The organism is Sessilibacter sp. MAH1, from assembly GCF_054658315.1.
In genome coordinates, this window is record NZ_BAAGIC010000004.1 from 57,672 (window position 1) to 115,342 (window position 57,671).

The 57,671-nt window shown below is 42.2% G+C and carries 50 protein-coding genes (2 of these 50 cut by a window edge); 12 read left to right on the forward strand and 38 right to left on the reverse strand.

The window, feature by feature from the left end:
- The 3 genes in view from leuB to leuC are tightly spaced (at most 37 nt apart) and all read right to left on the reverse strand, a layout consistent with a single transcriptional unit that may run on beyond the window.
- Positions 1-592, reverse strand: partial view of a 3-isopropylmalate dehydrogenase gene (gene leuB / locus ACYQ28_RS05290; RefSeq protein WP_460048594.1) — the 5' portion only. 494 nt of this gene lie to the left of the window's left edge; only the first 592 of its 1,086 coding nucleotides appear in the window; it begins with the start codon at positions 590-592; the stop codon falls past the left edge of the window.
- A 37-nt stretch (positions 593-629) separates the two neighbouring features.
- The gene (leuD, locus tag ACYQ28_RS05295; RefSeq protein WP_460048595.1) at positions 630-1,280 is read right to left on the reverse strand and encodes a 3-isopropylmalate dehydratase small subunit; all 651 of its coding nucleotides are present in this window, start codon (positions 1,278-1,280) and stop codon (positions 630-632) included.
- Positions 1,281-1,291: 11 nt separating this feature from the next.
- Entirely contained in the window at positions 1,292-2,710 is a 1,419-nt protein-coding gene (gene leuC / locus ACYQ28_RS05300; protein WP_460048597.1) for a 3-isopropylmalate dehydratase large subunit, read from the reverse strand.
- Positions 2,711-2,837: 127 nt separating this feature from the next.
- On the opposite strand from leuC, the gene ACYQ28_RS05305 reads away from it, so the two are divergent.
- The 5 genes from ACYQ28_RS05305 to ACYQ28_RS05325 all read left to right on the forward strand — a co-directional run bounded on the left by ACYQ28_RS05305 (position 2,838) and on the right by ACYQ28_RS05325 (position 8,130).
- Positions 2,838-3,728, forward strand: a complete 891-nt coding sequence (locus tag ACYQ28_RS05305; protein ID WP_460048598.1) for a LysR family transcriptional regulator — start codon at positions 2,838-2,840, stop codon at positions 3,726-3,728.
- A gap of 419 nt (positions 3,729-4,147) precedes the next feature.
- Positions 4,148-4,912 carry a TIGR04219 family outer membrane beta-barrel protein gene (locus ACYQ28_RS05310; protein ID WP_460048599.1) on the forward strand — a complete coding sequence of 255 codons (765 nt, stop codon included), beginning with the start codon at positions 4,148-4,150 and terminating at the stop codon, positions 4,910-4,912.
- 423 nt (positions 4,913-5,335) lie between these two features.
- Positions 5,336-7,045, forward strand: a complete 1,710-nt coding sequence (locus ACYQ28_RS05315) for an ATP-binding protein (RefSeq protein ID WP_460048600.1) — start codon at positions 5,336-5,338, stop codon at positions 7,043-7,045.
- A 182-nt stretch (positions 7,046-7,227) separates the two neighbouring features.
- Entirely contained in the window at positions 7,228-7,404 is a 177-nt protein-coding gene (locus ACYQ28_RS05320; protein WP_460048602.1) for a hypothetical protein, read from the forward strand.
- A 279-nt stretch (positions 7,405-7,683) separates the two neighbouring features.
- Positions 7,684-8,130: a cupin domain-containing protein gene (locus ACYQ28_RS05325; RefSeq protein WP_460048603.1), complete on the forward strand. Its 447-nt coding sequence runs from the start codon at positions 7,684-7,686 to the stop codon at positions 8,128-8,130.
- A 101-nt stretch (positions 8,131-8,231) separates the two neighbouring features.
- Here ACYQ28_RS05325 and ACYQ28_RS05330 read toward each other — a convergent pair whose 3' ends face one another.
- From ACYQ28_RS05330 to ACYQ28_RS05340, 3 genes are all read right to left on the reverse strand, one after another.
- On the reverse strand, positions 8,232-8,864 hold the full coding sequence (locus ACYQ28_RS05330; protein WP_460048605.1) for a response regulator: 633 nt from the start codon (positions 8,862-8,864) through the stop codon (positions 8,232-8,234).
- Positions 8,857-10,269 carry a sensor histidine kinase gene (locus ACYQ28_RS05335; protein WP_460048607.1) on the reverse strand — a complete coding sequence of 471 codons (1,413 nt, stop codon included), beginning with the start codon at positions 10,267-10,269 and terminating at the stop codon, positions 8,857-8,859. The genes ACYQ28_RS05330 and ACYQ28_RS05335 overlap by 8 nt, the downstream gene beginning before the upstream one ends.
- A 453-nt stretch (positions 10,270-10,722) precedes the next feature.
- Positions 10,723-11,760 (reverse strand): hypothetical protein, encoded by a 1,038-nt coding sequence (locus ACYQ28_RS05340; protein ID WP_460048609.1) that lies wholly within the window; start codon positions 11,758-11,760, stop codon positions 10,723-10,725.
- 59 nt (positions 11,761-11,819) lie between these two features.
- On the opposite strand from ACYQ28_RS05340, the gene ACYQ28_RS05345 reads away from it, so the two are divergent.
- Positions 11,820-13,100 carry a radical SAM protein gene (locus ACYQ28_RS05345; RefSeq protein ID WP_460048611.1) on the forward strand — a complete coding sequence of 427 codons (1,281 nt, stop codon included), beginning with the start codon at positions 11,820-11,822 and terminating at the stop codon, positions 13,098-13,100.
- Positions 13,100-13,906 (forward strand): DUF547 domain-containing protein, encoded by an 807-nt coding sequence (locus ACYQ28_RS05350; protein ID WP_460048613.1) that lies wholly within the window; start codon positions 13,100-13,102, stop codon positions 13,904-13,906. Before ACYQ28_RS05345 ends, ACYQ28_RS05350 begins: the two co-directional genes overlap by 1 nt.
- A gap of 144 nt (positions 13,907-14,050) precedes the next feature.
- On the opposite strand, the gene ACYQ28_RS05355 is transcribed toward ACYQ28_RS05350, so the two are convergent.
- The 3 genes from ACYQ28_RS05355 to prmB all read right to left on the reverse strand — a co-directional run bounded on the left by ACYQ28_RS05355 (position 14,051) and on the right by prmB (position 16,923).
- Complete coding sequence (locus tag ACYQ28_RS05355) at positions 14,051-14,578, reverse strand: hypothetical protein (protein ID WP_460048614.1); 528 nt, start codon at positions 14,576-14,578, stop codon at positions 14,051-14,053.
- 284 nt (positions 14,579-14,862) lie between these two features.
- Positions 14,863-15,954 carry a chorismate synthase gene (aroC, locus tag ACYQ28_RS05360; protein WP_460048615.1) on the reverse strand — a complete coding sequence of 364 codons (1,092 nt, stop codon included), beginning with the start codon at positions 15,952-15,954 and terminating at the stop codon, positions 14,863-14,865.
- Positions 15,955-15,999: 45 nt separating this feature from the next.
- Positions 16,000-16,923, reverse strand: coding sequence for a 50S ribosomal protein L3 N(5)-glutamine methyltransferase (gene prmB / locus ACYQ28_RS05365; RefSeq protein WP_460048616.1), 924 nt, complete (start codon positions 16,921-16,923; stop codon positions 16,000-16,002).
- A 227-nt stretch (positions 16,924-17,150) separates the two neighbouring features.
- Between prmB and folE the strand changes: the two genes are divergently transcribed.
- Positions 17,151-17,717 (forward strand): GTP cyclohydrolase I FolE, encoded by a 567-nt coding sequence (folE, locus tag ACYQ28_RS05370; protein ID WP_460048933.1) that lies wholly within the window; start codon positions 17,151-17,153, stop codon positions 17,715-17,717.
- 62 nt (positions 17,718-17,779) lie between these two features.
- Here the strand turns inward: folE and ACYQ28_RS05375 are convergent, their stop codons facing one another.
- The 10 genes from ACYQ28_RS05375 to ACYQ28_RS05420 form a co-directional block, all read right to left on the reverse strand.
- Positions 17,780-18,664 (reverse strand): DUF4892 domain-containing protein, encoded by an 885-nt coding sequence (locus ACYQ28_RS05375; RefSeq protein WP_460048617.1) that lies wholly within the window; start codon positions 18,662-18,664, stop codon positions 17,780-17,782.
- Between the two features lie 498 nt (positions 18,665-19,162).
- On the reverse strand, positions 19,163-20,023 hold the full coding sequence (locus ACYQ28_RS05380; protein ID WP_460048618.1) for an alpha/beta fold hydrolase: 861 nt from the start codon (positions 20,021-20,023) through the stop codon (positions 19,163-19,165).
- Between the two features lie 476 nt (positions 20,024-20,499).
- Positions 20,500-20,712: a hypothetical protein gene (locus ACYQ28_RS05385; protein ID WP_460164693.1), complete on the reverse strand. Its 213-nt coding sequence runs from the start codon at positions 20,710-20,712 to the stop codon at positions 20,500-20,502.
- Between the two features lie 251 nt (positions 20,713-20,963).
- A complete protein-coding gene (locus ACYQ28_RS05390) occupies positions 20,964-21,971 on the reverse strand; it encodes a tryptophan--tRNA ligase (protein ID WP_460048619.1) in 1,008 nt (335 codons plus the stop codon).
- A 127-nt stretch (positions 21,972-22,098) separates the two neighbouring features.
- Entirely contained in the window at positions 22,099-23,247 is a 1,149-nt protein-coding gene (locus ACYQ28_RS05395; RefSeq protein WP_460048620.1) for a tRNA-queuosine alpha-mannosyltransferase domain-containing protein, read from the reverse strand.
- Positions 23,248-23,406: 159 nt separating this feature from the next.
- Positions 23,407-24,507: a cyclic nucleotide-binding domain-containing protein gene (locus ACYQ28_RS05400; RefSeq protein ID WP_460048622.1), complete on the reverse strand. Its 1,101-nt coding sequence runs from the start codon at positions 24,505-24,507 to the stop codon at positions 23,407-23,409.
- A gap of 279 nt (positions 24,508-24,786) precedes the next feature.
- Positions 24,787-25,581, reverse strand: coding sequence for an undecaprenyl-diphosphate phosphatase (locus ACYQ28_RS05405; RefSeq protein WP_460048623.1), 795 nt, complete (start codon positions 25,579-25,581; stop codon positions 24,787-24,789).
- Between the two features lie 64 nt (positions 25,582-25,645).
- Entirely contained in the window at positions 25,646-26,335 is a 690-nt protein-coding gene (gene tsaB, locus ACYQ28_RS05410) for a tRNA (adenosine(37)-N6)-threonylcarbamoyltransferase complex dimerization subunit type 1 TsaB (RefSeq protein WP_460048624.1), read from the reverse strand.
- Between the two features lie 328 nt (positions 26,336-26,663).
- Entirely contained in the window at positions 26,664-27,317 is a 654-nt protein-coding gene (gene adk / locus ACYQ28_RS05415) for an adenylate kinase (RefSeq protein ID WP_460048626.1), read from the reverse strand.
- Positions 27,318-27,724: 407 nt separating this feature from the next.
- Positions 27,725-28,633 (reverse strand): LysR family transcriptional regulator, encoded by a 909-nt coding sequence (locus ACYQ28_RS05420; RefSeq protein WP_460048627.1) that lies wholly within the window; start codon positions 28,631-28,633, stop codon positions 27,725-27,727.
- Between the two features lie 117 nt (positions 28,634-28,750).
- Between ACYQ28_RS05420 and ACYQ28_RS05425 the strand changes: the two genes are divergently transcribed.
- Positions 28,751-29,515, forward strand: a complete 765-nt coding sequence (locus tag ACYQ28_RS05425; protein WP_460048628.1) for an SDR family oxidoreductase — start codon at positions 28,751-28,753, stop codon at positions 29,513-29,515.
- A gap of 186 nt (positions 29,516-29,701) precedes the next feature.
- Here ACYQ28_RS05425 and mazG read toward each other — a convergent pair whose 3' ends face one another.
- The 4 genes from mazG to cysM all read right to left on the reverse strand — a co-directional run bounded on the left by mazG (position 29,702) and on the right by cysM (position 35,535).
- Positions 29,702-30,535 (reverse strand): nucleoside triphosphate pyrophosphohydrolase, encoded by an 834-nt coding sequence (gene mazG, locus ACYQ28_RS05430; protein ID WP_460048630.1) that lies wholly within the window; start codon positions 30,533-30,535, stop codon positions 29,702-29,704.
- Positions 30,536-30,764: 229 nt separating this feature from the next.
- A complete protein-coding gene (gene relA, locus ACYQ28_RS05435; RefSeq protein ID WP_460048631.1) occupies positions 30,765-33,017 on the reverse strand; it encodes a GTP diphosphokinase in 2,253 nt (750 codons plus the stop codon).
- A 179-nt stretch (positions 33,018-33,196) separates the two neighbouring features.
- The gene (gene rlmD, locus ACYQ28_RS05440; RefSeq protein WP_460164694.1) at positions 33,197-34,573 is read right to left on the reverse strand and encodes a 23S rRNA (uracil(1939)-C(5))-methyltransferase RlmD; all 1,377 of its coding nucleotides are present in this window, start codon (positions 34,571-34,573) and stop codon (positions 33,197-33,199) included.
- A gap of 68 nt (positions 34,574-34,641) precedes the next feature.
- Positions 34,642-35,535 (reverse strand): cysteine synthase CysM, encoded by an 894-nt coding sequence (gene cysM, locus ACYQ28_RS05445; RefSeq protein ID WP_460048935.1) that lies wholly within the window; start codon positions 35,533-35,535, stop codon positions 34,642-34,644.
- 425 nt (positions 35,536-35,960) lie between these two features.
- On the opposite strand from cysM, the gene ACYQ28_RS05450 reads away from it, so the two are divergent.
- Positions 35,961-38,843 (forward strand): response regulator, encoded by a 2,883-nt coding sequence (locus ACYQ28_RS05450; RefSeq protein ID WP_460164695.1) that lies wholly within the window; start codon positions 35,961-35,963, stop codon positions 38,841-38,843.
- Here ACYQ28_RS05450 and recO read toward each other — a convergent pair whose 3' ends face one another.
- The 11 genes from recO to rpoE form a co-directional block, all read right to left on the reverse strand.
- A complete protein-coding gene (recO, locus tag ACYQ28_RS05455; RefSeq protein ID WP_460048636.1) occupies positions 38,844-39,608 on the reverse strand; it encodes a DNA repair protein RecO in 765 nt (254 codons plus the stop codon). It lies immediately after the preceding gene.
- Positions 39,609-39,626: 18 nt separating this feature from the next.
- Positions 39,627-40,547, reverse strand: coding sequence for a GTPase Era (era, locus tag ACYQ28_RS05460; protein ID WP_460048637.1), 921 nt, complete (start codon positions 40,545-40,547; stop codon positions 39,627-39,629).
- Positions 40,544-41,224 (reverse strand): ribonuclease III, encoded by a 681-nt coding sequence (gene rnc, locus ACYQ28_RS05465; RefSeq protein ID WP_460048639.1) that lies wholly within the window; start codon positions 41,222-41,224, stop codon positions 40,544-40,546. Before rnc ends, era begins: the two co-directional genes overlap by 4 nt.
- Positions 41,217-41,654, reverse strand: coding sequence for a DUF4845 domain-containing protein (locus ACYQ28_RS05470; protein WP_460048640.1), 438 nt, complete (start codon positions 41,652-41,654; stop codon positions 41,217-41,219). The genes rnc and ACYQ28_RS05470 overlap by 8 nt, the downstream gene beginning before the upstream one ends.
- A 71-nt stretch (positions 41,655-41,725) precedes the next feature.
- Positions 41,726-42,568: a signal peptidase I gene (gene lepB, locus ACYQ28_RS05475; protein ID WP_460048641.1), complete on the reverse strand. Its 843-nt coding sequence runs from the start codon at positions 42,566-42,568 to the stop codon at positions 41,726-41,728.
- Positions 42,569-42,714: 146 nt separating this feature from the next.
- On the reverse strand, positions 42,715-44,514 hold the full coding sequence (gene lepA, locus ACYQ28_RS05480; protein ID WP_460048642.1) for a translation elongation factor 4: 1,800 nt from the start codon (positions 44,512-44,514) through the stop codon (positions 42,715-42,717).
- A gap of 207 nt (positions 44,515-44,721) precedes the next feature.
- A complete protein-coding gene (locus tag ACYQ28_RS05485) occupies positions 44,722-46,110 on the reverse strand; it encodes a DegQ family serine endoprotease (RefSeq protein WP_460048643.1) in 1,389 nt (462 codons plus the stop codon).
- Between the two features lie 703 nt (positions 46,111-46,813).
- Positions 46,814-47,266 (reverse strand): SoxR reducing system RseC family protein, encoded by a 453-nt coding sequence (locus ACYQ28_RS05490; RefSeq protein WP_460048644.1) that lies wholly within the window; start codon positions 47,264-47,266, stop codon positions 46,814-46,816.
- A gap of 347 nt (positions 47,267-47,613) precedes the next feature.
- Positions 47,614-48,576 carry a MucB/RseB C-terminal domain-containing protein gene (locus ACYQ28_RS05495; RefSeq protein ID WP_460048645.1) on the reverse strand — a complete coding sequence of 321 codons (963 nt, stop codon included), beginning with the start codon at positions 48,574-48,576 and terminating at the stop codon, positions 47,614-47,616.
- Positions 48,577-48,781: 205 nt separating this feature from the next.
- A complete protein-coding gene (locus ACYQ28_RS05500; RefSeq protein ID WP_460048647.1) occupies positions 48,782-49,492 on the reverse strand; it encodes a sigma-E factor negative regulatory protein in 711 nt (236 codons plus the stop codon).
- Between the two features lie 270 nt (positions 49,493-49,762).
- Positions 49,763-50,347: an RNA polymerase sigma factor RpoE gene (rpoE, locus tag ACYQ28_RS05505; protein ID WP_460048648.1), complete on the reverse strand. Its 585-nt coding sequence runs from the start codon at positions 50,345-50,347 to the stop codon at positions 49,763-49,765.
- Positions 50,348-50,820: 473 nt separating this feature from the next.
- On the opposite strand from rpoE, the gene nadB reads away from it, so the two are divergent.
- Positions 50,821-52,443 carry an L-aspartate oxidase gene (gene nadB, locus ACYQ28_RS05510; protein ID WP_460048649.1) on the forward strand — a complete coding sequence of 541 codons (1,623 nt, stop codon included), beginning with the start codon at positions 50,821-50,823 and terminating at the stop codon, positions 52,441-52,443.
- A gap of 107 nt (positions 52,444-52,550) precedes the next feature.
- On the opposite strand, the gene ACYQ28_RS05515 is transcribed toward nadB, so the two are convergent.
- The 4 genes from ACYQ28_RS05515 to ACYQ28_RS05530 all read right to left on the reverse strand — a co-directional run bounded on the left by ACYQ28_RS05515 (position 52,551) and on the right by ACYQ28_RS05530 (position 57,139).
- The gene (locus ACYQ28_RS05515) at positions 52,551-53,666 is read right to left on the reverse strand and encodes a lactonase family protein (protein WP_460048651.1); all 1,116 of its coding nucleotides are present in this window, start codon (positions 53,664-53,666) and stop codon (positions 52,551-52,553) included.
- Between the two features lie 412 nt (positions 53,667-54,078).
- The gene (locus tag ACYQ28_RS05520) at positions 54,079-55,191 is read right to left on the reverse strand and encodes a lactonase family protein (RefSeq protein ID WP_460048652.1); all 1,113 of its coding nucleotides are present in this window, start codon (positions 55,189-55,191) and stop codon (positions 54,079-54,081) included.
- Positions 55,192-56,478: 1,287 nt separating this feature from the next.
- Positions 56,479-56,934 (reverse strand): hypothetical protein, encoded by a 456-nt coding sequence (locus tag ACYQ28_RS05525; protein ID WP_460048653.1) that lies wholly within the window; start codon positions 56,932-56,934, stop codon positions 56,479-56,481.
- Positions 56,888-57,139, reverse strand: a complete 252-nt coding sequence (locus ACYQ28_RS05530; protein ID WP_460048654.1) for an FAD assembly factor SdhE — start codon at positions 57,137-57,139, stop codon at positions 56,888-56,890. The genes ACYQ28_RS05525 and ACYQ28_RS05530 overlap by 47 nt, the downstream gene beginning before the upstream one ends.
- 190 nt (positions 57,140-57,329) lie before the next feature.
- On the opposite strand from ACYQ28_RS05530, the gene ygfZ reads away from it, so the two are divergent.
- Positions 57,330-57,671: the 5' end (the start) of a CAF17-like 4Fe-4S cluster assembly/insertion protein YgfZ gene (gene ygfZ / locus ACYQ28_RS05535; RefSeq protein WP_460048655.1), read on the forward strand. It continues 711 nt past the right edge of the window; only the first 342 of its 1,053 coding nucleotides appear in the window; it begins with the start codon at positions 57,330-57,332; its stop codon lies beyond the right edge, outside the window.

A 57,671-nucleotide genomic window follows, 5' to 3' on the forward strand; every position in this document is an offset into this window, starting at 1 on the left:
CTAGTACGTTTGCTTTATCGATAGAACACACGCGCTTATTGCGAGTTTGTGCCGCTTGAAAGGCAACGTGAGCAATACGACGAATCTCAGACTCGCTGTATACATCGGTATTGAATCCTTCTCGCTCGCCCTTGTCGTTGATGCGAATACCGCGCGGTTGGCCAAAATAGATGCCGCCGGTTAACTCACGAATGATCAGAATATCCAAACCCGCTACCAGCTCGGGCTTTAGCGGTGATGCATCCACCAACTGTGGAAATGCATTCGCAGGACGGAAGTTGGCGAACAAACCCAAATCGGAGCGAATATCTAACAAGCCTTGTTCTGGACGCAAATGACGCTCGGTTTTGCCATCCCACTGCGGGCCACCCAAAGCGCCAAACAAAATACCATCGGCCTTACGAGCCTTTTCGCGAGTTTCTTCAGGATAAGGATGACCATACTTGTCGTAGGCGCGACCGCCTAACATAGCGTAGTCAAACTCCAAACCTAATTGGTCTTTCTTGTTGATTACCTTCAGAACCTTCTCGGCTTGGGAAACAATCTCGATGCCGATGCCGTCGCCTTCAATAATTAATACATTCTTACTCATAACTTGCTCTCTATTTTCAGCAGCTTTATTCAGTTGCTTACGCTTTGATCATGCCAAACACCCAAGGGGTGGTTTGCTTCGCTTTTTCTTCAAAGGCACGAATTGCATCGGCTTCTTGTAGCGTTAAACCAATATCGTCTAAACCGTTAAGCATGCAATGCTTGCGGAATTCATCAATTTCGAACGAGAACGACTCGCCACTTGGCGTGGTTACGGTTTGTGCGGCTAAATCCACATGCAAGCGGTAGCCTTCGTTGGCGTACATTTCTGCAAATAACTGATCAACCACTTCTGCCGGTAAAATCAGCGGCAACAAGCCATTTTTAAACGAGTTATTGTAGAAAATATCGGCAAAGCTTGGCGCAATCACACAACGAAAACCGTAATCATCCAGCGCCCAAGGCGCGTGTTCACGACTAGAACCACAACCAAAGTTCTCACGGGCCAAAAGCACCTGCGCATCTTGGTAACGTGGGAAATTCAGTGGAAAATCTGGGTTTAACGGGCGATGCGAACAATCTTGATCCGGTAAGCCCTCGTCCATGTAACGCAATTCATCGAACAAGTTTTTACCAAAACCCGAGCGCTTAATGGATTTTAAAAAGTTCTTAGGAATGATCATATCGGTATCAACGTTGGCTCGATCCATTGGCGCGACCAAGCCATCAATTTGCGTAAAACTCTTCATCTTAGAACTCCTTAAAACTCACGTACGTCTACAAAGTGACCAGCAATTGCCGCAGCAGCTGCCATGGCAGGGCTCACTAAATGCGTTCTACCGCCGTAACCCTGACGACCTTCAAAGTTTCGGTTAGAGGTAGAAGCGCAATGTTCACCGTTACCTAACTTGTCGGCGTTCATGGCCAAACACATCGAACAACCCGGTTCACGCCATTCAAAACCCGCTTCAACTAAGATTTTGTCCAAACCTTCGGCCTCTGCTTGGGCTTTTACCTGACCAGAGCCCGGTACCACCATGGCTTGAATAACCGAGTCTGCGACTTTTCGACCCTTAGCAACTTCAGCCGCTTGGCGAATGTCTTCAATACGAGAGTTGGTGCAAGAACCAATAAATACGCGATCAACCTTGATATCGGTAATGGCTTGGCCGCCCTGCAAACCCATGTAGCTCAAAGCGCGCTCAATGCCGGATTTTTTAACGGGATCAGATTCTAGTTGCGGTTCTGGAACCGAAGCATTGACTGGCAGAACCATCTCGGGAGAAGTCCCCCAGCTAACTTGCGGTAAAATTTCGGAACCGTTAATTTCTACTACCTTATCGAACACGGCATCGTCATCACTGACCAAGGTGCGCCAGTAGGTTTCGGCTTGATCCCACTGCTCGCCTTTTGGCGCAAAGTCGCGACCCTTAACGTATTCGATGGTTTTGTCGTCAACGGCAACCATACCCGCACGTGCACCCGCTTCAATAGCCATGTTACACACGGTCATGCGACCTTCCATCGACATATCACGGAACACTTGGCCGCCAAATTCCATAGCGAAGCCAGTACCGCCGGCGGTGCCAATCTTGGCGATAATCGCCAATACCACGTCTTTGGCACTGACGCCTTTACCCAGCGTGCCATCCACCTTAATCAGCAGATTTTTCATTTTCTTGGCAACCAAACATTGGGTCGCCATTACGTGCTCCACTTCACTGGTGCCAATACCGTGCGCCAAAGCGCCCAAAGCGCCGTTGGTGGCGGTATGTGAGTCACCACAAACAATGGTCATACCCGGTAAACAAGCGCCGCTTTCTGGGCCAATCACATGCACAATACCTTGGCGAGCATCGTTAATTTTGTACTCAACCACACCAAACTCGTCGCAGTTGTCATCCAAGGTTTGTACTTGAATCTTAGACACAGAATCTTCAATACCATCAACGCCCTTGGCGCGCTCAGATAAGGTCGTTGGCACGTTGTGATCTGGCGTCGCCAGAATGCTATCTGCGCGCCATAACGGACGACCCGCTAAGCGCAAACCTTCAAAGGCTTGAGGTGAAGTCACTTCGTGAACAATGTGGCGATCAATATAAATAAGCGCAGAACCATCATCTCGATTTTGCACAAGATGAGCTTCCCATAATTTGTCGTATAGCGTCTTACCGGCCATGGGTTTCTCCAAAAAAATCAGGCGAATTATTCTAAATCTTGCGGTTATTGTATGAAGAGAACTACCATAAAACAAATTCATATATTTTATATTTTGCATTCCCAATAGGAATGCATAAGGTGTTCTCGTGGATACACAGCTTCTAAAAGCCTTTTTGACCGTTGTTGAGACCGGATCATTCTCTGTAGCGGCGCAACAACTACACATCACCCAACCTGCGGTGAGTAAACGAATTGCCCTGCTAGAACAACAACTTAACTGCACGCTATTCGATAGAATCGCACGTAACATTAACCTTACCGAAGCAGGTAAAGCCTTGCGACCCAAAGCAGAGGTAATATTGCGCGAAATTGAAGAAGCAGAAACCTTAATTACGAATTTATCGGGCAATATTGGTGGCGAGCTAAAATTAACAACCAGCCATCACATTGGTTTGCATCATCTGCCCAAGTATTTAAAAACATTTGCCGATCAGTTTCCGCAGGTAAAACTCAATTTGGATTTTAAAGACTCCGAAATTGCACTTCAGCAAATATTGAGCGGTGACACTGAACTGGCGGTGGTCACGCTTGCCAGTCAACCACATCCGAATATTGAAGAAACTCAGGTCTGGCAAGATCCATTAGAATTCGTCTGCGCACCTGAGCACCCTATCGCGCAAATTACCGATTTAAAACTCAAAGATTTAAGTAAATACCCGGCAATTCTTCCCGAATTAAATACCTACACCACCCAACTGGTGAGCCAATTATTTGCATCAAAAAAATTACCGTTAGAATTACGCATGGCAACCAACTATTTAGAAACCATAAAAATGATGGTTTCCATCGGTTTAGGCTGGAGCCTTTTGCCTAAAACAATAACTTTGGATGAAAATTTAAAAATTCTAACCTTAAATTCAGTTCAGGTTCATAGAAGGCTCGGCTTAATTCACCACAAAGAGCGAACGCTCAGCAACGCTAGCCGAGCATTTTTAAAGCTGTTTAAAGAGACTGGAAAATCAAACGTCTTACTTTAATGTCATAGAAATCACTGATAAACGCTTCTATATTTTATTTGAGAGCAGAAATTGAAAGTACGAAACTCTATTTCTGTGCCATTTCAATCATCCATTGTTGGTTGTCAAAATCAGTTGCTCTTAAAATCAACCGCTCTTGAATTCAACTGTTCTTATAATTAGCAACTACTTATTGTGTTACCAAAAACTCAGATTATTGTGTTACCAAAACTCAGATGAAAGCTCTGAGTTAATCAGAGATCCTTTTATATTTTTATATCGGCACTTAAATAAAACGAATATTTCACAGAAAAATCCAATAAAAAGCTCCACAATAAACGCATATATTTCTTAAACCGGTTAAAACTCTTGCTCTTGTAGTATGCAAAACACACGGGCCATTGAAAGACTCAAGCTATTGAGTGATTAAGGAACTTAAAATGCTTTCTGTTAAGAACGTTTCAAAATATTTGCTAACACCTTTACTGCTAACACCTTTCACTCTGACGACTGCACACGCAGATACCATTCTTGGTGTTTATGCCGGTATCGGTAATTGGAATCCAGAATACAGTGGTGACATTGGCAACAGCGCACTGAATATTGAAGAATTAGGCTTCGACGACGATAACTATTCCTTTGGCTACATTGCTCTAGAACACCCTATTCCGGTATTACCCAACATTCGCTTACAACGAACCGAAGTGGACACCAGCGAAACAGCCACTCTTAATCGTGCTTTTGAGTTTGACGATATCACCTTTAACGTCAATGAAACCGTCGCAACAGATTTAGACTTAAGCCACACCGATGTTATTTTGTATTACGAAATTCTCGATAATTACGTTTCCGTAGATTTAGGTATAAATGCCAGAGTATTTGATGGCGAAGTAACCGTCACCGGTGAAAATAGCGGCAGAGACACCTTAGATATTGATGCAACATTACCCATGCTGTACGGCAAAGTGCAATTTGATATTCCAGCAACGGGATTTTACGTTGGTGCCGATGCCAGCTTTATTGATATCGATGGCGACTCTCTCAGTGACATAACCCTCAGAGGTGGTTACGCATTTGATAGCGTCGTCGATTTAGGAATAGAGTTTGGTTATCGCATTATCGAACTGGAACTCGACGACCTTGATGATTTTAATACCGACATTGAAATCGATGGTTTTTACGGCGCTGTGACTTTTCATTTTTAGACGTAGCTTTTTACTTTTAAGGGTTACATTAAATAAGTAACCTCTAAATTCAGTCGCTCCAAATAAGGTGCTCCAAATAAGATGCTCGATAATTTCGAGCATCTTGAACAAGATTAAAAACCATTCATAAACTCGTACAACATCTTGTTGCATATCAAACAAAGTTATACCGCGCTACTTTACAAATTATCTTTCGCGACCTTCTCTAAAATCACATACAACTCCCTAAAAATATCGTAACAGATAAAGTGTTGTGTCCCTTCCAAAAGCTAAGCCCTTGAAAATACATAATAATTACTAAGCAAGTAGTCATCCACACAGAGTTGAATGACCTCTCCCAATCAATAAAAGGCATAGCCTTTGCTGAACTGGCTTATTAAAAATATATGCAAACAGTTTAACAAAACCTGCGGATTGCTCTTAATGAAATTACACATTGAAAGAGACATTGCGACTCGTATTCTAGAAGATTTTAATATTCTGCTCAGTAGCAACAGCAAAAATTCGTGGCAAGAGCAATTAAAACTTGCGGGGCGTATAGAAGTTAAATTTTCTGATTTAACCAATGAACTCTTAGCATTACTTGTAGAACTCTACGCCAATAAAAATGCGACCAAATTCGCGGTCATGACATCCTTGCTAAATTCACGAGGTCAACCCTCCTTTGAAAGCAGCGATTTAGAAGAATTTCTAGCAAAACTCATTGAATATCTTTGCGATGATGCAATTAGAGGCTGGTTATTTTTATTGGACGGCGGTGGTTCACTACTGCCCTACGTCATTAGCCGCATCGATTACACACCCGGCGGTCAAGACGATCAACCAAGAATACTTATAGAAATTAAAGCCAACACGCGTGGTAAACTTGCCAACAATCAAATTATTATCTCAGCACGTGATCTATCAAATTTGTCGGTGGCGGAGATTTTAGCCGAAAAAGGCTATTTAAAAGAAAGCCCAGAACTTATTGCCGAATTCGACCAAAGCAATATCAAATACCAACAATGGCGCAGTGATTTTGGCGAGCAATTCTCAGCGCTTGGTACCGGAATTTATGCCGAAGACCCAAGTGCCAATCAGCGAAAAACAGACTGGTCACAAAAAACACGGGTTATCTTATCAACATCAGGCAGTCCGACCAGAGTTGTTAACGACGAAGCCATTTTAACCCAGCGCGAATTAACGTTAAATCAAGCCAACACGGTATTAAAGCCTTTAACTAAAAAAATCGACCGAAACTCGCCTTTTTCGCCAAGTACCGAAAAAATTATCGAACACCTTCAAGCAACTTTTTCTGAGAACAGCTTTACCGAAATTCCGATGCATGGGTTTATTTTAATGTTTCACCTAGAACTGCATCATCATCTTTGGGTTCATGTCGATAATATCGAACCCTACCGTTACCAACCCGAATTAAAAGATAAATTAGTACTCCCTACCGAACATGTCGAATTAATTGATATCTTAACCGCCGAAATGGAAATATTAATGGAAGACATCGTAGAGGGAAAATCTGGTGGTACCACGGTATTGTGCAGCGGTCCACCGGGTGTTGGCAAAACATTAACCGCAGAAGTTTATGCAGAAATTATTCGCCGACCATTGTACCGTGTTCATTCAGGCCAATTAGGTTTGAATGTAGCCGAGATGGAAGCTAATTTAAAAGACGTATTAATTCGCGCGCAGCGCTGGGGGGCGGTTATGTTAATTGATGAGGCCGATGTCTACATAAAACGCCGCGACGACAATTTAACAATGAATGCTGTTGTGGGCGTATTTTTGCGCGTACTGGAATATTTTAACGGCTTGTTATTTATGACCACGAACCGAATCGATGATATCGACGAAGCCATAATTTCACGCTGTATTGCCATGATTCGTTACCAGCAACCCAACGAACAAGAACGCGCAAAAATTTGGCAGGTAATGTCACAACAATTTGGACTAAACCTCACCGAAGACATGTGCGAAACACTTTCAAACCACTTTCCTAAAACCAGCGGCCGCGACATAAAAGGTCTCGCCAAACTCGTTGCACGATTTTGCACCTATCGAAATATTGGCGCAGATATTAATATATTTGAACACTGCGCGAAATTTAGAGCAATAGATATCGCGAACCTAAACGATTAAATTAAACTGGTAAAAATTTTGCCGTTAGTCTCAAAAAATGAGTCGATAAAAATCAATTGAATTAAAAATTTTTATCCAACACACTTACAGTGAAATCAATCTTACTGTGATATCAATCAGATTTTTACCACTCCATACGCAATATACTGCATGTTTAGATCAGCGAACATAAGGTAATAGCAATGCGATGCCCAAATTGTGATAGCGGTATATCTTATTATTTTTTAGAGGAAGGAGGCGTTGAAGAAGGCGGAGAATTTGAATGCCCGTCTTGCCAAATTCAACTAAGACATATTGTTGATGAGGGAACCTATAACGGCGCTCAAGAAAAAACGTTGGAAATTGTCGATGACGATTAGGCATTTGATTTAATTTTTTAAAATTTACTTATGCCATTTTCTATCTAAAAATACATCACTTTCTCTTAACAGCTCTGCATCGATTATGTTCCAAAAAAAACGACAAAAAAAAAGAGCTATTGGTATAAACACTCAAAGCATTGTGGTTGTAAAACACCATTTTAGATATCTGTGTACAAGTGAAGTTATAACAACCGAATAAAGGAGATATTCATATAGTACAAAATACCGAATCTTATTAGTCTCTGTAGTTCAACAATAATAATTTGGGGAACTACAATGATGACCGCGCACACATTTAACGACGAACATATTACTTGGCAATCTTTTGGTGATTTTACTCCGGCATTTTATTTTTCAATTCTTAACATTGATGAAAAAGCCCGTATTGCCGATGTTTTGTTTAAATTGCCCGCAAATCAACAAATTGTTTTACATCGCCATGTGGCTTTGAATCATATCTTCGTTATTCAGGGTGATCACTTTATTTATGAGCCTGATGGAAGTGTAAAAGAAAAACGTGTAACCGGCAGTTATACTGTCTCACCTGCCAATGAAGTACCTCACAGAGAAGGTGGCGGCGATATTGATACGGTAGTTTTTTTTAGTATACGCCCAGGCGCACAAGAAGTATTGTATGAATTGCTGGACGATGACGGCGCATTGTTAGATACCGTTACGTTTGCAACGCTTGTCGCAATCAATGCAGCCAAGATGGAACAATAACCTTTAAAGTCTTTTAACGTTGAGAATCTTTTAACGTTAAGAAGCTCTGATTACAGTAAAGCCTCTGTTAATCAGAGCTTCTTATGAATTAGTTTAAGATACTAGATCAATCCATATTTAAAACCAATTCGAGCAAGCTCTATGTCGTTTTTTACGCCCAGTTTTATTTTGATCTGATAATGATAGTTATGAACGGTCTTGCTGGAAATTGACAAGGCATCTGCGATGGCTTGGGCATCTAATCCATTTAATAACATTTGCAGAATTTCAAATTCCCTTGGGGATAATTCTCGAATAGGATTTGCAGGCTCTGTTAACAGCGCTATTGCTAAATCGGATGATATATCTGGGCTTATAAACTGTTGTCTTTTAGCAACTTTATAAACCGCTTCAATAATTATCTCTGCTGGGCTACTTTTGGTTACATAACCTAGTGCACCGGCACGAATGGCTTGACTGATAAATATTGGATCACGGTGCATTGAAAAAATCAAAATACGAACATTACCGTCTTTTCGAATAAATCGTTGTAAAAGCTCTATGCCGCTAATATCAGGCAAACCAATATCCAACACAATAACATCTGGATTTTTGGATTTCCAAATATCAAGCGCTCGTTGCGCGGTTTCGGCTTCACCAATTACCGTTAGATCCGGTTGATTTTCGAGTAATCGTCTGTAACCGGCTCGAACCACCGCATGGTCATCAACCAACAACAGAGTAATTTTATTCATAGGTTTGACCTGTAGTATTCGCATTGAGTTTAATCTTTGCGATTACGCGAACACCGTCGGTTTTATTTTGAATAATCTCAAATACACCACCCAATGCCGCTACCCGTTCTCGCATGCCTAGAACACCATTGCCCGCATTAGTTTCGTCTATATTTAAACCACAGCCATTATCGCTGATGGTGATATTAATCTCGTCGCTGCTTTTTTTAATTGAAATAATGATTTTTGTTGGTTTGCCATGCTTTAGAGCGTTAGTCAGCGATTCTTGCACAATGCGATATATCGTCACATTGGTATTATCGTCCAAGCCATCAAGTTTTCCATCAACCTCAAAAATAATACACAAATCAGGTAGTCGTCTTTGCCAACTTTCCACCAGGTAATCTAGGCTGGATTTTAATCCAAACTCCGTCAATCCTTGAGGCCTCAGTTGAGAAAGAAGATTTTGCAAATTAGCCATTATGTCTGATGTGTTCGTTTTTATTGAAACAATTGCCGGTAAGGCTTGTGGATCAGTTGATTTTAAGCGAGACGACAAAAACGTTGAATCTGCCGAAATAGCCGTTAACAGTTGGCCAAATTCGTCGTGCAACTCTCGGGCTAAATAGCGACGCTCTTCTTCTCTTACGGTGAGTAAACGTTGCGCTAAAACTCGTTGCTCGGCCAAAGTACATTCTAATCGACTGGTAAGATGATCAAAACCAACGGTAATTCTTCTTAGTTCTCTTAATTCTGGTTTGGGCATTCTAGCAGTTAGATCGCCGTTTTCTAATAAACTGATGGTTTTTAATATTTCGTCGGTTGGCTTAAGTGCTTTTCTAACCGGCAAATAAATCAATAAGTTCAAAAGCAGAATGCTCAATGTCATAATAAATACAACACTGAGCTGTTGCCAGATTTTGTTACTTTCATGATTTATATTTGGATAGGTGATCAGTTGTCCAACGACGACACCCGAATTACTGGTATGCAGTGAGCTTTCTGAACGCATATTGATATCAATGAGTTTACTTAGTCCCCAAGATATAATTCTTGGTGAAGCACTCTCGTCACCAAAACATTGATCAATAACCGTTTGATTAAAAATATTTTTAACTTCTGTACAGACACCCATGGCAGACGCAATGTCTGAAATTGAGGTTAAAGAGATATCTTCAAGACGATCTAAACTGAATTGGAATGATCCTTTAGTTCTTGTTACTTCATTTTTAAGAAGCTGCACTAAGGTATTGCCAGATTGCATAATATTCGATTGAATTCGTACCTTAGCCTGATAAAAAATCACCACCGACGCACACAAACAAACCAACAGCGCGAACACAGTAACCCGAACCATAAGAACTCTGACTAAATTCACTTCATTACCTTCGCTGGGCATGACCGATTCGTCGATATTGTGATTCATTGATTAAGGGTCTCTTCTGAATTTTGCGATGGTTTTAGGCAATAAAGCGCTGTACCGCCGATATGAATAATACTGAGTCTTGTCTTGATCGTCACCTAAGTGAGTAGTATGAATTTTTCCCTCTATACCCTAGGAAATCTTCCTTTAATCAAACTGAGCAACTAAAAAGCTTAAGATTTTCTAGGAACCTCTGATTAACTCATCCTTGATTTAATCAGAGGACAGAAATTGAAAATGTGATTTCCAATTTCTTCACAATTTCAATCACTTACAGTTCTTGAAATTGACGACACATCCTTGTGTCGCGAGAAACTCTAGGTTAATCAGAGTTTCCTCTAATATAAGTTATGTTATCTGATGAGTATTTTTATGCGATCATTCATCTTGTAGGATGATCTTTTATGAATAATGACCGTAAATCGTCACATACCGAGATATTTACCCAAGCACCGATTAATCGAGACTTTCTTTTACAAGACCAGACGGATGCTGAAAATGTAATCGTTGATCGCAGGTTTTAGAAACAACGGACTCATTTAATTCTAATACACCTAAAATCAACCACTGCGCTTTATGTTTTTCTTTTAACTCACCTTCGGCAACACTAATGTTCCATACGAGTTTGTTATTTGTGTAGTGTTCGACTTGTAATTCATCTCGAAAATCATCTTGATCAACTCGGCTAATATTTTCGTCAGCGGTTAATTTTAACCAAGTCGGAAAACGCGGATTTTCATTGGCAGTATTATTGAATCTGGCAAGATTATCCACGGGACGATATTCTATTCTCGACTCTTCACCGCTAACTTCACGATCTGCTCTAGAAAAATCTTTTTGCAACCGTAGCATGGTTCCCCATTTACTGATGGGCGGCAGCGCGCCAAGCTCTGGAGCGTTATCCATTTCGAGATCAAGAATATGTCGGCTTTTAACACCACCCAAAGAATTCATTACGAATAAATTAGTGCTCGGAATGAACTCTTCACGGTTTTGATTTGGAAAAAATTTAATCGCCATACCAAAAGCGCGTTTGTGTTTTTGCAAGGTGCCATCTAAAGCAACCGAGGCGCGAACAATTACCGGAACCTCAATCCCTTTTTTTAATAATCCCGTGTATTCAGAAGCTTGCTGAATTCGCCAAGTTCCCGAAAAACAAATGCCATTGGCCTGAAAAATTTTTTGCCCTTGAGGAAAATCGTACAAATCGCCACTGAAGCTAAGGCTGCGCCGCGCAGCTTGCAGCGCTAGGTTATCGGCTGAGTCACCAGATTGCCCGAACAGTTGTTTAGTTACGGTGTAATAAGGTAATTGTTTATAAGGATCAGAAAAAACTTCGGTATAAATTTTCTGAAAACTGGCGTTTTCTGAAGAATGTGCATTTATCGGCGTTGATTCACGCTCTGAAGCACCAACGCCGGTAGTTAGGGTTGCAGTGAATACTAACAACCAGTACCAATTTCTAAGTTTTCTGAAATGTTTAGAAAACAGCATATTTTTTACCTTTCTAAATTGCATAATTCCAACTGCCCCTTACTTTAAGGTTATCCGATATGCAAAGAGCAGACATACTTAAAAGCACGCTCGATCGAATGCAACATATTGATGCGCCCAACCAAATTTTGGGCCGCAGTCAAACCATCGGCTGTGTGGCGGTGGAGATCACACAAAGATGCAACCTGGACTGTTCACTATGTTATTTGTCTGAACACTCTCAGTCGATAAAAGATATTCCTCTGGCAGAAGTGTTTCGGCGCTTAGATATGGTTGTTAAGCACTATGGGCGCGGAGTGAACGTTCAGATTACCGGTGGCGATCCCACGTTGCGCAAGCACAAGGAGCTGATCGAAATCGTAGCCTACGCAGCAAATATTGGCCTTTATCCAGCATTGTTCACCAATGGCATTGCCGCTACTCGAAGTTTGCTAGAAAAGCTGGCTGAGGTCGGTTTAAAGGATATTGCCTTTCACGTTGACACTACACAAAAACGCCCGGGCTATAGCAGCGAAAGTCAGTTGAACGAAATACGTGCTGAATACTTAGAAAGGGCTCGAGGTTTGGGTTTAATGGTGATATTTAACACCACGGTACACAATGATAACTTTCACGAACTGCCAGAGATCTTAAAATTTTTTCGTGACAATGCCGATGTTATAGGCCTTGCATCATTTAATTTACAAGCCGAAACAGGCCGTGGTGAATGGGGTTCTCGTGAGGCGATTGTCAGCCAAGCGACCGTTAAACAAACCATCGAATCTCTAGCGGGTAAACAATTACCTTGGGAGTCCGTACGAGTTGGTCATAAAGATTGCCACAGTTATCTGCCAACCTTGGTGACTCATGGCGAAATATTTCCGGTTGTTGAAGACAGCCGGTTGGTAGCCGATTTTTTAGCAAATTTTGCAGAACTCACCAACAGGCAATATTCAAACCGCCGTGAACTGATTGCAACGGCTCTAAAAACAGTGTTAAAAAATCCTGCGTGGTGGGGCCGTGCCTTAACGTTTGGTTGGTATCACATTAAAAATTTAACGAAGGCGGTGGTTTTAAGTAAAGGCCAAGTTCATCAGTTGACTTTTTTTATTCAGAACTTTATGGACGCTAGAAACCTCGACGCCGATAGAGTTCACGCCTGCTCGTTTATGGTAATGACTGACGAAGGCCCCGTGTCTATGTGCGAGCACAATGCCAAGCGTGATAATTATATTCTTAAAACGCTTGAGGTCACCAACGAGAAAGGGCAAATCGAAATCTACGAGCCGCTCTCTAAACCAAAACCTACACGTTCAAAAAATTCAGACATAAAATTGTTAGATACCGTTGAGATATTCTAATGAACACTTCAAGAATTAACTTTTATTCAAAATTTTTCGTATTTATTAGCGGAATTATTTTATTGTTTAACAGCGTATTTGCTTTTTCCGAAGATAAAAAAAGCTTTAGTGCCAGCAATTACCAAGCTGCCATGCAATCTTGGGCACAACTGTTAAATACGCATGTGGATGAACAAGGTCGAATCGATTTTCGAACAATTGCAGAAAATCCGCAGTCGCTATCGGCCATTGTTGAAGTTATAGAAAATTACGGCCCGCAGACGAATCCGTCTGATTTCACCGATAAAAATGCGATTTTGGCGTATCACATTAATGCTTATAACGCTCTTGCGATGAATGGCGTTATCGAACGTAATATTCCTGAAGGTTTTACCAGCACATTAAAACGCGCGTCTTTTTTTGTATTAAGAAGCGTGGTTGTAGATAGTAAAAAGACCAACCTGTACCAATACGAAAACAAGGTCATTCGTCCATTAGGAGAACCCAGAGTGCATTTTGCACTAAATTGTATGGTTAAAGACTGTCCGAGATTACCGCAACAACCTTTTAGTGCAGAACATTTAGATAAAGAACTGGATGCTGCTGCCCATGAATTTTTCGATAAACCGGTGCATTTTCGCTTAGATTCAGAAACGAAACGCGCTTATGTTTCTGAGATTTTAAAATTTTATACAGAAGATTTTGTAGAATCGGGTAAGAAAAAAGATTTACCGATTTATATCAACCAATATTTGAGCGAAAAAATTCCACATGACTATAAAGTAAGTTTTATCGATTACGATTGGCATATTAACCAACAACCGTAACCATCAATATCTTGCGATCGCAAGACATAAAAAAAGGAACTCTAGATTAACCTAGAGCTCCTTACTTGATAGTCAAATCTCTTCGTGAGTGAATTAATAAACCATTATTTTCACAAAAAAGTCATCAATCAAAATTTTGCGACATTACCATTTTTGCAATTTATCTTGAGAAAATTCCTTCTCAATAGCAGCAATAATTTTCTGTTGTTTTTCATTGGCTGCACCTTCAAAACTTGAAGCCTTTTCTATCATGCTAAACAAAGAGTCTTTTTGCGACTGCGTGAATTTTTCTTTGTTGGGTGCCAGAATATTTTTAATATCGGCTTCTAAATTACTGGTATCTTGCAATAAATAGCGCGAGGCAGAAAACAGTTCTGAGGCTTTTGCATCGGAAATTGAAAACTCTTGCATAAATAAATTGATAACATCGACTTTTAATTCGCGAGTGACTTCTTCATCATAGGTTGCAACACCAACAACGAGTAAGGCCGCCGCTTCGAAAGGACTATCTAAGTTATGTAAGGGTTTTATTCCTAGTTGTTTAGACCATTTACGGCGTCTTAACCAATAAAATGGATTAAACGAGTTAAGGTCTACGCCTGCATTTTGCAGCCTGTATAGAGCCCAAACTAATCCAGCGAGTGCTGTAATAATTCCTATAATAATATGCATGTTAATCCCTAGACCGTTGATAATAAATTAAGAAGTTTAGAGCTTTAGTGCATCCATAAACAATGTTATCCCTGATGCTTTTATCGCATAAAAGTAGTAAAAAAGTTTTAGGTCTTACCACCATCGCATGTCATGAAGTTAACACAAGAATACGTGAATCAAGCAGAAATACAGTGGTGTTCGGTTTCTTCACAATTTTACGATTCAAAACCCCGATCAACTGAGTCTAGGATTTCTGCAACAAAAAAACCGGCTCACGCCGGTTTTTGAATTTACGGTTTTCTTTACGCTTGTGGATTGATAAGCGCTACCGAATGATTAACGCCACCATTTTGTCCGCGATCACGCAGTAGATGGTCGAGCAAGGTAATGGCGAGCATGGCTTCGGCGATTGGTGTAGCGCGAATACCAACGCATGGATCGTGACGACCTTTGGTAACAACTTCGACTTCGTTACCGTGCACGTCAACACTGCGTCCTGGAATGGATAAGCTCGAAGTAGGTTTAAGAGCAAGATTTACTACGATGTCTTGCCCGGTAGAAATTCCACCTAACACACCACCGGCATTGTTCGATAAGAATCCGTCTTTGGTAATTTCATCGCGATGTTGAGTTCCTAATTGCTCAACACTGTCGAAACCAGCACCAATTTCTACGCCTTTAACAGCATTAATGCCCATCATTGCATGGGCAATATCGGCGTCTAAGCGATCAAAAATAGGTTCACCTAAACCCGGTTTAACGCCTTTGGCAACCACGGTAATTTTGGCTCCAATCGAATCGCCTTTTAAGCCTTTCATAAAGGCTTCCATCTCAGGTACTTTGCTGGCATCTGGGCAGAAAAAAGGATTATTTTCAATCTCATCCCAATCGACACTTTCGATTTTTACCGGGCCAAGCTGACTCAAATAACCTCGAATGTCGATACCATGAAAGACTTTTAAATATTTTTTGGCAATGCTGCCAGCCGCAACACGCACGGCGGTTTCGCGTGCCGAAGAGCGGCCACCACCACGATAATCACGCACGCCGTATTTTTGCATGTAGGTGTAGTCGGCGTGAGCCGGTCGGAATAAGTCTTTAATATTGGAATAGTCTTTTGAGCGTTGGTCGGTATTTTTAATTAATAAACCAATCGGTGTGCCTGTGGTTTTACCTTCAAATACACCGGATAAAATCTCAACAATGTCGTCTTCTTTACGTTGCGTAGTGAATTTAGATTGACCGGGTTTACGTCGATCCAAATCGATTTGTAAGTCGGCTTCGCAAATTTCTAAACCCGGTGGGCAACCATCAACGATTGCACCCAACGCTATACCGTGACTTTCACCAAAGGTAGTGACAGTAAATAATTTTCCAAAGGTGTTACCTGACATGATGACTCTCGTTACTGTATTCGGTATTTATTCAATAATATTTATTTACGCTTGAAAATAGCTTTTTAATTCTTCGGCGGTAATCACAAAAATGCCGTGCCCGCCGTTTTCAAATTCTATCCACGTAAAATTAAATTCAGGGAAGGCAGCATCTAGAGCAAAGCAACTGTTGCCCACTTCGCAAAATAATAGACCGTTATCGGTTAAATGATTACAGGCTTCTCTTAATAAGCGGCGAGTAAAATCCAAGCCATCAAAACCAGAGGTTAACGCGATTTGCGGCTCGTGGTGATATTCCTGCGGCATGGATTCAAAATCTTCTTGATCAACATACGGTGGATTACAGACGATGAGATCAAATTGTTCGCCGGGCAATGCTGTAAATAAGTCAGACTCGATGGCCGAAACTCGGTCTTCTAAATCGTGATAGGCGATATTTTGCCAAGCAATATCTACGGCTTCAGCAGAGATATCACTGAGTAAAACTTCCGCTTCTGGAAAGGCGACGGCGGTAGCAATACCAATGCAACCACTGCCGGTGCAAAGGTCTAAAATTCGCTCAGGCGATTTTTGCAACCAAGGACGGAAACGTCGTGAAATGAGTTCTGCAAACGGCGAACGTGGTACCAAAACCTGATCATTCACCAAAAAGGGCATTCCAGAAAACCAGCTTCGGCCAACAAGATAAGGCGCAGGCTTGCGCTCGGCTATGCGACGTTGAAACAACTCTAAAATGCTCTGGCGCTCTGTAGTAGTTAGTTTACTGGAATAGAGTTGAGGTAAGAGATCATAGGGAAGATTCACGACTTCTAGCACCAAAAAGACGGCTTCGTCCCAGGCGTTGTCGGTACCGTGACCAAAATAGATGTCGGATTTCGACATTTGTGTTGCACCAAACCGAATAAAATCCAACAAGGTTTCAAGATCGGTAACGGCTTCTTGCCAAATTTGGGGGTTATCTTGATTCACGAATTCGTTCTCTCCTCTCGAATGGGCGCTATTCTAACGGGTATAACGCATTAAACCAAAGCCGCATTGCGTTACGTAAGAGTCTTGTAGTTCGTGAATTATCGTTATAAATCGTTTTTAACGTCTATTCTTGTAATTTGAGAACAAAGTTAGTGCTCGCGAATCCAGAATGCTTTACCCGCGAGCCGTCATGGCGTAGGGTATGCAACCCTTTTTAGCGCGCTAATATTCATTTTAGGAAAGAAGCTATGAGAGAACATTTCGCGGAAATTATTTCTGCCATTGGTGAAGATTTAGACCGTCCTGGTTTGCAAGATACACCAGATCGAGCGGCTAAAGCGTTCGCTTACCTAACTCGCGGATACAACCAAACACTTGAAGAAGTAATCAATGGCGCCTTGTTTCCTTCTGATTCTCAAGAAATGGTGTTAGTGCAAAATATTGAGCTGTATTCACTGTGTGAACATCATCTGCTGCCGTTTATTGGCCGCGCTCATGTTGCTTATATTCCCACCGGTAAAGTATTGGGGTTATCGAAGGTCGCCAGAATTGTCGATATGTTTGCGCGACGCTTACAAATTCAAGAGCAGCTGACAACGCAGATTGCACAAACTATTCAGAGCGTTACCAAAGCCAGCGGTGTTGCAGTAGTGATTGAAGCCAAACACATGTGCATGATGATGCGCGGTGTTGAAAAACAAAATTCTGTAATGAAAACGTCGTCTATGTTGGGGGATTTTCGTGAAAATCCAGCGACACGTTCTGAGTTTTTAGCATTAATTGGAAATTGTTAGTTTTAGATCCATTAATACCATACAGACATAAGTGGTAGTTTGTCTGTATGGTGGCAAATACCTTAGCGTGTACCAATCAACCAAGCACGCACGGTGCTCTCTCCCGCCGGTACCAAACTGCCCAAGCCATGCACTTCAATTCGGGCCGTATCAATCTGTTGAGATATAATTTGCGTTTTAATTTGTTCAGCAATGTCGCTGGATTTGGCTAAATTCGTAGCCAGTTTTTCGTCGCGATGATCAACCACAACCAACGCCAATTTCAAGCTCGGTGAGGTTTTCAAGGTTTGCGTAATGGATGCTGTTAATGCATCACTCATCTGCCACTTTCCAGCCTGCAACTGTACCGGCAATGATAAGTATCGCTGCCCTTTTAAGATAACTTCCACAGTTTTGGCATCCGGCTCTTGATTGATAGCGCTATTAAAATCAACGCTGACTACATCAACCAACACATAGCTGCGCTGGTTACCCCGAGTCACACCGTATACTGTTGCGAGAGTTGCTCCTTCCGAATCTAACTGTTGAAAGACCAATAGTTCCTGGTACTGATCTAAACCATAAAGGCGTCGATCATTAAAAAACTCATTGGCCCAACTAGCACTGCTGCCACAAGTATGGCCTTGGCAGACATACAATGGTGTCGCGTCTTGGCGCTGTAGCTGCGAGAAGTATTGTTGCATAACCTCGGTAAGCGAGTGATTGCGCGGTAACTCCAATAACGATCGAGACATAACGCCTTGCACTAGACGCTCGCTTTCTGGCTGCCAATTGCCATTGATATTGCGCATAGGCCCTAAAGGTACTGAGTAGTCGCCATCGGAGGTTTGATCGGCAACCAAGGTTGCTCCTCGAAAGTTGGTTAACTCTAAGGCATTTACGCAGACAGGGCCGCTTAACAGTAGTCCAAAAGCAATAATTTTTAGGGATTTCAATCGACCTGCCATTTTCACGAGAACTTGCATTAAATTATTTTTAGCCATTATTTGTTAGAAACGCGAGTGTATTTTAGGAAAAGACAATAACCGCTCAAGATAATTAGTCAATGACAGCTTAGGATTATTCGGTCTGAACTTGATGATGACTAATATTCAACCAGAAAAACACCCGTTATACATTGATATTCATCGGCCAAATTGTTGAAATGAAAAACGGGAAAATTGTACGAGTAATAGAGCTTAAACCTTTAGAAACCTCTAACTAACTTGCCTCTGATCTAATCAGAGGTCAGAAATTGGCAATACGATTTCCAATTTCTTCACAATTTCAATCACTTATTGCTCTTGAAATTGGCGACACATCCTTGTGTAGCAAGAAACTCTAGGTTAATCAAAGTTTCCTTTAATTTATTAGGCTTATTGTTAATGAGCTTATAGAAAAACATGAAAACCAATCCAAACTGATTAGCTTCCATATCCATTGCGCTCATACAGGTAAATATTTACTCACGAGTGCAGTTGTGAAAACAATTGATTGACCGCATCGGCCACCTCATTAACACGAGTTTCCATATGTAAATGGTGGCTGCCGTCTAAGAGAGTTACGCTAATTTTGGGGAAATGATTAAGTTCTTCACGCAGGTTTTTAACATGATGACTAATGCCGTTTTCCGCTAATATTAAATTGCATTGCGCTTCAATTTTATGAACAAATGCGTGTTGCTGATTACGGGTAAGCTTAATCGCCGAAGGTAATTGTAAATTGGGATCGGCTCGCCAAATATAACCGCCCTCGTGGGCTAAGACACCTCTTTCGGCGAGCAGTTCTGAACTTTCGCGAGCAATGGGAAATATAGAATTCATGCGTGCTTCTATGGCTGCATCCCAACTTGGATACACGGTTGCGCGTTTACGGCGAGGATTTAAAACCTGAGCAACGCTCTGGGCGAGCTGACGTGGTGCATCTTCTTCATTAACTGGCTCAGGCCAAATACCGTCAATTAAAGAGAGTGCTTTAATTCGCTTTGGAAAGGTACCAGCAGCTAAGGTTGCTACCATAGCACCACGGGAATGACCTAATAGCGAAAACTCTTGCCATTGCAACGCATCAGCAACGGCAAATACTTCGGCAATGTCTTCCCATAAATTATAGGGTGCAAGATGTTTTCGGTGATCGCTAAGACCATGACCGGCAAGATCTAGCGCTACGACGTGAGCATCCATTAAAGGCGCGATGCGATTAAAGCTCGCACAGTTATCCAGCCAGCCGTGTAACGCAATTACTTTATGAGATTTTTCTCGCCCCCAAACCCGCGCCTGTAATTTTATATGGCCCAAGTCAAATTCTTGTTCTGTGTAGTGATGCAAGTTAAACCTCGGTACGCTCGTAACAATAATCGATTGGGAACTCAGTAAAGAAGCCTAGAGTCGCCCACAACACTCGCCGGTGTTGCCAATTTCATTAACGTTAAGTTATTGAAATCATGTAGAAATTAGCAATCGCTTTTACAACGCTTACCTCTGATAAAATCAGATAGATAGCCATCAGCAATTCGCTATTATTGTTCAGTCGTCGACGAGATACAATGCAAATTACGGCAAGAATTAGGCACAAAAAACACCAGAGTATTGCAACATAAGGGTATTGAGTACCTTTAATACCTCACAGAAAAGAAACCCTCATTAACCTAGAGTTTCCAGTGGCACACACTTGTGTCACCAACTTCAAGAACCGCAAGTAATTGAAATTGCGAAAACAGTGAAATCGCATCTTCAATGTCTGCCCGCTGATTAAATCACGACGGAATTAATCAGAGGTTGCTAAATTATGTAATTCAACCAGTTTAATAATAATCAGGTCGTTTAGGTTTAATGGGAGCCAGTAGCATAAAGAAGATCCACGCAAACCAAGATACAAATAAGGTTAATAGAATCCATGCTAATTTTTCGGCAAATGTAACCTTGCCAGAAAACAGTATAAAAATAATAGGCAACCACCAAAATAATAAACCAATAATAATGAATGGTAATGTTAACAGTCCGATAAGCGCTTCCATATACGAGAAAAAGTCCTCTTTAACAATTAAAAATACGTTTTAAGATTTCAATACCAAAAAAATATATTTGATGCTGTAAAAATATTTTTGATCAGACAATGACTGTGACCATCAATGAAACCATGCTTTTTAGCGTTATTTAAAATAATTCACAGTATTTACAAATAACGCGAGCTGTAGCCATAAAAAGCATTTCATGTTTTAGAAAAACCCCTGAATTAATTCAGAGGTTTCTACAGCAATTTAAATAATTAACCTAATTTACGAATACCAACAGCGTGTCGTAACTCTTGCACTAATGGTTTGGCGAATTCTCGGGCTTTTTCAGCGCCTTGCAGCAAGATTTTTTCAACTTCTTGCGGTTTTGCCATTAATTCTTCGTATTTTTCACGAGCGGGAGCAATTTCTTCATCAATTAATGCACACAATTGTTTTTTAGCTTCGCCCCACGCAATGCCTTCGGCAAATTGAGCACGCATGTATTGCAATTGCTCAGCATTGGCAAATGCTTGCCACACTTGGAAAACCGTAGAAGTTTCTGGATCTTTAGGTTCACCGGGCTCAAGCAAATTGGTTTTAATTTTATTAATGTGTTTTTGCAATTTTTTAGGTGGTAAAAATAACGGAATGGTATTGCCGTAACTTTTACTCATTTTACGACCGTCTAAACCTTGTAAAACCGCAACGTGTTCATCGACCTGAGCTTCTGGCAGTACAAATTTTTCGCCGTAATGATGGTTAAATCGACCGGCAATATCACGAGCCATTTCTACGTGTTGAATTTGGTCTTTACCAACCGGAACTTTATGAGCATTAAAAATTAAAATATCTGCGGCCATTAAAATGGGGTAACTGTACAAACCCATATTAATGCCAAAATCAGGATCTTCACCCGCTTCTTCGTTTTCGGCTACCGCAGCTTTATAAGCGTGCGCGCGATTCATGAGACCCTTCGCCGTTAAACAGGTTAACAACCAACAAAGCTCTGGAATTTCGGGAATATCGGATTGCCGATAAAACACCGCTTTTTCTGGGTCTAAACCACAAGCCAGCCAGGTTGCCGCAATCTCAGCGGTCGACGAATGCACAAGATCAGGATCACCACATTTAATTAAGGCGTGATAATCGGCCAAAAAATAAAACGATAAATTGTCATCACTTTTACTGGCTTCAATTGCCGGCCGTATTGCACCTACGTAGTTGCCGAGATGTGGTGTACCTGTGGTGGTAATACCAGTAAGAATTCGTTGTTTTGTCATTGTTAGGTGTTAACTCTTGCGTTATTGCTTCGCAGCTGTTCAAATTTACGCCAATTAAGGCCTTTTCATCTGCCAATAATAACGAGTTTGAACTTAGATGGCATTGCTTAGCTGATTGGTTTACGCGCTAACGAGAAATCTTTTCGAAAAACTTCCGGTACAGCGGCCCTAAATCAGCCCAACTCAATTGCATACACAACGAATCTTGCGTTTGTTGCCTTAATTGAACAAACGTTTTTTCTGATTCCGTTGATAGCAAAGAAACGAGTTTTTCGCCAAGTTGACGAGCTTCTTGAATAGGATCGTCGATATTACTTGGATACAGGCATTCTCGCGCAAACCACTGTGGATAAGCCATGCGTGCAGGCGCAATGGGAATACAACCTAAGCGTGCGGCTTCGATCATCGCGAGGCCCTGAAAGTCGTGAATGGCCGTTGATAGAACTAGTTGCGATTGCGACAAGACCCTCTGATACTCTGCAAAATCCTCGATGTAACCCCAGCGCCCAAGTGCGTTGCTTCGCTCAAGCAACGCTTTAATCTGTTTGAATTCTTTAGGGCTGTGGCGAAAACTTGCGCCAAGTACATGGAACTTAAAATCACCCATTCGCCCCTGATCTTCCAACCATTGCAACAATAACAGCAAGCGGTCTGGACCTTTATCCCATTCCCAACGATGGTTCCAAACAACCTGCAATGGCAAACCGTTTAATACCTCGCTCTTAGCGTCACCTTCACCTATCGTCGAAGGTCGCTCGCCAACAGGAACAGGAATTACCGTGCTTTTTTGTTTTAGCTGCTCAATTAATCCCGCTGGAACACCATCGGGGAGCTTTTTGAGTAATGCTTTGGCGCCATGGAAAAAGGTTTTTTCATTAAACAACGAGTTAAACACAATGCCATTGGCGCAAAGTGCGCTGTATATAGAAGTCAGTTGGACCTCTACCAAACCTTGCTGCAACTGATTATCGGGATAGGCGAACTGATTTTCGTGAAAGTAAACAACCGTTGGAATAGTTGCCAAGTTAGGCCGAAATCCGCGTAACGCGGATAAATCAACCATTGAGGTTGCGACAATAAGATCGTAGGGCTCAGACAAGTTCGGATAATCACCCAAACCCCAAGTTAAACTGTTACCTCGTACTCGCCAGTTAAAAAAACGCCCCGCCAAAGTCTCTTGGGACCAGTTCCAGTCGGAAAAATAGTTCACCAAGCCATCGGCCCAATATTTGTGGCTGGCGCTGTGATAGGCCGACAGTAAAAGCACATTTTTCATAAGACATTTGTTGATAGGACAAATATTGATAGAAATTTGCGAAGAATCCTATCGAAAACACAGGCGCAGGTAAAAAAATAAAGAAAGGATGAAAGGTAGGAACAGAAGCCTCTGTCTAACAGACAAAGGCTTCTTTAAAAAGGTTCTAATTGAGCAGCGTTATGAATAACACTGCTCAGAGTGATTTAAGATCACAGCACTTAAGCCAGTTTGCAGCAGTAACTGCACCGCTACCTTACTGCGGCTACCGCCGTCGTCGGTAACGACATAGGTGTAACCGGGATCTAAAGATTGAATATTATCGCGCAGTTTACCCAAGGCAATGTTGCGGCTGCCGCGTACACAAACATGGCGATGCTCGATAGGCAAACGCACATCAAGCAATTGCACTTGCGGGCCAAAATCATCAATTTGATCGCGCTCGATGTACTTAAACAGAGGATTTTGCAAGAGTTCAACAAAATCTTCTTTGGACAAACGCATCAAGCTGCCTTTAGTTTGCATTTTTACGCTGGCATTGCGAGTGGTATCGCCCACTAGAGCTTCTTCACCAAAGTAACTCCCTTCGCTCAACTGTATGGTATTGCCTCCGCTCAAAGGAATTACTTGCACAGAACCAGAGGCTATAACGTAGAAATAATCGCCCGGATCGTTAGCTTCAAAGATAGACTGCCCCGCTTCAACCTCAATCTCTTCAAACTGACTGAACAATTTTTGGATGTTAGATGCCGGAATCGATGTAAATAAAGGTGATTCAAGCAATTGGCTCATCCAATCGTTGCGCTCGGTATCAAGCTCCGGAGATTGCGGAAAAACATAGGCATCTAGGTAGTTGATTTCTGAAGTAACAAATCCAGAAGTTTCTGAAGAACTCACCGCAGCAGCAGCGGCTACGGTTTCTTGGTTATTCTGTGACTCAGACTTAGTCAGAACAGCATCAACGACATGTCGGTTCAGTTCTAGAATAACCACGTCACTGGCGGCTACCGCAGATTCTTTACTGGGATTTAGTTCGTTAAGTGCGTATCTAGCTTCTTCGTGATTAAGATCGATATGACGACTTTGGAAATTAGCGTCAACTAATTTCACCTCACCATCTACCAGATAATAAAGGCTCGGCAAATCCTTACCGCGTTTGAATACAATTTTTCCCTTTGTGTATTTATCAATTTGGCTCTTGTCGCAAATTGCTTCTAGGTATTTTCGATCCAAGGTAGAAAACGGATGAAATGTACTCAATTGCTCAGGCGTTACTGCCATCGACGATGTTCCTCTACAATTTTTGATATCACATGTGTACGGGGAATTGTAGTCAAATGACAAAAAATAGAATTGATAGACTCGATTGTACTAAAGTGAGGCTATTCAAGTTTTTGGAAATTAGTGAACAAAGACCTAATTTATTTTTATCAAAAACAGTAAATTTATAACTAATAAGTATTAAAAAATAACAAACGTTCAGAAATGAGTGACTCATTCCGGCCAAGCTGTGCCTTGAATGTAAATATGCGTCAAAGATTGTCAGCTAACCGGGTAATGTCACAAGAACATCCAAAGCAAGAATCCACCCAGCACCATTCGATAGATTACGAACGGCAACATGCCAATACGTTCGATAAATGCTAAGAAGTAATGAATGCAAAGATACGCACTGATGCCCGACAACACGGTACCAATGCCTAAATCTAGCCACTCCACAGAACCGGATTCGAGCAGCTCGATGGTTTTGAACAGCGCCCCCAAAACAATGATGGGAATCGACATAAAAAACGAGAATCGCGCCGCATCTACCCGCGTAAAGCCCAAAAACAACGCGGCGGTAATGGTAATTCCTGAGCGAGAAGTTCCGGGAATTAACGCCATTGCTTGCGCAAGACCAATAACTAGAGCGGTAAAAATTCCGACTTGGTAGATATTTTTATGAAGCTCAGTGCGGCGATCGGCAAAATATAAAGCGACACCAAAGACCAACGTAGTTACCGCAATGACCAATCCCGAACGGAAATTGGTTTCAATGTAGTCGTTAAATAACAAACCAAACAGACCGGCGGGAATGGTAGCGATGATGATCATCCACGCTAGGCGACTGTCATCAGTTTGGCCGTTTGAACCAAACTGCGTACACCAAGCGCCAATCATGTTACCGACATCTTTTCTAAAGTAGGCAAGCACCGCGATGAGCGAACCAAAATGAACAGCAACATCAAACGCTAAACCTTGGTCGGGCCAACCCAAAACCTCTTTGGGAAGAATGAGATGCGCCGAGCTAGAGATCGGCAGAAATTCGGTGATACCCTGAATCAGTGCCAACAGAATGATTTGAATTAAGTCCATGGGTTAATACTTCCTTAGCCAGTAGCATTGATTTCAACCACACATTACAACCGTACATTACAACTTAGTTGCGAATACGGACTCGTTTTTCCCAAGCAACCTCATCACGCAAATAAACAGGTTCAACGGAGCCAATATCTTGTAACTCACCGTCTACAAACTTACCTTTGGCAACCGCTAGTATGTCTAAGGCACTGGCGAAAACGTCCGGCTGACACTCTGGAGCATCTTCCCGCAACTGGGCGAATGCATCTAAAGCCCAAGCTGAACCCACTAAAATTTCTTCACGCTCAATCAATTCAATAGCCGAGTCAAAACCTAAAACCGCTTCGTTTTGCTTCGCTACCACCACACCATTGTGTAACTGATATTTACCCAGGTACACCTCTGACATTCGTGCATCAAGACCCACACTGACCGTGGAAGTCACCGATGAGTTCTCTGCAAAATACGCCGCTGCCGTTGCCGCTAAAGTAGAAACCGGAATGACCGGCAACTGCGCGCCAAAGGCCAAACCCTGCACAACGCTCATGCAAATTCGCACACCGGTAAAAGAACCGGGGCCTTGTCCAAATGCAATAGCATCGAGATCAGTAAGGGCGAGCCCTGATTCTGCAAGAACTTCATCGATTAAGGGCAAAAATAACTTCGCGTGTTGGCGAGCTTCGGTTCGGATTTGAGAGTACAGACGGTCTTCATTGCACAGAGCGACACTGCAAGATTCACCTGAGGATTCGAGACTGAGAATTTTCAAGGGGATATAACGCTTTGATTGGTAAAGGTCTTAGATTAGCGACCTAAGCTCGGTTAGGCAATTTGAATTGTACCGAACAACCTAAAACCCAAACCTAGAAGCACTTTTTGTAGAAAATCTAATCGATTAAAGCTATTCAAAAACCCTGAATGGCTTCCATACTCACAGATATGCGTTCAAACCTACAAAAAACACACGCACAGCTAACGCAATAACATTCCAAGATTCCTACTGCCGTGAATTTGCAGGCTATTGTGAATTTAAGGCCGTAAAACGCAAAAAACGCCACTAGGGCGTTTTTTGTAGGACCAGTATTGCCAGCGGTGACTTATTTCAACGCCGCAAACACTTTTTGTTTGATTTCAGCAACATCACCAACGCCTTCAACGCGCGTGAAAACAGGTGCAGGATCATCACCTTGTGCTTCTAGATTGCTGTAGAAGGCAACCAAAGGCTCGGTTTGCTCATGGTAAACAGACAAACGTTTACGAACGGTTTCTTCGGTGTCATCGGCGCGTTGAATCAAAGGCTCACCGGTTTCGTCGTCTAAGCCTTCGGTTTTAGGTGGGTTGTAAACCACGTGATAAACACGGCCAGAACCTTCGTGAACACGACGACCACTTAAGCGAGATACGATCTCTTCGTCGTCAACGTGAATTTCCATCACGTGATCGATGGTAACGCCACCGTCAAGCAAGGCTTCTGCTTGTGGAATGGTGCGTGGAAAACCGTCGAACAAAAAGCCGTTTGCACAGTCTTCTTGGGTAATACGCTCTTTAACCAAGCTGATGATGATTTCATCAGAAACCAGACCGCCGGAAGCCATGATGTCTTTAACTTGTAAACCAAGTGGAGATTCAGCCTTAACTGCAGCTCGCAGCATGTCACCGGTAGAAATCTGAGGGATAGAAAACTCTTCCATGATCAGTTGGGCTTGAGTGCCTTTACCGGCACCTGGCGCGCCGAGAAGAATGATCCGCATAGTAGCTCCTGTAATCTCTGATTTTTTATAAATGTCGTAATAGAATTCTGCTGCGAATTTTTGACACACAGGATGTGATGCCGATCGCTTTTGGCCGGTACCTTACACGCGCACAAGCTTTATCTCAAGTTACCAAATGGTCTACCTTCAAAAGTTGGTCTAAAATCGTCGCGATTTTGACTTAATTACAATTGCTGAATTTTGCGAACAGTTTTTTGAAATTTAACGAAATTTGGCGTTCTAATTAGCTTTTATCGAATTAATTACTCTTCAATTAGCTTCATACTGTCTAAAAAGACGGTATTTAAAGAGCCAAAGGATTTAATCAATCGCGTTTACAGATAAACAATAGGAGCCTCTGATTAACTCATCCGTGATTCAATCAGGGTTTCCAATACTTATTAAAACTACCGTTTGCTTTTGAGCAAATTATCAACACACTCCTGTACCCAGTCCATAAACTTTTGCGTTCGCACCGACAATAATCGCCTTGATGGATACACAAACGACAAAGGCATATCCTGCGCTCCGTATCTATCTAACACCTGCAACAACTCGCCATTTTCGAGAAATTCACGCACGCCTACTTCGGGAAATTGAGCGATGCCTAAACCAGCGAGGCAGGCGCTTAAGTAGGCATCGGTACCAGCCACGGTTATGCGATTTGGCATGGTAAGGTAATTAACTTGCCCATCAATGACGTATTCGAATTCAGAGCGCGTTGATGTCATGTCGGGCGAGTAATCGATCAGATAATGCCGACTCAACTCGTCAAGAGAACGGGGTTCACCGTAGGTTTCTCGATAACTTGGACTGATACAATTGACGAATCGATAGGTAGCAATAGGTCGTGCCACGAGATCACTATCGATAAGATTTCCACCACGAATTACGCAGTCGAAACCTTCTTTCACCAGATTAACGCGGTAGTCGGCACAGCTGATTTTTATCTGTGTACTGGGATAACGCGAAAACCAGTCTGGAAGATTGGGCAATACCACGGTTGAAGCAAATCGACTCGGCATATCCACCTTTAAGGTGCCACTGAGTTCACCACTTTGCGCCTGAAAATGACTTTCGAGCGCGTCCACTTCGGCAAGAATATCTTTGACTTTATGCAGGTACTGACTGCCATCTTCGGTAAGCGTTACGTTGCGTGTGCTGCGATGAAATAATCGCGTATTAAGTGACTTCTCCAACAACCTAATCGCAGACGAAATACTCGACTTGGGCAACCCCAAAATGTCCGCAGCTTGGGTAAAACTGCGCGTTTGCGCAACCACCACAAAACGTTGCATTGCTAAAAATTTATCCACAATATTGTTCTCTAAAAGCAAACAGTACATATCTTTTTAGTGTGTTTATCCGAACAACACAAGTGCTTAATCTGAGCGCCGTTATCGATAAATACTTCTTTTGTTGGAGATCAGTTAATGAAAACTCAAAAAATAGCGGTAATTACCGGCGGCAGCAGAGGTTTAGGAAGAAGCATGGTCACGGCACTTGCCGAGAAAGGTATTAACGTGGTGTTCACCTACCATACCAATGCGCAAGCCGCCCAAGACGTTATCAATACGGTGAAGAATTGGACCGATGTTAAAGCGGTAGCATTACCTTTGAACGTTGAAAACACTGCTTCATTTACAGACTTTGAGCAGTCTTTGCGCTCGGTATTGGATGCAGAATTTAAGCGTTCGAGCTTCGATTTTTTGGTCAATAACGCGGGCGTTGGCATAAACAAGCCCATTGAACAATTGACCGAAGTGGATTTTGACCGAATGGTCTCTATACATGCCAAGGCGCCCTATTTTCTCACCAACACACTGCTTGATCTTATTGAAGACGAAGGTCGCATCATCAATATTTCTTCGGGGTTAACGCGCTTCGCACTGCCCGGATTCAGCGCTTACGCCATGATGAAAAGCGCTATTGAAGTGTTTACGCGCTATCTAGCGCTAGAGCTTAAAGACAGAAGAATTCGCGTTAATACCGTGGCGCCCGGCGCTATTGAAACCGATTTTGGTGACGGGCTGGTTAGAGACAACCAACCGCTTAATGAACACATCGCTGGCCAAACAGCGCTGGGCAGAGTCGGCCAAGCGGATGACATTGGTGGTGTGATAAGTACTTTGTTAAGTAAAGAGAGCGGCTGGATTAACGGCCAGAGAATCGAAGTCTCTGGCGGAATTCATCTTTAACGCTGAACAATACCAACCTTATTATCGAAATCTACAGGAAACTCTGATTAACCTAGAGTTTCTCGCGACACAAGGGTGTACCGCCAATTTCAAGAAGGGTAAGTGATTGAAATTGGGAAGAAATTGGAAATCGCATTGTCAATTTCTGTCCTCTGATTAAATCATGGATGAGTTAATCAGAGGTTCCTATCGTCGAGATTTCTCGGCGAGTTTCACGGCTTCCCAAGCGGCATCCAGTTGCTCGTCACTGGCGTCGTTAAACGCGATGCCAGATTCTAACAATACCGACTCCATACCTTTGACTCGCCGCTCAAATTTGCGATTGTTTTCACGTAGGCAACCCTCGGCATCGATCCCTAGATAGCGCGATAGATTAACAGTCATAAACATCAAATCACCCAACTCTTCGCGCACATGAGGATCGACCTTGGCGGCCTGCTCGCTTCCGGCGGCATGAATGGCTTCTTTGATTTCTGCGACCTCTTCATCGATCTTATCGAGCACACCTTGAAGCGAGCGCCAATCCCATCCGGCTCTTGCCACTCTTTTTTGCAGCTTTTCGGCACGCGTTAACGACGGTAACCCCACGGGTACGTCGTCCAGAATTCCGCCTTGGCCTTTTTGCTTGCGCTCATCGGCTTTGATTTGCTCCCAATTGGTTTTTACAGCGCTGTCAGACTTGTCCTGGGGATCTATTGAGCCATGCAGATTCCCCTCGGGAAATACGTGCGGATGACGTCGAACCAGCTTGGTAACAATGTTATCGACGATGACATCGAAATCGAACAGATCTCGCTCTTTAGCGAGCTGACTGTAGAAGATCACCTGAAACAGCAGATCACCCAGCTCTTCCGAAAGATGCTTGAGGTCGCCGCGCTCGATAGTGTCGGCAACTTCGTAAGCTTCTTCTATGGTGGAGTTGGTGATGGTATGAAAATCTTGCTTTAAATCCCAAGGGCAGCCTGAATCTGGATCTCTCAACCTAGCCATCAAATACTTCAAATCATCAATACTGTGCATGTTGATTCCCAAATTAAATGCGCGGAGTTTGTGAAATAGCCATATCCTACAACATTGAAGAATCCGTGACTAAATCAGCCTTGCTGGTATCGAGTGACCTTTAAGCCGTTGCAAAATAACGAACAGAGGTAAAAGTGAGAACCTATTCGAGCTTTCCTGTGGAGCAAAAGCTCGAATAGGTTGAGATGCGAGAACTTGGTAAATAAGTTCTGATGAATTTGCAGAAACGCTAGTGTGTTGTCGAATCTTTGGCGATTTTACGTCGCGCAGAGGCAATGTTGGGTAACTGATTAACACGTGCCAATACTCGACTTAACTCTTCGAAGCTTCGAATCTCAATGGTAATTTCCATATCCACCGTGTTTGAGTTCTTGTCAGACAAGGTTCGCATGGCGCTGACGTTGATTCTTAAGTTATCCAACAACACCGTAATATCACGCAGCAATCCGTGACGGTCGAAGGCTTCTAGGATGATGTCCACAGAGTACATCTGCTGTGGTGCTTCACCCCAATCAACCTTGATGATGCGCTCGGGTTCTTCACCGCTGAGATACAAGATGTTTTCGCAATCTTGTCTGTGCACCGCCACACCACGACTCTTGGTAATGTAACCAACAATGGCGTCACCCGGAACGGGATGACAACACGCAGCGATAGTTGTGAGTAGGTTACCAACACCATCAATGTACAGATCTTTGCCAACATCTGAAGACGCTTTTGAGGTTAGCGACAACACCGGTACGTCGGGCTGCTGAATTCCAGACAGTTTTTGTGCAGCATTAAGAACTTGATGTACACCAAGATCACTAGCCCCCACCGCTGCGTACAAATCTTCCAGCGAGTTTAGATTCATATTCCGCGCAAGACGCTCAAAATCCAAATCTTGAATCGCCATACGACGAAACTCTCGATCCAACATAACACGGCCGTCGGCGATATTTTGATCGCGCGCCTGCATTTTAAACCACTGCTGTACTCGGCCACGGGCACGAGAAGTGCGCAAATAGCCAAGGTCTGGCGACAACCAATCACGGCTGGGTGACTCGCGTTTTCCGGTAAGCACTTCAACTTGGTCAGATGTTTTCAGCTGATAATTGAGCGGCACAATTCGGCCGTTAACCTTAGCGCCCGAACAGCGGTGACCAATATCGGTATGGATTTGATAAGCAAAATCCAGCGGCGTTGCACCCTGTGGCAAATCGATAATGTGACCTTCGGGTGTGAAGACATAAATACGATCTTGCTCAATACCATGGCTGAGGTGATCTTCCAGCGGATTACCGCCGCCAACCTCATCGTGCCATTCCAGAACTTGGCGCAACCATGCGATCTTCGCCTCGTAGCTGTCGCTCTTGGTATCACGGTCGGCACCTTTATAGAGCCAGTGAGCACATACACCAAATTCTGCTTCTTCGTGCATAGAATCGGTTCGAATCTGTACTTCTAAGACCTTTTGTTGCGGCCCAATCACAGCGGTGTGCAACGAGCGATAACCGTTCTCTTTTGGTGATGCGATGTAATCGTCAAACTCATTGGGAATGTTGCGCCAAAGCGAGTGAACAATGCCCAATACCGCATAGCAGTCGCGCACGGTCGGCACCAAGATACGCACGGCGCGAATATCATAAACCTGTGAGAAGCCAATTTCTTTGCGTCGCATTTTTCGCCAAATACTGTAGATGTGTTTGGCTCGACCCATGACCTTGGCTTTAATTTTTGCAGCACCCAACTCGGTCTCAAGAGTCTCAATAACGCGATCAATAAAACCTTGCCGATCCAGGCGTTTTTCGTCCAACAATTTAGCGATACGCTTGTATTCAGCCGCGTGAAGATAGCGGAAGGCTAAATCCTCTAGCTCCCACTTGATGTGACCGATACCCAGCCTGTGTGCCAGCGGCGCGTAGACTTCAGAAACCTCGCGCGCAACTCTCATGCGTTTGTCTTGAGGAGCATTCTTTAAGGTACGAATAACGATGGTTCGCTCGGCCAGCTTGATGAGTGCAACACGCACATCATCAACGATGGCAACAAGCATCTTACGCACCTTTTCGGTTTGTTCTTTCGATTGACGACCAAAGACTTCGCCACCGGTGTCATTGCGCATACCGGTAATGGCTGCCATACCGATCACACCACGAATCAGTTTAACGACCTCTTTCCCGAAGTCGTCTTCGATGGCATCTAAATTGACCTTTTGTTCACGAACAGCGCGATACAGCATTGCGGCGATAAGCGATGATGAATCGAGTTTAAGGTCAGAGAGAATTTCAACCATTTCGACACCAACCGACAGACAAGACTGGCGCCACGGATGATCTTCCGGGCCATTGTCATCGGCATGTTTTACAGTGTGAATAGCTTGAATGAGCTTACCTCGGCCGAGGTCGCCCAGAGCGATGGTGTGATCTATATGATCAACCCAAGATTTAATATCGAGTTCACCCCCTTCATTTAAGGGCAAATCGGCGCGAACTTTAACCATGTGTAGCCTTTTCAATCAAAAATGGACTGCATGTCCTAGACGATACGCAGTTTGTGTTGCAGCGCGTGAGCGCTCTAACCCAAACCAACACGCCGGTTTTATTTCCCTTGCTAACCACGCTTTTATTATAGTTTTCGTGCTTCTATCGTTCGTTATATTTGTGTCGAATTCACTAAAGTTCAAGCCAACACAAAACTGGCCATAACTTCGCTGTGATGAGTATGTGTGAACATATCAATCAACCCAAATTTGTCGAGTTTGTAGCCGTGATCGAGTAAATAAGCTGCATCACGAACAAACGTCACTGGATTACAGGACACGTAGACCAACACCGGGACTTTGAGTTTCTCGATCAGTGGCAGAATTTCTTTTGCCCCCGATCTGGGCGGGTCGAGTAAAACCCCCTGAATATCAATCGAAACCCAAGCTCGCTGAGCTTGATTATCTTGTAAATTTTCCGCGACAAAAGACGCATTTTCTATACCAGACTTGATGGCATTGGCCCGCGCCTTCTCCACCATGGAGTCTGATAATTCCACTCCGGTAACCGCCCCAAAGATACGCGCTAACGCTAAAGAAAAGTTACCAATGCCACAAAATAGATCAAGCACATGAGCGATCTTGGGATTTGGAACATAAGAAGCGAGTAGATTTACCGCTTGATGCACCATTTTTGAGTTAAGAGATTGATTCGCCTGAATAAAGTCTGGTGGCGAAAAGTCGAGCGATAATTCGAGATGATCAAGGCTCAGCAGATAAGAAGGCGATGTATCTGGGTCACCCTCTGCTGAGATAACAGGATTAAAATACGTGATTTTGGACTTTCGACTAAGCCAGACATCGACTAAATGGCTTTCTTGATTCAGAAGTTCGTGCAAACGCTTAAGTATTGATTCATCAACATTGGCATTGAGTGTCAACACCACGGCACAACGTTCTTTTGTTTCAAGAAGATCAACTTGGTCGATACGGTGGATGATCTTATTGCTAGCCAGCCATTGTTGCAGCAGAGTCTGGCTGCGCTGATTGCCAAGACTAAGCACAGGACAACATTCGATAGCAACAACTGACTTACCTTCGCTCTCGCGAAAGCCCAAGACTCGTTCGCCAGACGCATTATTCCAAGCTGCCAATTTGGCTCGGTAGCGATAGCCGCGCTCAGACTGCATTAAAGGTGGTAGAACTTGGCTGGGTTCACAGCGCGCGAATTTCGCCAGTGACTCCAAAACCAGTTGTTGCTTTAACTCGATTTGTCGATCTTGAGAAAGATATTGCCAATCGCAACCACCACACTGGCCAAAGTGCTGGCAGAAGGGCTCAACACGTTCGGGTGACAATTCTAAAATGGATTCGGTCTCGGCGTGCAGAACATTGCGATCGGCTCGAACAAATCGAACTCTCGCTCGCTCGCCCAGATAAGCGCCGCGAATGAATACGGTCTTACCTTCAAAATAGGCAATGCCGCGACCTTCGTTGGTAAGACCTTCCACCAAAAGCTCAGTTTTTTTGGGCAATTTGGCCTTATTAGATTTTGACGGCTGAAAAATTCTTGCCAAGGAGAATACTCATAACGTGTAACACAAAATTGACGTCAGACGGCCTAACGTCTCGACAATGCTTCTTATTAGTCTTGCTTAAAAACACCGGAAGACAAATACCGATCACCGCGATCGCAGATGATTGCAACAATAACCGCGTTCTCAACTTCCTGACTGATACGCAGTGCACCAGCAACCGCACCGCCGGAGGATACACCGCAGAAAATTCCTTCCTGACGAGCCAAAGCACGCATGGTTTGCTCAGCTTCAATCTGGCCCATATTGATGATGCGATCGACACGGGTCTCATCAAAGATAGTGGGAAGATACTCTTTCGGCCACCGACGAATACCCGGAATAGCCGCGCCCTCTTCTGGCTGCAAACCAATTATTTCTACGGCTGGATTCTGCTCTTTTAAATACCGAGAGGTGCCCATGATGGTTCCAGTGGTGCCCATGGAACTCACAAAATGCGTGATGGTTCCCTGGGTTTGAGTCCAGATTTCAGGGCCAGTACCTTCGTAGTGAGCCAAGGGATTATCGGAGTTACCAAACTGATCGAGCACCTTGCCTTTACCCTCAGCTTGCATTGCCAAGGCTAGGTCGCGAGCACCTTCCATACCCTGCTCTTTGGTAACAAGGATCAACTCGGCGCCGTAGGCGGTCATTGCATCTTTACGCTCTTGGGTGGCGTTATCGGGCATAATTAGGATAATGTTAATACCTTTAATTGCCGCCGCCATAGCAAGGGCAATACCGGTATTACCGCTGGTAGCTTCGATAAGTGTATCGCCGGGTTTGATGTCCCCACGTGCAATTGCTCTAGAAATCATCGAGAGCGCAGGTCGATCTTTAACCGAACCCGCAGGGTTATTTCCCTCAAGCTTTACCAAAATGGTATTAGATGTATTGCCCGGTAACCGCTGTAATTTCACCAGCGGTGTATGACCAATACAGGTTTCGATCGTCGGAAAATGAATCATTAACTGGCACCCAAACAGAACTGCTTTCTAAGCTAATTTTGAATACGCAAGAATGCGTAAATTATAAAATCCTAAAATAGCCATTCTATCAAAAAGATCAGATCAGAGCTTTTGAAAATTTTCGAACCGATCAAGCGAGAGCATCACTGCATTTATACAGCTGATGTACTGCTTTATGGTGGTATAGAGTCTTGGTGAAAGCTTTTGCTAATTTATAAAAATATCGACCGATTAAAGAGCAATAATCAACCAATTCAACGCTCTATTAGTGCTAAAAAACGGACTCAAAAGTAAAAGAAAATCTAATAGCTAAAGATTTGAAAGGAATGAAATAAATCATGGTCAAGTTTGGTTTACAATCACCTCATTCCAGAAAAAAACTTACCCGTAGCTATATGTACTTCAGACAAGTCCAAAATTTATTGAGAAAACTCACCCTCATACCCATCTTTTTCACCGCGTTGGTTTTGGGTGTCACCTTGGCGACCTTTTACTTTTACGAAACGAGTAAAACGGCAAAAGATCAAGCGCAGAACCTAGCATCAATCAGTGCCGAGTTGAGCAGTCCTTACATTGATCGAAGACTCGCTGACCGATTGCAACACGCTCTAGCTGCCATCATTCAACACGAACAAGTTAGAAGTATTCGAATTTTAGACATCGATAAAAATATTATTACCCACATAGGGCCGCGATACTTAGAAAAATTTCCTACCGAAGAATGGCTGACACGCTCGGTCAACAGTGCGCCAATACAGTCCAGTATTCTCAGAATATCGCATCCCATTTTTTCGAGAAATCAGGGCGAAATTATCGGCTGGACCGACATCGCTTTTGACACCAGTGCCTCGCGTTATTTATACATTGAAATGATCTTAGCGATTTTAATCATTTGCTTAATCTCGCCGGCCTTAATTGCTCTGTTCTTGCAAAATAGAGTCAGTAAATTAAAACCTGATTTAGAAAGTATTGAAGAAAAAATTCAAGCCATTATTCACGGCGATTATCAGTATTGCATTCATTTACAGCCGAATAATGCCTTAGCACCCTTAGCTGAAGACTTAAACGCAATTTCAGAATCGGCGGCACACGCCAAGACCGAGCTGGTTAACAATTTAGAAAGCTCACTTGCAGAACTGCAAGAGACCATGGAAACCATTGAAATTCAGAATATTGAATTGGATATTGCGCGCAAAAAAGCCTTGGAAGCGAACGAAGTAAAATCAGAGTTTTTAGCCAATGCAAGCCACGAATTCAGAACTCCGCTCAACGGTATTATTGGCTTTACTCAACTGATGTTAAAAAGCGATGTGAGCGAATCGCAGCTCGAATACTTACGTACCATCGAGTCTTCAGCTCAAGGTTTGTTAACCATTATCAACGATATTTTAGACATCTCTCATATTGAAGCGGGCACCGTTAAACTGGATTACATTCCCACCCGACTTGATAAGGTTATCGAAGAAACTTTGCAAATTTTAGCGCCTACGGCATTTGCAGCGGGAAAAGAATTAAATTATTGGTTAGACACCAAATTACCAATGCGCGTTATTAGCGATCCCTTAAGAATTAAGCAAATTCTGACAAATCTTCTCAATAGTGCTATTGAGCATTCCAGTTCATCGGGTATTTTTTTAAAGGTGTCCCACGATACAGCCTTAGATAATCGAACCATGGGAACTGACGTTTATGGTTATCTATTTGAAATTGCAGGCTTCGAAAATCCATTAAATCTAGATACCGAGTCAGCATTACGTGCATTCTCTAAGTTAGATGCAGGCTCTACACGCAGTAATGAAAACGGTTTAGGACTTGCCATATCAAAAGGTTTAATTAACGCCCTTGGCGGCAGTTTAGGTTACAGCAACGATGCCTCAAAACCTGTTCTGTATTTCTCCATTCCGTTAAATGAAGGTCAGGATGAGTCAGACTCACCTAAAAAAGCGTTAAATGGAATCTCGGTAACCTTGTGCACCGAAAATGAAGCTTTATCTCTTCAACTTCGGCAAATATTCAGCGACTGGAAAATTAATTTAACTGAGGTTTCTAAAGCTGCAAACATTATTCAAACCCTCGATAAATTACAAAGCCAAAACCGCGTCCAACAGCTGCTTATTATTGATATTCCGGTAGATTCGTCCAAAGTTAAACGCCTGAAAAAACTTGAGCAGACTCTATATCAAGTTAACCATCAGTTCCGATGCAAATCGATTTTGGTTACCACACCCAATCATCAAAAAGAATTATCCAATATTCAAATCCATAATTCGGTGGTGTTTGTAAATAAACCGCTCATTAAAGATCGCCTTTACAAAATCATGTGCGACCATTTAAATATCAATAAACACTCCGTAATAAAACCTGCTGCCGATTTTTTAAAACAAGGTAGAAAACTCAAAATATTAGCTGTTGATGATAACCCTGCGAACCTTATGTTGGTGAAAGAATTCCTAACCAACATGGGAGTAGATGTAAGCACAGCCGATACAGGACAAGATGCTATTGATGCTTGCGGCAGCAAAAATTTTGACCTGATTTTTATGGACATACAAATGCCTAAAATTGATGGCATTACCGCAACGCAAAAAATCAGAGAAAAACAACCAAGTGGACAACGAACACCCATTGTTGCATTAACGGCACATGCGGTGAATGATCGCAAATCTGAATTATTACTAGCTGGACTGGACGATTATTTAAGTAAACCTATTACTCAAGAACAGCTTTCGCACGTAATTCAACGCTGGTGTCAACACGCCGATTTAAAAGTCCAAGAACCACTAAAAACAGGCACAGTTACCCCCATAACAGATGCTACCAAGCGCATAGCAAAACAAAACGTTGGCGATGACGGCATTATTCCCGTTGAAGTTTCTAAATTAAAATCCGCCGAGAAAATCTCAGCTCAAGAGCCATTACCCGTAACAAAAAATCTGGGCAAAAAAGTACTCGAAAAGCCCGTCGACATAGATCAGTGCATTGCTTTATGTAACAACAACACACGTCTCGCCAAAGATATGTTGGCACTATTATTAAATTCTTTAGACGATAATAAATCGGCCATTTTAAAAGCATTAGAATCAGAAGATTATGACGCACTGCAAGAGATTGTGCATAAACTTCGGGGCGGCACGAGCTACACCGGCGTACACAAACTAAAACATATCAGCACCGAATTTGATAAGGCTTTAGTGAATGGAGAAACCGAACAAGTACCCGAATTTTCTAAATCATTATTATTCGCCATCGACGAACTTATCGATTGGCAAGAAGAATACGACTTAGATGTAATGTTTGAAGAATAATTACTTATTTTGTAATCGACCGAGCATTTGCCCGTAGATTTTTCGACTGTTTAAAGGCTTATCACCAAGAAGATAATCGATCATTATTCGATTAATAATTTTCGCGGTTTTTCTGGTACCTTCTCTTTGCAGACCGAATTTAGATAGCTCGACAAGATGAGGGCCCGAAAACAATAGAGACTGGCCCCCAGCTTGTCGATTTCTGAAAGTACTTTCTGATAGAAAATCGTCTTCCGTAATAAAACCACGCTCGGGCAAAAGTACGTAATTTGTATCAATATTGAAAATACATTCGGAGTGATCGGTGGTCGTAAAACCAATCTCGTACCCAAGATGTTTTATCAATGCCGACTCAAAACTTCTGAGTACAATTTCTTCCTCAGAACGTGAAGGGTTTTGTCCAAGAGTATTTATGGTAAGAAGATACTGACCAAACAATTCAATGGAGTTTTCAGCAACAGGTAATAGTTTTAATAATAATTCGTTGAGATAACAGGCACTGTAAAAAATAAGCCCTTTAAGGTGAACTGAATTTCCGCTGGATTCAATTGAAATCAATTGTTTCAATTCAGACTGCCCTTGCCAAGAAATACTCAACGGCATAAAGGGCTGATACAAAGAAAGATAACCTTTAAAGCTTAACGCTTTTTTGGCGACCGCAGAAACCTTTCCATAGTTAGGGCAAAAAAAATCCACTATGAGTCCGTTTTCTCGGTATTTTTGAGTTCGTAAAATAAAGGCAGGATTTAAAAAATTAACAGCCATCTGAGCGCCACAATCGCTTTACTCAAAATCGTGATACCCCAAGCTTCTTAACGCACGTTCATCATCGGACCAGCCCGATTTAACCTTGACCCATAAATTCAACATAACTTGTACGTCGAACAAATTTTGCAGATCTACACGAGCTTCACTACCAATGAGTTTTATTCGACTGCCACCATCGCCAATTAATATCTTCTTTTGACCTTTGCGTTCAACAAGAATCAAGGCGCTGATCGTTAACAAAGAACCATTGTGAGAAAACTCTTCAATTTCAACGGTCATTTGATAGGGTAATTCATCACCTAATTGACGAGTAATTTTTTCGCGAACAATTTCCGCGGCAATAAAACGACTGCTACGATCAGTAATTTGATCTTCTGGGAAGAAAAACTCACTTTCGGGTAAATACGACTGAATAAGTTTTTCTAAGCGATCAAGATTACTCGATCGCAATGCCGAGATGGGAATAATATGATCGGGAGATAAGGTTTCTGTCAACATCGACAAATGCGGTAACAGAGTTTCTTTATCTTCAATTTGATCAATTTTATTAACGGCAATAATAATTGGCGTACCGCTGCTGGCGATTTGGGTCGCAACCCATTCGTCTTCTTCGGTCCATTGAAGCTTATCAACAACAAAAATAATTAAATCAACGTCTTTAAAAGCATTGGTCGCCGATTTATTCATGAAGCGATTTAAAGCTTTGGAGTGACCTAAATGAATCCCAGGAGTATCAACAAAAATAGCCTGTACATTATTCTCAGTTTTTATTCCGAGCATGTTATGGCGCGTTGTTTGGGGTTTACGGGATGTAATGCTGAGCTTTTGGCCAAGCAAATGATTCAGTAAGGTAGATTTGCCTACATTCGGACGACCAACAATCGCTACATACCCACAGTAGGTTTTGCCGTTATTTTCAGAAACATCTGTAGTCATGACTGCAACTCAACTAAAGCCATTTGTGCCGCTTTCTTCTCGGCTAATTTCTTGTTTTTAGCCGATGCGATAAAAGGTTCATCGCGACCTATTATCGTACAACTTACTGTAATTACTTGACTGTGTGCCTCACCCTCAAAAGACTCTATGGAGTATTTTGGCAGGGGTTTACCTTGAGACTGCAAAAGCTCTTGTAGCTGTGTTTTGGGATCTTTTAATACCAATTCTAGCTGAAGTAACTCTAACCGAGTTTTAAACCACAACAGTACGCAGTTACGACTGATATCTAATCCAGATTCTAAGTAAATACCAGCAATGATGGATTCAACAGCGTTCGCTAAAATTGAATCACGTTTGAAACCGCCACTTTTTAGTTCACCCTCGCCCATAATTAAGCAATCACCCAACTCTAATTCACGACCAATGTCGGCAAGTGTCTCGCCTTTTACCAGTGACGTTCTAAGTTGGGTGAGCTGTCCTTCTGTAGCTTCTGGAAACTTGTGAAAAAGGTACTCACCAATGTACATGCCCAACAATGAATCACCCAAAAACTCCAGCCGCTCATTATTGTTTGCGCCGAAGCTTCTGTGCGTTAATGCTTGGGTAAGTAATGCAGATTTTTGAAAATGATAGCCGATACGGTTCTGTAGGCGTTCTAACAATATGGGATTATTCACCGATAGGGTCACAGCACTTATTAGGAAATTTACTATCTAGCTGGTTATTGAATGTCATCACCGCATCTATGTTATAGAACATCTTGATTCTTTTTTCATAATTGATGTTGATTATGGTGCGACCATCTGATTTTTTAACGTCCAGCGCTTGAGGAATATCGCCACGAATACCATTCACTAAAAAACTGTTATTAATTGAAGAGCGAATTTCTTGCAGACTCAAAGACTCTACTCCACCAGGCGCTAAGGCGAGCTTTTTCAGTTCTGATCGAATGGTGTAATTATCGATATAACTTGGTGCTAATTTAAAAACTTGCGATGCAGCTAGGCCAATCAGCAGAATAACCACCAGCCAACCAGCCATACCCAAACCCAGCTGGCTATTTTTGCCACAAGGTTGTTTTTGAAGATTACGGAAAACAACAGCCATAGTAGATCCTAAATTATCAAGATTGTTTTTCTTATCAATTTGGATGTGATTATACCGATTTTCGAGTAAAACTATTGAATACTTCCCACATTTGAAAACGAAGGTATTCCAAAGGATTCCCAGTGCATCCAAATATACTCGGCTTTACCGACAATGTTTTCCGCTGGCACTGTACCCCAAACTCGGCTATCACTACTGTTATCACGGTTGTCACCCATCATAAAATAATGACCCTCTTCAACCGTCCATTCTCTATCTTGGAAGGCAATACGACCCGAAGAGATGTTGCGCATTTTATGAGCAAAACCCTCTAGATTTTCTTCATAAACGCGGTAGTCAAAGTGTTCATCTGACGTGGTCTCAACGAACTCTAACGCTTGGCGTTTGCCATTAACGTAAAGAACATTGTTCTTCATTGCTATTTTGTCGCCAGGTAAGCCAATGACTCGTTTGATGTAATAAACCTGCTCACCAGGCTTAAAGAACACCATAACATCGCCGCGTTTAGGCTCATTAATAGAGATTAACTTATTGCGAAACACTGGCATACGAATGCCGTAGGTGTATTTGTTCACTAAGATAAAATCGCCAACCTCAAGGGTTGGAACCATGGATTCTGAAGGTATTTGAAAGGGTTCGTACAAAAACGACCGAAGCACAAATACAAGCGCTAGAACCGGGAAAAAGGATTTGGAATACTCAATTAGAACGGGTTCTTTTTTTACAGCGGAAACCGCCAAAGAATGCTGCTGCTTTATATTTTCGTCTTCTAGATTGGAGCTCTTGAACTGATCATCAACCGCAGCCACTTGCAGCTTGCGCTTTGGCGCTAAGGCAATGATGTCAAAAAGCCACAGTAAACCGGTGACTGTTACCAGCACCATTAATATAAGAGGAAAATTAATAAAATCCATAACAAGCTAACTTTTTTGATTTCCATATTGGAGGCCATTGTTGATCCGACCTCACTCAAATAACCCAAATAACAATTTACTGTTTAATTTCAGCAACTTGTTGCGCAGCACTCTATTTTTAAGAACGTGTTTTTAAGAACCTGTTTTTAAGAATCTACTTTCAAAACCGCCAAGAAGGCCTCTTGAGGAATCTCAACGCTACCAACCTGTTTCATGCGTTTTTTACCGGCCTTTTGCTTTTCAAGCAGTTTCTTTTTACGCGTCACGTCACCACCGTAACATTTAGCCGTCACGTTCTTACGCAGAGCTTTTACTGTGGTACGCGCAATAACTTGACCACCAATTGCAGCCTGAATGGCCACGTCAAACATCTGTCTTGGAATAAGCTCTTTCATTTTGTCGGCCAACGCTCGACCTTTGTATTGGGCGTTGTCGCGATGAACAATAATCGCCAGGGCATCAACTTTTTCGGAGTTTATAAGAATATCTAGACGCACTAGATTCGCGGGTTCAAAACGGCTAAAGCTGTAATCGAGGCTTGCAAAACCACGACTGACCGACTTCAAGCGGTCAAAGAAGTCCATCACAACTTCGTTCATGGGTAGCTCATAACGCACAGCGACCTGACCACCCACAAATTGTAGGTCTTTTTGAACACCACGCTTTTCAATGCAAAGAGTGATTACACTACCCAAATGCTCATTAGGAACTAAGATATTGGCTTCGCAAATTGGTTCACGCATTTCCTTGATATAACTGTTATCAGGTAACTTCGAAGGATTATCTACGTAAACAACTTCACCGTCGTTCTTTTCAACTTGATAAATAACGGTAGGAGCCGTGGTGATCAAATCAAGATCGTATTCACGCTCAAGACGCTCTTGAACGATCTCCATGTGCAACATGCCAAGGAAACCACAACGGAAACCGAAGCCTAAAGCGTCGGAACTCTCAGGTTCAAAAAACAATGAAGCATCGTTAAGTGTTAGTTTAGAAAGTGCATCGCGGAACGATTCATATTCGTCCGATGTGATTGGAAACATGCCCGCGTAAACCTGTGGTTTTACCTTTTTAAAACCGGGTAACGCGGGTGTATTGCTGGTTTGACTGTGAGTTAGGGTATCGCCAACAGGTGCGCCATGAATATCTTTGATTCCCGCGACCACAAAACCCACTTCACCGGCACGTAATTGCTTTTTCTCGACACGTTTCGGCGTGAATATACCAACGCTATCTACAATATGGGCTTTACCAATGGATTTAGCGATGATTTTATCTTTAACGGATAATGTGCCTTGCTTAACACGAACCAGGGACACTACACCTAGATAGTTGTCAAACCACGAGTCAATGATGAGCGCCTGAAGCGGCGCATCGTGGTCACCTACTGGTGGCGGAACTTGAAGTACAAGCTGCTCAAGTACATCTTCTATACCTAAACCCGACTTCGCACTACAGCGAACAGCGTCCATCGCATCAATACCGATGATATTTTCAATCTCTTCGGCAACGCGTTCAGGCTCTGCCTGCGGTAAATCCATTTTGTTTAAAACGGGAATAACTTCTAAGCCTTGTTCCACCGCGGTATAACAGTTAGCTACCGATTGCGCCTCAACACCTTGCGCGGCATCAACAACCAACAATGCGCCTTCACAAGCAGACAAGGAGCGAGAAACCTCGTAGGAGAAGTCTACATGTCCGGGTGTATCAATGAAGTTAAGTTGATAGACCTTGCCATCACGGGCTTTATATTCCAACGTAACACTTTGAGCCTTGATCGTAATTCCACGCTCACGTTCGATATCCATTGAATCGAGAACCTGAGCTTCCATTTCTCGATCAGAAAGTCCTCCACAAACTTGGATAAAACGGTCAGCGATGGTCGATTTGCCATGGTCAATATGGGCAATAATCGAAAAGTTACGAATATGGCTAAGGTCTGTCACAGTATTATTTACTACCGAAAATTGTTGAAGGTCGAACGCATAAGCACAAGTTAAAAGCGAACACAAAACATGCCTGTTTTAATAACAAACTCACCTGCAAATGCAAATCAGCGCGCAAGTCTACAGTATTTATTTTAACTGAGCTATTACAGAGATGGGAGCCACCAAACGGCGGCTCCCAACGAGTGAACAGAGAGAGGAGTTTAGTTACTCAGGAGTAGCAATGGTTCTGAAAATCGGGGTGCCTTTTCGAACAAAGCGAATTGGCAATAAGCTATCGGGTGGAAGCTGATCCTCGATCTGATGATAGCTATCTAGATCAGAAATGGCATTGAAACCGATCTGAGTGATTACATCGCCCGCTTGAATACCAGCTTCAGCCGCAGGACCCGCTGCGGTCACCGAACGAACAAGCACACCTTCATTGACATCGAATTGCTTCGCAATTTCGTCGGGCAATGGCTCAACAACCATACCTAAGCGACCATCTTGAGCAGAACCAATTGGACTGTTCGAATTCGATGCGAAATTTTCACCTTCAAGTGCTGTCACCGTCACACTCAAAGTCTTCTTGCGACCTTCGCGAATAACCAGCATGTCTACCGTGGAGTTGGGCGGAGTTATGCCAACTACGTGAGGTAAATCACCTGACTCAATGATTTTTTGACGATCAAACTCGGTAATGATGTCGCCGTTTTTAACACCCGCTTTATCGGCAGGACTGCCGGGCTCAACTCGGGCGACCAATGCACCTTCTGGCTTTTTCAACCCGAAAGATTCTGCAAGATTGCGATCAACCTCTTGAATCACAACACCCAACCAACCACGATCTACACGACCTTTAGATTTAAGTTGATCAAACACATTAATCGCTACACTTGCTGGAATCGCAAACGACAAGCCAATAGAGCCACCTGAGCGCGTGTAGATCTGTGAGTTAATACCAACCACTTGGCCTTTCAAGTTAAACAGAGGGCCACCCGAGTTTCCTGGGTTTATCGCTACGTCTGTCTGAATGAATGGCACGTAGTTACCATTATCTTCTGATGGAATACTGCGGCCAATCGCACTAACGATACCAGCACTGGCTGTAAAATCTAAACCAAATGGAGAACCAATGGCCAACACCCAATCACCCACGCGTAACTCTTCCTCTTTGGCGAAAGTCAGATAGGGTAATTTCTCAGCGTCGATCTTTAACAGTGCAATGTCAGAGCGCGGGTCGGTGCCAATAAGCTCGGCAGTGAACTCACGTCGATCTTGCAAACGCACAACAATTTCATCAGCACCGTCGATCACATGGTTATTCGTCAACAAATAACCGTCGCTAGATACTAAAAAGCCAGAGCCGATGGCGCGCTGCTCACGCTCGGGAATATTTCTTGGGTCAAAAAAATGACGAAATATGTCTGGCAATTGTTGAGTATCAGGAATGATGGATTGACGAGAGCGGTTAGCTCTAGAGACAGTGTTAATTTTTACTACGGCCGGACTTTGCGCCTCAACCAAATCTGCGAAATTCGGTAATTTCTGGGCAGATGCAGAAAAAGAAACAACCAACAGTATTAAAGCGGTAGCAACATTTGGCCAACGCATTTAAGCTCCTCCTAATTTTAATAGCCAAATAACGAAACGTTTATTCGGTTTTTTTATCCGGTAGAGATACATCGTACAACTCTCAGAACAGAAAAATCTGCATCCAAAAAGCTCTGTGAGCACCTCGGTCAGCCATGAATATGGTGCCTAGCTTTGTTATTTCAAATTATTTAAAGTTCAACGAAAAAAGTAATAACAACGTGTATTTTTTTATCCTAGCATTCGATAACTTCATCGCGAACAGCAAGACTATAGGAACCTCTGATTAACTCATCCTTGATTTAATCAGAGGACAGAAATTGAAAATGTGATTTCCAATTTCTTCACAATTTCAATCACTTACAGTTCTTGAAATTGACGACACATCCTTGTGTCGCGAGAAACTCTAGGTTAATCAGAGTTTCCTATAAATAGAATACTATGTGTGCGACCGCAACTTCTTAAAAATACGAATGCACAGAAAAATAAAGAGTATCAGTACTGCACTGAATAATGCACTGGCAGAACGACGCAAAATTTATCGGCGTTAACGCAGAGATAAAAAAGAGAAATCTCCAACTCTATCGTTGGAGTCCCAGAAAATAATCAGAAGTACGAGGCTCAGCGAACTTAAGCAGCTGAATCGCGTAAAAAAGAGTAATTAAGTTTTAGCAACCAACTAACGAATAAAAACGCGACATTGATTATTCAAACTTCAGAAATATTAGCAGGCGGAAGGGGTAATTGTATCGAGTAAGATAGGCTCAATAGATTCTCTTCGATTAACACGACTTAAGACCCACCGAGTAACCACACCACCCATCAACAACCCAATCACAGCCAAACCGACCGACAATAATTCACTCAGTTGAAAAAATTCACCCAAACCAATAAAAGCCATTAAAAATAATAACGGCAATAAATAGATAATCAGTGAGCTTTTTAAAAAAACCGTTTCTCCAATAGCAATGGTTACTGTGTCATCTAAACGATAACGCGATGGATCACGCCCGTTAAGATCAACCTTCAAATAACCAACCTCACTACCGAATTTAGACAATACTGCTTGACCACAACCTTTTTGAGCAGAGCACTGGCCACACGCAGATTTACGGATGGTTTGCACCCACAATGCAGTTTCTTCAACAGCAACGACACGGCCAGTTTCAGTTAACATTTCTACTCTCCGAATATACGGTTATGCAACGTCAAAAAATCCAAATATTGAAACATCCGATTAGCTCTTTCACGATTTAATCAGAGGGTAATGACCCATACGGATTCCAATTTCTTCACCATTTCAATCATCTACTCTTTGCTGAAATTGGCGAGACATTACTATTACTGCGTCACTGGAAACCCAAATTGAACTAGAGCTTCTTAAAAACTTGGTAGTGCGGTAGTACTAAAAAAGCGTATAGACCGCTTACTATCAAGTGGCATTAATCACCGATCAATACATTACGATCAAAACACATTACCAGCCAACAAAACTCGCGCCAAACTGGCTTGTAAAGTTGAAATCTATCGCTTAGCCAAGGGGATTAACGCCGACGCGACCTTGCGCGCGGTGTTTATAGGCACTTCACCAACCACAGAAACCTGGTACAACTCACCCGCCGCAACAACTTTGTCGAGATACACCAAAGTACCGCCTCTACGAGCCTCGCCCTCAAGGGTTTTACCGCTTTGAGAACTACTCACAAACACCGAGAAGCGACTGATGCCATCACTGAACGCCAGCATGTCGGTACTTTCACTCACCTTGGCAGAGACTAATTGAAAACCATTGGGAACCCATCCCAAACGCCAACGAGCCAAATCAACCGCTTCAACACAACCAGACATTAACAGAATGTCGTTAGGTTCTGGCTGAATTTCATCCAACTCATCATTTTCAGACAAAATTACTGGCTCAAAACTAACAAATTGGAAGCGATCCAGTACTCGACTGTTTTCGATTTGAATAATCATCATCATTAAAGGCATGAAGGTCTCAGCATCAACTGCTAAGCGAAATCCATGTCGATATTCATCGCGAGGAGTGGCGTTAACAACAAAGGCCTTTCTACCGGCAACCTTATCTTCACCCAAGAATTGAATTCGATAGTGCTCATCCAAAAGATCGTCGGAGCGAGGCAGGTTAGAAGTTTCGGGATCTATCTCTGAGCATAATCCTGTATCTGAGCGCTGAATAATAGCCTTGTTGAAGCCGGATAAGTGTTGAAGACGCTCAGCTTGTAATTGCTCGGTTATACCATGCTCGACTTGAATAGAATCAATGTTACCCGAATGTTCGTGTGTATATATGCCCCTGTAACTCGTAACCGAAAGCGCTTCGCCCATATTGTGCAGCAGCTCTAATGCTGGGGCATCCGAAGAACCTGTATCAATATGAGTATCTGCGTAAGCCTGTCCAGAAGACAGACTGCAAGCAATCAGTGCCACTGCGACCAACTTTTTTGAAGACATTTGCCACTTACGCAAACACAGCCCCATCAACATTAAAGCGCCTCAATTAAATTCAACCATCATTAAATGAATTATTCACCGGGAGCAACTTAACACAGTTGAACAACACCCAGAAACTAAAAAGGCTTCTTTCGAAGCCTTTTAGGAATACCGTTTTTGTCACCTAAAGTATTACTAACCGAAGAAATACAATTTAAATAACAAAACGCACAGTTATAAATTACTGCTCAGATTCAATGCGAGGTAGTCGCTCGAACGGAACATCACCCTGGGTAGACATGCCAGTATTTGCGTGCTCAATCATTAATTGACGAAGCATTTCTTCTACCACTGCATTTGAAACTTCAGATTGTCCAGTTCTTGAGTCGGTACGAGGAATAAACTGAACAGGTTGTGCACTGCGACGCTTTTCATCGTAACGCGAAGAATCTGTACTTACCGTACGTGCGCTCAAACCGTCAGTGCCGTAACCAATTGGTAAATTAGCCGCATCGTTATTGCTAGAAGCTGGTGCTTGGATCTCAGCAACAACTGGCGCAGCACCTTCGCTAGGAGCGCCTTGGTAAGTATTAACAACGAACACAGCAACAACTGCAACGGAGGCTGCTATCGCAGCGCGACCTGCATGACCAAAAAAGCGGCTAAGGCCAGCTTTTTTCTCGACAGGAGCGGCAACAGAATGAGTCTCTTCTTCGCTGATAAGCTCAGAAATGCTGGCACTCAGATCAATCATTGGTACCGCGGCTTGCTCACCACGAAGAAGGCGGCCAGCCAACTGGTAACGAGACCAAGTTTCACGAACTTCAGCGTCTTTATCGGACTGCTGCAACAAACGACGAACTTCAAGCTCAGAAGCTTCGCCATCCATAAGAGCGGATAATGACTGCTTTAAAGTTTCATCAAACATAGATTTATCGTTGATCTGTGCCATTTAACAAACTCGGTTAGTAATTGGTATGGTTTAGTTCAGCTAGACATAAAATTTACACAAGAAATCTACTGTTAATAAGTACTGTACCGCACTTGTACCTATTTTTTATAAAGCTGATGCTCTAAATTTTTAAAGCACACAGCTGTTATATTGCAGTAATTAGATTGATCAAGTTCAAACTTTATTAATAGAAACTGAATGTTTGTGTATCCAATGGACTCAACAGCAAAGATTTGGTTCACAAACTTTTTCAAAAAATTTGTAAAAATTTCAAACCACAAGCGGACGAATGGCTTTATCGATTGCTTCACGAGCCCGAAAGATCCGAGAACGTACAGTTCCAACCGGACATTCCATTACTTCTGCAATGTCTTCATAGCTCAAACCCTCCATTTCACGAAGTGTTAAAGCTGTTCGCAAATCTTCGGGCAACGCTTTGATAGTGTCGTTAACAACTTGTTGCAACTGATCGCGCATCATCGCCCCTTCGGGAGATTCTGTATCGCGCAAAGCATCGCTGCCTTCGTAAAAATCGGCCTCATCTACATCTACATCCGATGCCGGTGGACGTCGACCACGAGAGACTAAGTGATTCTTAGCGGTGTTGATGGCGATTCGGTACAACCAAGTATAAAAAGCACTGTCGCCACGGAAATTCCCAAGCGCCCGGTATGCTTTGATAAAGGCTTCCTGCACCACATCATACACTTCGGCATTATCTTTTATATAACGACCAACTATAGCGATGATTTTGTGCTGATACTTGAGCACTAGCATGTCAAACGCACGCTTGTCGCCTTTTTGAACCCGCTCAACAAGCTGTTGATCAGAATTAGGCGTATTTTGGCCCGTCATTCATATCTCCAACAATTGCCAAATGGCAAACTTAATCCAAGGGCACAGTGACCTAACAATAGGTTTGCAATAATAAGGGCTGAGTTGACGAGATTAAACTGGACGCTTGAGAAATTTTATCAAATCACAGCCAAATAACGAAAAAACCTATTAGATTTTAACTACACCAGCAAATTATTGGCATTAAAAATCAATCCCTGTGTCTTTAGGTGACGTAATTGCCAACTAGCCGGATGTCGATTTTTGCGACATCATTCAATTTTTATCAGGCTAGAATGAAAAACCGGGACAATGACACATCAACCATCTTGAAAGTTCTTTCAAATTCAGTTTTTTTAGTATCGCTTCCATTCTTGAAATGTCCTTGGCTGTGAGCAAACCGACAAAATGTATATACTGCCGCCAAATTTTATAAGTAACACGACTGTAATATTCACAACAACTATAAAATCTTGCTTGAGACACCTAGCGCTATGACTCAAAAACATTTTCACGACGTGCTCATCATCGGTTCGGGTGCAGCAGGACTAACGGCCGCCCTACACATTCCCGAGCAGTATTCGGTTGCTTTGATCAGTAAAGGCGAACTCACCGATGGTTCAACCTGGTGGGCTCAAGGTGGTATTGCAGCGGTTTTAGATTCGGAAGACAGTGTTGATAAGCACGTAAAAGATACATTGATCGCCGGTGCCGGTCTCTGTCACGAAGATGCGGTGCGATTCACGGTAGAAAACAGCCGTCAAGCCATCGAATGGCTTATAGAAGAAGGCGTACGTTTCACTAAAGAAGAACACAGCGATACCTACCACTTAACCCAAGAAGGTGGTCACACCCATCGAAGAATCATTCACAGTGCCGATGCAACAGGCAAAGCCGTTCACAGCACGCTTATCGATGCGGTAAAACACAAAAAGAATGTTGATATATTATCTAACCACATTGCCGTTGATCTCATTACTCAAGCCGACGAAGATTCACCAAAGTATCGCTGCACCGGCGCCTACATCTATGACCGCACTGCCGACAGCGTTTCACTCTTTCAAGCCAAAGTCGTAATTCTCGCAACAGGTGGCGCCAGTAAAGTTTATCTCTACACCAGCAATCCAGACGGTTGCAGTGGCGACGGAATTGCCATGGCATGGCGCGCAGGTTGCCGCATTGCCAACATGGAATTTAACCAGTTCCATCCAACCTGCTTGTACCACCCTACCGCTAAAACTTTTTTGCTCACAGAAGCATTACGCGGCGAAGGTGCGATATTAAAACTGCCTAGTGGCGAACGATTTATGGATCAATTTCATGAACTTGCAGAGCTGGCCCCCAGAGATGTGGTCGCGCGCGCAATTGACCATGAAATGAAGCGACTCGGTTGCGACTGCGTTTATTTGGATATATCCCATAAACCCGCTGAGTTTATTAACAGCCACTTCCCTACCGTAAAAGCCGAATGCCTAAAATACGGAATTGATATTACTCGCCAACCGATACCCGTTGTACCTGCCGCCCACTACACCTGCGGTGGTGTTATGGTAAATCAATTTGGCCAAACCGATTTACTCAACCTCTACGCTATTGGTGAGTCGTCATTTACCGGTCTTCACGGCGCCAACCGCATGGCCAGCAATTCATTGTTGGAATGTTTGGTTTATGGACGCTCGGCAGCACTAAAAATTATAGAGACTATTGATTCGATTAAGTCGCCAGAATATCAACCAGAGTGGGACGAGAGTCGAGTAACGGATTCCGATGAAGACGTTATTATTTCCCACAACTGGGATGAATTGCGTCGATTTATGTGGGACTACGTTGGTATCGTTCGAACAGGAAAGCGGCTAGAAAGAGCCAATCATCGAATTAAATTACTGCAAAATGAAATTAGCGAGTACTACTCAAATTATAAAGTGAGCAACGATTTAATTGAGCTTCGCAATTTGGCGGTTGTCGCGCAACTGATTATTCGCTCTGCAATGGCACGCAAAGAAAGTCGCGGCTTGCACTACTCGTTAGATTTTCCCAATTTAAAACCCTTCGCACGTGACACTGTACTGGTACCTATTAACTTTGCTGCGCAAGATGTCGTTGTTGGTAGAAGCTGAAAAACCGAGTATTCAATTAATATAAAATTAAAAAAAGCCCTTTTAAAAGGGCTTTTTTATTCGTCACTTTAACCATTAGACTCATTAAAATCTAAAACACTTGCAATTTAAAACGCTACGATACCGGTTGAAAACGCAGGAACATCTTCATTGCGATCCATCAGGCGCAAACCTTTCGCTCCGGTAACTTGATAAGAAGCAATACTGCCGTCGTTACCTTCATTTAAAACATAAAAAATACGACCATTGTCAGAAAAGGCGATATCAATGGGTACATCACCTGTTTCCAGTTCAGCCACCAGACCATCATCACCGGTTAACACTAAGTCGCCGTCACGATCCACAGAATACAAAGAAATCGTTTCGGAAAACGTATTAGAAACGTAAGCAAATCGTCCGCCTTTACCGGTTTTTAGCCAACAAGTTGCTCTTTGTCCATTAAGCTCAGCAGAATCTAATAATTCTAAGTTTCCGTTTGCAGAAATATTATAGGAAGTTACAGATCCACCGTCAGTGCCGAACGGGTTTGCCTCAGATACCAAAACGTGCCCAAAGCGATCGAAGTCAAATCCAAATGGAAACGGTTTTTCAGAAGCGATGCCAGCACGCTCACCAATAACACCCTCGTCGGTGACCGGGAATGTCGAAATTACACCAGTAACTTTTTCGGTAACAATCAAAAATGCGCCATCAGGCGTAAAACTCACTTGTGCTGGTGCTGTTCCAGTAGAGCTTAATTGGCCCAATGATTCATCGATAAACGCTAAGGTACCGTCTGAATTAATACTAAAACCCGCAATAGAATCAGAACCACCATTTAAAACAAATAATAAATCATCATTTTGCGTTAAACTCAGCGGCATTATTCCTTGTGAAGAAACAGTCTGAATTAATTCAACCCCTGTAGACTTAATAGCAAAAACTGAGAGACTGTCACTACCCGGATTAATTGCGTACAAATAATTACCATCTTCACTAACAATTAAACCGTCTTGATTGCCAAGCGCGGCTTGTAAACCCGTTCCGCCTGTACGAATTGATTGAATTAATTTTAATCCTTGTTGACCGGGAAGTTGAGCAAAAACCATTAATTCATTATTTTCGAGATCATTTGTTAAGGTTGCAACTCTTGGAAAATAATACGCGTTAGCAGTAAAAGAAGCAGTAGATAAAACGGCCGATAAAAACCCTGAGCATAAACCAACTTGTAAAAACTTTTTCACAAAAGTCTCCAGATAAATTATTAGATTTGTGATAATTAAAAAGAAAGGAAATGCAAATCACCCAACACTTTCAGTGAATTACACACATCCATAATTTAGAAAATATAATTTAGCGAATACCGAAAAATACTTACCAATGAATTCAAATAATTTGTTCACTTCCAAATAAAAAGTCATTTTTAAAAACCACAAAATAACTATTTGTGATTAAAACCCAAAAATAAAAAAGGGCCTATGTAAAACATAGACCCTTTTTAAATAACAACACATGAAAAGCGTAAAATTGTTACTTACACTAAAACACTGTTATCTACTTTCATAAATAACCAATCAAAATTAAAAATACAACATTAACCTAGATTTGGTAAAAATTTAAAAAAGTTAAAATTTTTAAAACAATTTAATCCTAAAATTAAAAAGTTACCAAACCGTTAGCTGAAGAAGGAAGCTCTGCGGTTTCGGAAACTGACACAAGACCGGTACGATCTTCAACAGAGAACGAGTTGATAAAACCACCCGCGTTACTTAACACATAAACCACTCGGCTATTTTGCGACAGTGCGATGTCCGATGGGAAACCGGCATCAAGAGTCGCAGCAATGTCGTTGGCAAGAGTTAAATCGCCGTGACGGTTGGTTGTGTATACCGAAACAGAGTTTGAAACGGTGTTAGTGACATAAGCAACACGACCGTTTTTGCTAAATTCTACCCAACAAGCTGCACGGCCAGAGTTCAACACACCACCAGTTAACACAGACAAGCTACCGTCGGCTTCCAATTCATAAGAAGAAACACCGGCACCCAAACCAATATCTGGACCGCCTGGTACGGCAGCTTCAGAAACCACTACGTGACCAAAACGGTCGAAATCAAAACCAAAAGGAACAGGCAATGCAGAAGTTGTGGCAACCAACTCACCAGGACGACCATCTTCTAGTACAGGATAGGTAACAATCAAGTTAGTGAGCTTTTCGGTAACAATCAAGAAATCACCGTCTGGAGAAAAACTAATTTGCGCAGGCGCTGTACCTGAACCGCTTAAGCTGGCTACAGAATTTTCAAGAATTTCTAATTTGCCGTCTTTTTTAACTTTGTAACCTGCAATATTGTCGGTGCCTTCGTTCACCACATAAAGAAGATCGTCGGTTTGGGTCAAGCTGATAGGACGATCACCCTGTGAATCGATCGTTTGAATTAATTTAACGCCCTTACGGCCGATTTTGAATACAGAAATGCTGTTACTTCCAGTATTTACACCGTATATAAAGTCACCGTCGTCACTAACAATTAACGCATCTTGGTTAGAAACTAAAGGTGCACCAGTACCAAAACCACCGGTAGAAACAGAATCTAGCAACACTAAACCGTTGGATTTAGTTTGAGTAAAAATAAGTAACTCATTGCCTTCGGCTGCGTTAGAAAGAGTTGCAACTCTCTCTAGGTAAGACGCGTGAGCAGATGAAATTGCAAGGGTAGTAGCAGCAACTAGAGCAGCCGAAGTCATTATTTTTTTTGAAAGTTTCATAACAGTCCCATGAATCAATATTTTTTTGGTTGATTTAATGTATTTGGTGATAGTCACCGAGTGGAAATAATTAATCTATTATTCTTATATATTTAGCAGTGTTGAAGACAAACACTTCACAACGATGCTAACGGAATTCTCTCAAACATAGCCGTATGGCCAAACAAACCAGTAACCTTTCTTATTTGTTTTTATAGGTTACTAAAAAACAATCCTAAAACTCAAGTGATTTTTAATTGATCAGCAATGGTTAATTTTAAAAATCGTATTTCTTTTAAAAAAAGCGTCGGAAACTTTACAGTTATGTGAAAAACACGAAAAGTAACTGGCAAAAACGTGACGCAAGTCAACTTCACACTAAAAATAACGATCACTCAGACTGAGGTGTAAATAAAGATGCTTTAACACTAAAACTTATTATTAAAATTTATTTTCTGTTTAAGTGAATATTAAAAAAATCTTTATAATATCTGAGTACTACTGACACAGAGATGTGCCATGAATTTAAATAAGGGCAACCATTAAAACTGTGAAGGAATTGAAAATTACATTTCCAACATCTAATTACTGATTAATTAAGGATTTGTTAATCAAAAGTTCCTATTGCTCTATTTTTTGTAAGCGCAAAGATTCTAGCACGACTACTCAAGATAAAAACAGACAAAACCAACATGATTTATAAATCTCCCATGACAGATATTTTACAGGACAGATATTTTAAGAGTGGCTGAAATTCCAATTAGTCTTAAAAACAATGCAAGCCAGTTGATCAGGAAAATTTAGAATCTATCCCGTGATGATTAAAAATTATATTTTATATCTGTGTATATTTGAATTATCGAAAATTAAAGACCGATATAAATCAACACTTTTCTTAAGCTTGTATCTTTTCAAAACTTAATACAACAGAGAACGATCTCACACACCGGTATAATTTAAAATTCATCAACAATTCAAATTAATCTCTGTATCGTATTTTGTGACTAGAACAATTAGGAAAAACTCCGATTAAATCATGGGTACACTGGTCAGAGATTTCTAGACAAGTTAAATACTGTTTAAAATCAACGAATACATGAAATATATGTAGTAACAGCGCAACCATAATCTCACTAAAGTTTTGACTATAGGAACCTCTGATTAATTCATCCCTGATTTAATCAGAGGACAGAAATTGAAAATGCGATTTCCAATTTCTTCACAATTTCAATCACTTACCGTTCTTGAAATTGGCGACACATCCTTGTGTCGCTGGAAACTCTAGGTTAATCAGAGCTTCCTATAAAATTAGACAATGAGTTTTTTGGTTTCTGCAAGAATCTTAATGTGTTGAAAGGTAACAAGATCGAGTGTTTTTGTCGTAAAAAAATACTCAATATTTTTATGAAGCCGTTTAGCATCGTTATTAAATCTGAGTATGATAATTCCACGAAATAAAATGGAGTAAGAAACTAAACGTAAATGACAAGGTGGAAGGTGCGGCGAGCAATAACTCCAAGATTGCCGATCAAACATCAAATACCCAGAATATCGTTGGCGTATTCGAAAAAAATTGTACGCAATGGCTAAGCTGACCACTGCACAAAGCAGGCTAACAACCTCAACAGCCAGAGAAGAAATACACAGTGCGGCTATCCAGATTATCAATACCAATAAATGCTGCCAGAAAATAAATCCTGGCAACATAAGAGCAAGATTAATTTTCTGGCTGAAGGCCGGTATGTGATCGGATAATTCGGACAATTTTTAGCGTTTCCGGATCTTCTGGGTCAACTTTATCGATAAACCAGCTGAACATGTCTTGATCTTCACATTCAAGCAGAGCGTCAAATCTATCTTGATCTTCTTTTTCTAATGTTGCGTAGATATTCTCTATGAAAGGTAGCAAAACCAAGTCAAGCTCTAGCATACCCCGGCGCGCAGCCCACAAAAGTCGGTTTTTTTCCATTCTGTCACTCATCGATGGTTACTTTGAACGTCGGCAATTATACCGATATTTACGCTCTATGCTTTAAAAACTCCTTAAAATTGGAACGATTATCAGTACAATCGACTCACAGACGGATATCAACATGGTTTAATCTTTGATAGACCGAAGATCAATACACTCAAAAACTACTTACAGGAGCACGCTATTCATGTCCAGTTTTGCCAGTTGGTTAGAGTTTCTACAAACAAACAGACTGCAATTGGTAGACGGTGAACTGATGGCTACGTCCGAGCGCGCAGCGTCTGCCAACACAAACACTCGCTTATTTGCACTTACCAATATGTGCACACTTCAAATTGAAGGTGAAGAAGCAAAAAAATTCCTTCAAGGCCAAGTCACCTGTGACATCACTAACCTTAGCGACTATTCCGCGCAATACGGCGCACACTGCAACGCTAAAGGTCGAGTGATATTTAACTTTTTAGCCTGTGCGAAAGACGACAAAGTAACACTGCGTTGCGACGCAAGTCTTGAAGACGTTGCCAGAAAA

Bases quoted from the DNA above. Each gene is read 5' to 3' on its own strand.
- ACYQ28_RS05490 (WP_460048644.1), bottom strand. From the start codon at position 47,266: ATGTTAACTGAAACTGGCCGTGTCGTTGCTGTTGAAGAAACTGCATTG.
- ACYQ28_RS05310 (WP_460048599.1), top strand. From the start codon at position 4,148: ATGCTTTCTGTTAAGAACGTTTCAAAATATTTGCTAACACCTTTACTG.
- mazG (WP_460048630.1), bottom strand. From the start codon at position 30,535: ATGCACAGTATTGATGATTTGAAGTATTTGATGGCTAGGTTGAGAGAT.
- ACYQ28_RS05485 (WP_460048643.1), bottom strand. From the start codon at position 46,110: ATGCGTTGGCCAAATGTTGCTACCGCTTTAATACTGTTGGTTGTTTCT.
- recO (WP_460048636.1), bottom strand. From the start codon at position 39,608: ATGGCTGTTAATTTTTTAAATCCTGCCTTTATTTTACGAACTCAAAAA.
- ACYQ28_RS05425 (WP_460048628.1), top strand. From the start codon at position 28,751: ATGAAAACTCAAAAAATAGCGGTAATTACCGGCGGCAGCAGAGGTTTA.
- lepB (WP_460048641.1), bottom strand. From the start codon at position 42,568: ATGGATTTTATTAATTTTCCTCTTATATTAATGGTGCTGGTAACAGTC.
- ACYQ28_RS05390 (WP_460048619.1), bottom strand. From the start codon at position 21,971: ATGACAAAACAACGAATTCTTACTGGTATTACCACCACAGGTACACCA.
- relA (WP_460048631.1), bottom strand. From the start codon at position 33,017: ATGGTTAAAGTTCGCGCCGATTTGCCCTTAAATGAAGGGGGTGAACTC.
- ACYQ28_RS05350 (WP_460048613.1), top strand. From the start codon at position 13,100: ATGAACACTTCAAGAATTAACTTTTATTCAAAATTTTTCGTATTTATT.
- ACYQ28_RS05375 (WP_460048617.1), bottom strand. From the start codon at position 18,664: ATGGCAGGTCGATTGAAATCCCTAAAAATTATTGCTTTTGGACTACTG.
- ACYQ28_RS05345 (WP_460048611.1), top strand. From the start codon at position 11,820: ATGCAAAGAGCAGACATACTTAAAAGCACGCTCGATCGAATGCAACAT.
- ACYQ28_RS05470 (WP_460048640.1), bottom strand. From the start codon at position 41,654: ATGGCTGTTGTTTTCCGTAATCTTCAAAAACAACCTTGTGGCAAAAAT.
- ACYQ28_RS05355 (WP_460048614.1), bottom strand. From the start codon at position 14,578: ATGCATATTATTATAGGAATTATTACAGCACTCGCTGGATTAGTTTGG.
- ACYQ28_RS05520 (WP_460048652.1), bottom strand. From the start codon at position 55,191: ATGAAACTTTCAAAAAAAATAATGACTTCGGCTGCTCTAGTTGCTGCT.
- ACYQ28_RS05530 (WP_460048654.1), bottom strand. From the start codon at position 57,139: ATGGAAAAAAACCGACTTTTGTGGGCTGCGCGCCGGGGTATGCTAGAG.
- ACYQ28_RS05500 (WP_460048647.1), bottom strand. From the start codon at position 49,492: ATGGCACAGATCAACGATAAATCTATGTTTGATGAAACTTTAAAGCAG.
- leuC (WP_460048597.1), bottom strand. From the start codon at position 2,710: ATGGCCGGTAAGACGCTATACGACAAATTATGGGAAGCTCATCTTGTG.
- ACYQ28_RS05315 (WP_460048600.1), top strand. From the start codon at position 5,336: ATGAAATTACACATTGAAAGAGACATTGCGACTCGTATTCTAGAAGAT.
- adk (WP_460048626.1), bottom strand. From the start codon at position 27,317: ATGCGGATCATTCTTCTCGGCGCGCCAGGTGCCGGTAAAGGCACTCAA.
- ACYQ28_RS05325 (WP_460048603.1), top strand. From the start codon at position 7,684: ATGATGACCGCGCACACATTTAACGACGAACATATTACTTGGCAATCT.
- ACYQ28_RS05395 (WP_460048620.1), bottom strand. From the start codon at position 23,247: ATGAAAAATGTGCTTTTACTGTCGGCCTATCACAGCGCCAGCCACAAA.
- era (WP_460048637.1), bottom strand. From the start codon at position 40,547: ATGACTACAGATGTTTCTGAAAATAACGGCAAAACCTACTGTGGGTAT.
- rpoE (WP_460048648.1), bottom strand. From the start codon at position 50,347: ATGACGGGCCAAAATACGCCTAATTCTGATCAACAGCTTGTTGAGCGG.
- ACYQ28_RS05335 (WP_460048607.1), bottom strand. From the start codon at position 10,269: ATGAATCACAATATCGACGAATCGGTCATGCCCAGCGAAGGTAATGAA.
- ACYQ28_RS05385 (WP_460164693.1), bottom strand. From the start codon at position 20,712: ATGGAAGCGCTTATCGGACTGTTAACATTACCATTCATTATTATTGGT.
- ACYQ28_RS05330 (WP_460048605.1), bottom strand. From the start codon at position 8,864: ATGAATAAAATTACTCTGTTGTTGGTTGATGACCATGCGGTGGTTCGA.
- aroC (WP_460048615.1), bottom strand. From the start codon at position 15,954: ATGTCAGGTAACACCTTTGGAAAATTATTTACTGTCACTACCTTTGGT.
- ACYQ28_RS05340 (WP_460048609.1), bottom strand. From the start codon at position 11,760: ATGCTGTTTTCTAAACATTTCAGAAAACTTAGAAATTGGTACTGGTTG.
- nadB (WP_460048649.1), top strand. From the start codon at position 50,821: ATGACTCAAAAACATTTTCACGACGTGCTCATCATCGGTTCGGGTGCA.
- leuD (WP_460048595.1), bottom strand. From the start codon at position 1,280: ATGAAGAGTTTTACGCAAATTGATGGCTTGGTCGCGCCAATGGATCGA.
- ACYQ28_RS05400 (WP_460048622.1), bottom strand. From the start codon at position 24,507: ATGGCAGTAACGCCTGAGCAATTGAGTACATTTCATCCGTTTTCTACC.
- ACYQ28_RS05320 (WP_460048602.1), top strand. From the start codon at position 7,228: ATGCGATGCCCAAATTGTGATAGCGGTATATCTTATTATTTTTTAGAG.
- ACYQ28_RS05405 (WP_460048623.1), bottom strand. From the start codon at position 25,581: ATGGACTTAATTCAAATCATTCTGTTGGCACTGATTCAGGGTATCACC.